Raw genomic sequence first — 57,671 nt, forward strand, 5'->3', positions numbered from 1 at the left:
GGTCAGGGTCATGGGGGTGGCCAGGCCGAGGCCGGGGTCGGTGCCGCGGAACCATTCGGCGCGGGTCAGGGTGGAGGTGTCGGTGGCGGTGCCGGTCAGGGTGATGGTGGTGGCGCCGAGGGTGGGGTTCGGGGTGGCGCTCAGGGCGGAGATCACGGGGCGGACCTTGTCCACGACCAGGGTCCCGGTGGCGTACGGTCCCCAGTTCCCGGCCGCATCCCGGCCGTGCACCGAGATCGTGTGCGACCCGTTCGCCAACGCCCCCACCGTCGCCAGCGGGATGTCCGCGTAGACGCCCTCGCTCGCGCTGGAGTACCCGCCGTCGGCGGCGTTCACGACGAAGCCCGTGCCGGTGGCGCCGACCGCGTCGACGAAGCCTTCCGCGCGGGCGACGGGTGTGTTGACCCCGCCCGAGGCCGGGTCGGTCACCGTGGTGGTCACGCGGACCGCGGCGATGCCCGAGTTGAAGGGCAGGGTGCCGTTGTTCGGCGTCACGGCGACGGTCACGGGCGACGTGGTGGTGGGTCCGGTCTTGTCCACCGTGAGGTTCGCGGTGGCGAGTTCGCCCCAGTTGCCGGCGGCGTCGCGGGCGTGGATCGACACCACGTGGCTGCCCTCGGCGAGGGCGTTGACGGTCGCCGCGGCGATCGTTCCGTCGATGCTGGACACGGACGACGCGGTGCCGACGGTCAGGGACGCGCCGGTGCCGTCGGCGCCGACGGCGCCGACGAAGAGCTCGGCAGCCGCGATGTCGCCCCCGCCGCTCGCGGTGTCGTCGGCCGTCGCGCTGACGGTGACGGCCGCGGTGCCGTTGGTCGCGTCGGGGGTCAGCGTCTGGGCGCTCGTGGTGGGTCCGGCGGAATCGCCGGCGCTGATCAGCACAGAGCTGAACGGACCCCAGTTCCCCAGGGCGTCCTGGCCGCGCGCGTACAGGACGTGCTGACCGACTATGGCGGGTGCCCCGGCGCTGACGACGTTCTCGGTCGCGGAGTCGAACGTGCCGTCGACCGGGCTCATCGCGGTGCCCGTGCCGCTCGCCACAGTGTCCACGTAGTACTCGGCCGCCTGGATGGCGGCTCCTCCCGTGCCGGCGTCGCTGATCGTCGCGGTGACGTCGGTGGCGCTCTGGAGGGCACTGGTCGCGGGACCGGCGTCGTCGCCGCCACCGGTGCCGGCGACGTCGAGGAGGGTGAGCATGCCGCCGATGCCGGCCGTGTTGCTGTTGTGCAGCAGCAGGTTGCCGTCGTGCACGACGAGCGTGCGGTCGGTGGTCGACGCGGCGGGCGTCACCAGGGCGTCTGCGGTCTGCCCGGGACCGAAGGTCTCCGCGACGTACTGCCGCGCCAGGTTCAGCGGGCTGCCGTCGAGCGCGACCACGTTCTGGTGGGCGCCGAGCACGGACATCGAGTGGTATTGGCTCCCGGCGTTGACGTAGCGCAGCAGGGTGGTACGGCCGACCGCCGTCGTGATCGGGGCGGTGTCCGGGTAGGCCTTGCCGTTGACCAGGAAGTAGCGGGGGTTGTACTTGCGCATGTCGAAGCTCGCGGGGCTGGGGGCGTTGTTCAGCGCGGGGTCGATCTCGCTGAGCACCAGCACGGCCTCGTCGTCGAACGCGGTCGACGCGGAGTCGTAGGCCCGGCCCGCGGTCGGGGGGCGCACGACGAGGGCGCCGTAGAGGCCCATGGCGACCTGGTGCTGGGCGTTGGCCAGGAGACCCGCCTCGTAGAGGTAGGTGCCGGGCCGGCTCGCGTTGAAGGAGTAGACGGAGGTGCCCGCGGGCGCCGCGCCGACGCGGTCGGGGACCATCGCCTGCCCCTGGACCAGGAGGGCGGTGGCTTCCGCGAGCTGGTTGTGCAGCGTGATCTGCACCGTGTCGCCCACGTTCACCACGAGCGTGGGTCCGCCGGGCGCCGTCGCGGCCGCGCCGGTCGTGTTGTAGCCCCACACCGTGACGACCTGGCCGCCCGCGGGCAGGGTCGTGCTCCCGGAGACCGCGTACAGGTCGATCGGGACGGCCGCGGCCGCGGCCGGACCGGCCACCGACACCAGGGCCAGCACGAGCGCCAGCGCACCGCCGGCTGCCACGGCGGAGGTGACCCTCCGAAGGCTCGTTGCGCCAATCATCGTTCTCCCCACCCCTTCGCTCATCCGCAGCTGTTGGGCGGCGGCGGGTTGATCCGCATGTAGGTGATGGGGCCGGTCATGGTGGCGCCCCACGAGGTGATCTGGAACAGGGCGTGGTTGTGGCTGATGATGTAGTACTCACCGCACTGGTTCAGGGTCGGCGTGCCCGGCGGCAGCGTCTGTGTGCTGCCCAGGTACGGGCTGCCGCTGTAGAACACCCCGATGACCTCGTTGGCCAGGCTCGGCACGGTGACCGGCACCGGGTTGCTCACCGGGTCGTAGCCCTCGGCGTCGTACCACTTGAACAGCACGTCCCAGGTCTGCCCGGGTCCCACGTTGATCGCGAACTTCTCGAACGACAGGTCCTGCCCGGCGGGCCCCTCGAGCGGGCGGCCGTCGCGGCCGATGACCAGGCCGTTGTTGCCGTGCGGATGGAACGGGAAGTCCTCGGTGCCGACGTTGAGGTAGCGCGCCAGGCCCGGGTACGGGTGCGTCGAGACGTCGTAGGGGTTCACGGACGCGAGCGATCCGTACGGCTGCGTCGGCAGCCACGAGGCGCCGTTGTCGGCGATGCTGTCGGGGAACCCGCGCCCGTTGATGAGCCAGTAGCGCGGGTGGTACGAGTTCATGTTGAACGTGGTCCCGGCCTCGACCGCGGCGTGCTGGTACGGGTCGATCTCCGAGAGCAGGACCATGAACTCCTCGGTCGGCGTGAACTGGCTGTCGGACCGGTCGTAGGCGAACCCGGCGCCGAGCGCTGGCCGCACGATCAGCGCGCCGAACAGCCCCATCCGCACCTGCTTCTCGGGGTTCGTGCCGGACTCGTACAGGTACGTGCCGGGCTTCGACGCGGTGAACGTATAGGACATCGTGCCGTCCACGGCCGCGGCCGTCGGAGCCAGCGAGGTCACCCGCCCGCCGCTCGTCACGGGCTCGGACGGAGCACCGTCGGCCCGCACGCCCTCCTGGCCCGGGAAGACGATCGAGGCCGCCTCGGGGAGCGTGTTGTGCAGGATCACGGTCACCTGGTCGCCCTCGTGCACGCAGAGCACGGGGCCTGGGTGCTGGAACGAGTCGAACCCGCTCGAGTATCCCCACATGAACGCGGTGTTGCCGTCCGGGAGGCTGATGTACCCGGTCCGCGTGGTGAGGTCGAAGATCGGGCTCCCGGGCACGGAGCCCGCGCCCGTGGTGCACACGATGCCGACTTTCGGCGGTGCGTCGGCGGTGGCCGGCGATGCGCCCACGAGCGCCGCCACCGTCGCCCACGCCAGCGCCAGCACGGCGACGATCGCGGGACCGCGCAGGGCGCGACGGGACGCCCTGCCCTGCAGGAGTGCGCGGTTGCTGGTCACGGGGCTCAGACTCCCCAGTCGTTCGGATAGGCCTGCGGGTTGACGCCGCTCGCATAGACGCGGACCTCGGTGGCCTGGCCGCCGAAGCCGCCCGGAGCGCGGTTGTCGGACCTGGCGTACGCGCGGTTGTAGAGCATGTACGTGTCGTAGGCTCCGGCCCCCTGCTTCGCGGGGGCGGTGAAGAGCACGTCGTAGCTCTCGCCGGGGCCGATGTTGAGCGTGTCGGTCTCGTAGGAGGTGTTCGTGCCGTCCCGTCCTCGCATCGGCGTGGCGTCGCGGCCGACCACCGTCATCCGCAGCCCCGAGAGGGTCATCGCCTGCTCGCGGAACCCCAGGTTGGAGAACCGGAGCGCCACACGCTCGCCCGCGTTGCAGTTCACCAGCGACGAGTGCGGCTGATACTGCAGCTGGGGGAAGCCCGCCGGGGCGATGAGATCGCCGTTCGCATCCCGCACGGGGTGGAACGGGTCGATCGACCCGTTCGGCGCGATCGTGTCGGGGTAGACCCGCCCGTTGAGCAGCGCGAAGTCGGCCCGGTAGTCGCTCCACTCGGGGAGCTGGATGTGCGCGTCGGCCCAGTGGGCCTCGGCCCAGACCTCCGACAGGAACATGGCGAACTCGCGGTCGAACCCGGTCGAGCCGTCGCCGTCGTTGTAGAGGTACTTGCCGCTCGGGTAGTACGACGTGTTGCCGTCCTGCAGCGGCCGGACGAAGACGAGCCCGGTCATGCCCATGTGCACGTGCTCCACGTCCTCGACGTGGCAGTGGTACATGTACGTGCCGGGGTCCCGGGGGCGGTACGCGTACGTGAACTCGCGCCCCATCGGCACCGAGACCGAGCCGGTGGGCTCGCCGTCGAAGAACGGGATGACGTTGCGGAACCCGTGCCAGTGCAGGGTGTGCGCGTCGAACAGGTCGGGCCGCTGGGCCAGACCCAGGTTGGTCAGCTGCACCAGGAAGTCGACGGGGTGGGCCGGGTCGTACTGCTTGGCCCAGAACAGCGGAGCGGAGTGCTGCGCCTTGTTCTTCTGGTTCGCCTTCTGGGTGGGCGTCAGGCCCGTGACGTTGCGGAACCCGAAGATGTAGGTGGTGAACGGCGACGGCGCGTAGACGTCGGGGTGGAACGGCGGGATGGCCGGCGTGGGCGGCAGGTAGATCCAGCCGTCCGTGCCGCCCAGGGCCAGGTCCGCGACGCCGCCGGCCGCGACCGCGGCCTCGGGCAGCAGCACCTTGCCGGTCCACGCGATGCCGCCGGCGACGGCCGCGACCCCGCCGGCGACCTGCAGGAACTGGCGTCGGCTCAAGCCTTCGCTCGCACTCATCCCGGTCTCTCCCCTCGGGTGGTGGCGGATCAGGTCAGGGGACATCGAAGGCGTCCAGGTCCTGGGTGTCGGCGGTCAGTCGCAGGACCGTGCCGTCGAAGTACGTCGACCACACACCGCCGTCGTCGCGGACCACGTCCTCGTCCTGGGCCGCGAGGGCGCCCGGCGCGGTCGTGTCGCTGCTGTAGGACAGGTACACGTGCGTCGGGTCGATCCAGACGAGCCCGTCGACGTTGGCCTGCGACCACCCGACGGCCGACGCGTCGACCATCCGCGTGTAGGAGCTGCCGCCGTTCCAGCGGTAGATGTCGGCGTCGTCGCCGGTCCCGCCCGCGCCCGGGGGCACGACCGTGTTGTCGGTGGAGAAGTACAGCCGGTTGTCGACGACGCTGATCGCGTCGAGGTCCGTGCTGCCCAGCCCGCTGGCGCTGCCGTCGTAGAACATCGACCACGTCCCGGTGTCGTAGTAGACGACGTCCTCGTCCTGGACGGCCAGGTCCGGTCCCGGCACCGGGATCGTGACGGAGCCGTTGAAGGACAGGTAGAAGTGCGTGTCGTCGATCCGGTCGAGGCCGTCGACGTTGGCCGCGGCGGGCAGCGGGTTGGTGATGGCCGAGACGTCGACCGCACGCGTGAACTCGGTCCCGGTCCAGCGGTAGACGTCGGCGTCGTCGGCGGTGCCGGCCAGGTCGGTCGGGTTGGTGCTCCCGAACGTCGAGAACGAGATCGGCGCAGGGGCGGGTCCGCCGCCGGCCTCGTCGGCGCCGCTGTCGAAGCCGCCGAGCGCCGGGCGCGTCTGCCCGTCGATGTCCAGCAGCGGCGCACCGAGCGTGGCGGCAGGCTGCTGGTACGACGGCACCGCCTTGCTGGCAGCCCCGAGGTTGCACGCCGGCGATCCCGGGCACGCGCTCAGGTGGTAGTTGCCGAGCAGGTTCGGCGGCGCCTCGAGGGTCACCAGGGTGGCGTCGACGAACGCGGGGTTCTGCCGCCACGTGGCGAAGGCGACCGACACGTCGTACGGCTGGACCACGCCCGGGTCGATGCCGACCAGGTTGGTCGGGCTCGTCGTGTACGGACGCGTGCCGGCGTTCTGCTGCAGCAGGGTGGTGGTCGGCGCCAGCTGGCCCGTGCCGTCGGCCACCCCGAGGTCCCAGTAGTCGGTGTCGGCGGGCCCGGCCAGGCCGATCCCGGTGACGGTGGTACCGGCCCGGGTGCCAGCCCGGTTGTCCGAGAAGATGTTGTTGAACAGCAGCGGGTTGCTGAACACCGGCGAGCCGGCGGGCAGGGTGACCTGGAGCTCGTCGCTGTTGGCGGACGTCGACAGACCCGCCGGCATCGGCTGACCGTCGGACGTCACGGCCGTGGCCGTCGTCAGGTTCTTCATGATCGTGTTGTTGTAGACCCGCACGTTCGGGGCGTCGTCGATGGCGATGCCGCCGCCCTCGTGGGTGGACACGTTGTTGACGATCAGGTTGTCGAAAACGTTCATCGGGTAGTTCCCGGCCATGAGGAACCGCACGCCGCCGCCGTCGTCGTTGGCCAGGTTGGCCTGGATCTGGTTGGCGTAGATGTCGACCGGGCCGGAGCCGGGGGAGAGCGCGCCGGGCGTCGTCGGCAGCTCGCCGGCGATCATGATCGCGCCGCCCTCGTCGTTCGAGTTGTTGAGGTAGATGCGGTTCTGGTGGATCTTCCCGTTCGGGCTCAGGCCGTAGACGCTCAGGCCGCCGCCGTACTCGAGCGAGAAGTTGCCGCAGATGTCGTTGCGCGTGACCTCGTAGCGGTCGGCGCCAGCGAAGATCCCGATGCCGCCCGCCAGGTTGGTGCCGGCGTTCGAGATGATCCGGTTGTTGGCGATCCGGACGTCCTCGTTGTGCTGGCTGGTGTCGGGCGCGGGCAGGTCCGGCGTGCCGAGGCGGATCGTGCCGTAGCCGCCGCCGTTGTTCTGCACGACGTTGTTGGTGATCTGCAGGTAGCGCGCGTAGGCGTTGGCCATGATCGCGCCGCCCTGCGTGACGATGCCCGGGGGCAGGCCCGTGGGTCCGCCGGTGAGGTCGTTGATGTTCCCGGGGAAGCCCTGCTGGTCGCCGCCGCGGATGTCGAAGCCGTCGATGGCGCCCTTGAAGCCCGCGGTGAACTGGCGCGCGACGCCTGTCGCCGTGGTGGCGTTCTGCGAGGCCAGCACGTAGATCGCCTCGCCGTCGTTGACGGCCTGGTTGCCGTCCCAGGTGAGCGCGCCGAGCCGCGTGTACCAGTCGGTGGCCAGCACGCTGTCGCCGCCGAAGGCGCTGCCGTCGATGATCGAGCCCGGGACGAAGGTACTGCCCTGGAAGCCGCCGGGGCCGACACCCTGGAGCTTGACCGGCGAGGCCATGATGACGTTCTCGTAGTAGGCGCCGCGCGGGTTGTTGCGCGGGTTGGCCAGGTCGGGCTGACCCGGGTACACGACCACGAGGTCGTTGCCGGGGCTCGCGTAGCCCGCGTCGATCGCCGCCTGCACCTTGGCGAACGGCTTGCCGGGCCCGACCTCGTAGACGTTGGGCAGGTACCCGCCGGGCAGGACGGACACGTTGCCGCCGGCGAAGTTGTCGAAGCGGACGTCGTTCGGAGCGTTGAAGCTGGCCGCCGCGGTGGCCGTGAAGCGGACCCCGAGGCGGCCGCCGCCGGTGACCAGAGCCGTCGGCCACGGGGTGGGCCCGGTGCTGACGTTGGCGGTGCCGACGAGGGTGCCGTTCTTGTAGACGTTCACGGTGCCGTCAGACAGCGCGCGGGCACCCAGCTGGTCGCCGGCCGCGAACGTGATGCCCGGCAGGGTCGCCCGGACCACCGGGTTCGCCGCCTGCGCCGCCGAGGCCGCCGTCGCGACGACGACAGTGCCGGTGGTCGCGTTGGCGGTGACCCCGATGTAGCTGGTGACCGCGCCACCGCCGGCCGTGCCGACCTTCAGCAGCACGCCGCCCTGGCGGTTGCCGCTGGGCACGAGGGTCTTGGTGAACGTGAGGCGCGCGTCCTGGTTCGGGCCGAACGCGGCGCCGGAGCTCCGGTAGATGTTGGCGCCGACGCCGCGGACCTGCGCCTGGTTGGCGTCGCTCGCGGGCGTGGTCGGCGTGATCCGGTACAGGCTCGTCGTCTGGCTGCCCGAGCCGCCCCAGGCGCTGCCGAGCGCCTGCGTGGTGCTGGCCGTGCTGCGGTTGAACGTGTCGAGCACGCTGCCGGCCGGGAAGGCTCCGTAGCTGCTGCGCAGCACGTGGAACGTCAGCCCGTTGACGGTGCTCTGCCCGTTGCCGGCCGTGACGGCCAGCTGGTGGGGTCCGGGCGGAGTGCTGGCGGGGACGGTGACCGCGATCTGCTGGGCGCCCCAGCTGCTGACGGGCAGGGCTGTGCCGTCGAGGGTGACCTTCCCGCTCCCCTGGGTGCCGCCGAACCCGGTCCCGGTGATGGTGATCCCACCGGTGTCGCGCACGTACGGCTGCGAGACCGCGAACAGCTGCGGCGTGGCGGTGTCGAGCGTGCACGCGACGGCCTGCGGCAGGCCCGTCGACGGGGACTCGATGGTGAGCCCCACCTGCGTCGGCGCGAGGTCGGTCGGGATGATCAGGCCGGGGAACGCCTCGAACTCGGTGGCGATCGTGCGGTACCGCGGGTTCCAGTTCGGGTTGAGGTGACCGGGCACGCCCGGGTCGTTGGCGACGAACCGGTACATGTTCGCGCACACGCCGGACGGCGTCGGGCAGCTGATGTGGTTGGTCGACGGCATGAGCACGTCGTAGACGCCGTTGAAGTCGGACTCGGTGGTGTAGACGAGCCGGTCGTTGAAGTCGTAGATGCCGACTGGCGCGAACGGGACGCCGGCCTTCTCGCCGAACATCGTCGAGCGCGCATCGTTGGAGAAGTTGATGTCGTCCACCACGAGCCCGCGCATCCGGGCCGGGATCGGGACGTCGGTGAAGACGTTGAACATCGGCACGATCGACTTGCCGTTGTTGACGCGCACCAGCTTGGTGTCGCAGCGCGGGCGCGGTGCGCCCTCGTACGGGGACCCTCCGATGTCGACGAAGGTCGCGTTGGTCACCGGCGTCGACGCCGGCACGGTCACGCCGACCGGGACGTCGTTGGTCACGCCGCCGTCACCGACCACCGGCCCGTAGCCGTCCGTCCCGTCGTCGGCGAGGTCGACGGTGTGCAGGGCGCCGGCGCAGGCCGGCGGGGGCACCTGCGGCACGATCTGGTCGCCGTTGCCGATGTTGATGTCCTCCTCGCCGGTCACCTTGTACATCGGGTTCCCGGACGCGTCGTCGGGCACGTCGATCCGGACCAGGTAGTCGCCGGCCCCGAGCGCCTCGAACGCGCCGCCGACACACTGCGGGTCAGCCGGGTCCGAGGCGTCGAGGGTGCCGCCCACGCACGCGTCGCCGAACCCGTAGTTGCCGTCGACGGAGGCGCCGAAGTTGGCGTCGGGCGTGCCCTGGTCGGTCGGGTACGGCCCGAACTGGATCTCCTGCATGAAGCTCGAGATGCACGGGCCGTCGGACTCCTGGTTCGGCGCCAGGACCTTCTCGTCCACGCCGTGGACCAACGGGTTGCCGTCGACGTCCCGGGCCGTGCACCCGGTGGGCCGGCTCCAGTGCTCGGTCACGTACGTGTTGAGCAGGGCGCCGGTGGCGTAGGAACCGTCGGTCGCGAGCTCGTACCGCTCGTCGGCGTCGCACGGCGCACTCGTCGTGCCGCAGGGCACGGGCGCGTAGAGCTCGACGGGGACGTCCGACACGCCCGGCTGCCAGTCCTCCGAGACGGCGTACTGGGGGTCGAGCTCGTTGCGGGTGGTGTCGTAGCTGACCGTGCCGACGATGCCGCCGTTGCGGGGGTCAGTGTGGTTGGCGCCAGTCGGGTCGTACGCGTGCACGCCCCAGTCCATGCGGCCCCCGAGGCCGATGATGTTGAGGACGCTGACGTCGACGCCCGCGCCCTTGACGGTGGTCGGGGTCGGCTGGTTGTCGGCCTGGTAGGTGACGCCGGTCGTGTAGAAGGAGTCGCTGTACGCCTCCATGACGGTCCACTCGCCGAGTGGGTAGGCGGCCTCGAAGAAGTAGTGGCCGGTCGCGTCGGTGGTCGCCGACGTCTGGCCGCGGTCCATCAGCGAGTTCTCCTCGCGGCGCAGCGTGAGAGTGAAGTTGGAGACACCCGGCTCGCCGGGGTCCTTCGCGCCGTTGCGGTTCGTGTCGTTGAACACGTAGCCGTCGTAGGTGGTCCACCAGCCGTTGAGCCCGAGCGTGCCCAGCTGCTCGGTCTGTCCGTTGCTGATAGTGACGTTCAGCATGTTGAGGTTGTAGTCCTGGGGCTCGTCCCACCAGCTGAGCATGTAGTTGCCGTCGGGCACGCCGGAGATGTCGAACTGGCCGTTCGCGTCGCCCTGGCCCACCCAGACGGCCTGGTCACCGTTCTGCAGGTCGGCCAGCGAGAGCCAGGGCCGCACGATCGGCTTGTCGGCCTTGGTGCCGGTGTTCCCGCCCCAGAAGTCGAACGACCCGCCCTTGGGCGGTGTGTAGGTCTTGATGCCGACGACGTTGCCGACGATGTGGCCCGAGGCCGACGGCGACAGCGGCTGCCCGTTGTGCGTCGGGGGCGCGAACCCGAACAGCGGCTGTGGGACCTGCTCGCCGCCCTGGACGAACTCGGTGTCGTACCCGGTCATGCCCTCCATCACCCAGGCGTCCCAGTCGTGGTTGCCCTCGAGCGTGGTGGTCTGGATCCAGGACTGGCCGTCCGGCGGGATGGCCGACAACGCGTACCGGTTGGTGCCCAGGTGGGGGATGGTCAGCAGCCCGTCGGCGTCGCTGACGCACTGGCCGCCCACGTGGTCGACCACCGGCAGCATGTCGGCGTCGAGGTCGGCGAGCGGGATCTGGTGGGTATCCGGGTCCTCGCCGACGTACGTCGTGCACAGGGGGTTGCCGTAGACGTCGGTGCTGACCTCGCCCAGGTAGTCGGTGATCTGTCCGACGAAGCCGGGCAGGCCCGCGTCGCCGGGGTCGAGGGTCCCGTTGGTCGGGGCGATGTCCGCGAACACCTGGCCCCGTAGGGTCGAGTCGGGCAGCGGGTTCGGCTGCACCTCGACCACGACCGGCGCGCTGGTGGCGAGCGGCATGGTCAGGTGGACGCCGTCGATCTTGTAGCCGTCCGCCAGCACGGACACGAGGTACCGACCGTCGGGGAGGGTGATCGAGGCGCCGCCGGTGACGTCGGCCTGGTCGCCCTGCGTGTAGATCGTGCTGGAGTGCGGGACCTCCTGGATCGACGGCCACGCGCAGCTCTGGGGGTACCCCGGATCAGTCGCGGCGCAGCCGGTGCCCGGGGCGGGGGAGCGCTGCGCGGTGGTGCCGGTGTTGTCGACGCTCACGAGGTACTGGAAGTCGGGCACCGCGGCGCCCTTGACCACGCCGGCACCCCCGAATGCACGGGGCTCCGTTCGGGCGCTGATCACCTGCAGCTTGAGCGCGTTCGTCGCCGCGTGCGCGGCGACACCGGGCAGCGCGACGAGCATCGCCACCGACAGCGCCAGCGCGGCCACGCCGGAGGCGCCCTTCCGCCACGCAGGGATCCTCGTCGCGACTGCCTTGTGTTCACGCATGCGCTGCACCCTCCCGGCGAGCCCGGACGCTGTGGGTCCCAAGGTCCGCCGCTCAGCGGGCGCACAGCCCGAACCTGGCGAAGCGGTCATCAGTTCGTCATCTACGCGTCATGAAGAGCCTGGTCAGCGCGGCGCCAGGGTGAATTCCGTCCGATTTGCGTGCATTCGACCCGTCGGGAGCAGCATGCTTCCAGGGGATCTCGTTGCAGGAAGCCGATGAACCGCCGCAGCGGCGCGGTGAGCGGTCGATGTCTGCGGGGCGGGTCGATGAGCACGGTCATGGTGGTCGACGACGAGGAACGCATACGGGCGCTCGTGGGCAGGTCGCTGACGGCGGCCGGGCACCGGGTGGTGACGGCCACCGACGGTCGGTCCGCGCTCGACCGGTTGGCATCGGGAGGCATCGACCTGGTCCTGCTCGACCTGCTGATGCCCCACGGTAACGGGCTGTCGGTGCTCTCCTCGCTGGGTCAGCGGCGAGACGAGACCCCGGTGATCGTGCTCTCGGCCGTCACCGACGTCGCCGCCCGGGTGCAGGCTCTGGAACGGGGCGCCGTCGACGTCGTCGCCAAGCCGTTCTCTCTCGTCGAGCTGCTCGCGCGGACCCGTCGCCACCTCGGCACCAAGCCGACCGCGCCCGCGCAGGTTCGGTATCTCAGCGCTGGCGGGATCCGGCTGGACCTCGACCGGCGGCGGGCGCACCTGCCCGACCGGGAGGTGTCGCTGACCGAGCGGGAGTTCGCCCTCTTGGCCCACCTGATGCGCCGCCGCGGCGAGGTCTGCCGCCGCGAGGAGCTGCTGCGGGCCGTCTGGGGGCTGGACTTCGATCCGGGCAGCAACGTCGTCGAGGTCTGCGTCCGCCGGCTGCGCAAGAAGCTCGAGCCGGACCCCGCGATCGAGACGGTGCGCCGTGTCGGATACTGCTTCGACGCCGACTGACACCGGTCCGGCCGACGAGCGGGTGCGCTGGGACCTGTACCTCGTCTGGCTGGCGTTCGCCGCGTTCTGTGCGGTCATGATGTGGGCGTGGCCCGGGAACGAGACCATCCCCTACCACCTCGCGTGGGCGGCATTCGCTCTGCTGTACGCGCTAGGTAACTGGCGGCTGCGTTGGGCGATCATCGGCATGATCTTCTGCGCGATCGCGACCGGCGCGCTGCTGCTCGCGAGCGCCGCCCGCGGGTACATCGAATGGTCTGAGGCCACCGAGATCCCCCTCATGACACTTCTGGTGGTCCTCGGCGTGTGGCACGTGCGGCGGCGCCAGGTAGCGCTGCGAACCGTCACGGCGATGGCGGAGCGAGAGCACGAGCAGGCGGTAGACCGGGAGCGGCTGACCCGACTGACCTCCCACGAGATGCGGACCCCACTGACCATCGCGCGCGGCTATGTCGAGCTGCTCCTCGGGCGCGTGGTCGACCCGGGACAGAGGCACGACCTCTTGGTGATCGACGACGAGCTGGACCGGCTCACGCGTGCGACCGAACGGCTCGTGCGGGCGATCCGTTTCCAGGGCGGGGCCGACCTCTCACGGGTCGACATCGACGCACTGCTGCGTGAGACCGCGGGTCGGTGGGCCCAGGTGGCCGATCGGCGCTGGGTCGTGGACGCCCGTGCCGGCGAGCTGGTCGGGTCGGCGGAACGTCTCCGGACGAGCCTCGACACACTTATCGAGAATGCCCTGCGCTACACGACCGACGGAGGCACGGTGCGGCTCGAGGGCTCGCGCGGGGCCCACTGGGTACAGATCGCGGTGGGCGACTCCGGGCCGGGGTTCAGCGCGGAGCAGCTGGCGGTGATCAACGACGGAGTCGACGAGCAGGCGCAGACCCCCCGCGACGAGCTCTCGCAGAGCGGGTTGGGGCTGGGGCTCGTCCGCGGGGTCGTCGCCGCCCTGCACGGGAGGCTCCGCGCCGACGTCTCTGCGGAGGGCGGGGCTCTCCTGGCGATGCAGTTCCCACTGCAATCGACGACGGTGGCGCCACCAGTCCGACCGGGCGAGCTATCGGTCCGGCGCGCCATGTCGGACTCCGTGTCGCCGGACGTCGCGGTGTGAGAGCGCGAGTCTGAAGCGGACATATCCGCCCGACCGGAACGCACGACTGTCTCGACGAGACCAGCAACCCTTCATGAGTCGGTGGGAGTGGTGACCGCGAGCAAGTCGGCTTTGCGGCGCACGGAGCATGTCGCTTCGCGGTAGCGCGGATGCATGATGTCGCGGGCGCTGCTGGCGCCATCCATCAGGTGGCGTGTCCGAATGCCAGAGTCCTCGAGACGGCCGGCGTGGGCAGACCGACGGCACAATCCCTCTCGGGTCGGGAAACGAACCTGCGATGTTGTCCGGTTGTGTCCCCACGAACGGGCCCCGTGTGCCACAGAGCCTGGACAGGGGCCGCGGCTCGACGACGAGTCGTCGGCGCAGACGTTCTACGGGAGCGCGCTTTCGCAGATCGGAGGGTGCCCGAGTGGGAATCGAACCCGCCGGACGGGCGAAGCGGACACGCGCGTCGTTCCCGCAGGCCGTGACCTGCGGTTCGGTCGGGGTTCGTCCGATGTCGTTGGTGTGGATCGGTCGGTGTTGCCCCCGCCCGGGGCGGCTCCTCGCGTCGGCTCACGCGGGGGAGTGGCGACCTCCCGGTTGTATCGAGTGTTCGACCTTCGGTTGGTTCCGAGGGTCGCCCCCGCGTTCTTAGGTGCTGCCATCGGGGGCGGTGTTGCGTTGGACGGCGATCTTGGCGAGCTGGGCCACCTGCTTCTCCGTGAATCGGAGTCGACAACGGCCGAGACGCAGGTGCTCGACACGACCACGGCGCACCTGCTCTCGTACCCACCACCCGGACGTACCGAGAAGTTCGGCAGCATCCTCCGGACACCTCCCGTGTCGCTCAGGATGTTCAGTCGGGTGCATCGCTCCTCCTCTGGCCGTCGGGGCAGAGGCGGGTGTGCACACTCCCGCGCACGACGAGGCGCAGCGAACGTCCTCAGCGGAGTTCGTGACAACGTTTGCGTGCGCACGGCACGGCACGGAAACGACCGTGTGGCGGGCTGACTTACTCGACTAGCGCGTGCCGACGCCGGTGGTCGAGGTCGTTGAGAGCCTGCCGAAGGTGGAGGTCGCCGGGTGTCGGCCCCAATGGAGCCGCAAGCTCGCCCGGGTGTCCCGTGAGGTAGTGGTCGTCGCTCCGGGATGTTCTGACGACGATCGGGTCGGCGTCCGACGAGGGATTGCAGGGCCAGGGCCAGCAGCAACGCGAGCGTGGTGCCGGCAACTCGTCGCGGGGCGAGGTCGGTGCAACGCGACCGGTCAGGGAGCCCGGACTGCGCGGTCGGGGTGGCCGACGTGGACGCGCGAGGATCCGCCGTCGCGCGGCTCGAGCTCGATGCCGGCGGACGCCAGCAGGACGCCCGCCGTCCCGCTGAGGATCAGCTCGCCGGGCGCCGCGCCGGTGCCGAGACGGACGGCGAGATCGACTCCGGCGTCCGAGACGGGGCCGTGGACCGGCACCTCGGCGATGGCCAGCCCGATCGCCGCGTCGGCGGCGGCGGACAGCGCCGTGAGGCCGGCGCGCACGGCCGTGGCGGGGCCGTCGAACAGGACAACGATGTCGCCGCGTCCTGTGTGCCGTCGGCGACCGCCCGCGGCGATCAGCTCGCGGGTCGCGGCCGAGGCCTCCCGGCCTGCGGCGAATGCGATGGCGGCCAGGGCCGTGTCGTAGGTCTGCCGGGGGACCGCTGAGACGAACGGCTCCGTGGCCGCCAGGATCTGGTCGGGGTTGCCGGACACGAAGTGGTCGGACCCGTCGAGCTCGAGCAGCGCGGCGTCCGCGATGTGCTCGGCCAGATAGTGCGCGTCCCGCAGGTCGAAGAGTGCGTCGCCGGTGCGGTGCAGCACGAGGGTGGGGACGCGGATGCTGCCCAGCAGGTCACGGACGTCGACCAGGGCGTTCATGTCCATCAGCGCGCGGATGGTGCCCGGGGTGGCCGCGGCGCGCATGCGCTGCGCCCACCACCGTTCCATCGCCTCGTCGCCGGAGGGGCAGCGCATGCGGAGGTCGGCCTCCCAGTCCCAGGTGCTGACCAGGAGGTCGGTGTACGCCTCGCGCTCCTGCACGGTCTGCGCCCAGGGGTAGTCCGGCGCCCAGGTCCGTCGGGCGTAGGTCCCGTAGAGCACGAGCGACTGGACGCGCTCGGGGTGGGTCGCGGCCATCATCATGGCCATCGGCCCACCCTCGGAGTACCCGACCAGCACCGCGCGCTCGGAGCCGACTGCGTCCATCACGGCCAGCACGTCGTGCATGCGGTGCTCCAGGTCGGGGACGCCCGAGGGTCGGTCCGACATGCCGGTGCCGCGCTTGTCGAACCGGATCAGGCGGCCCATCGCGCCGAGGCCGTCGAGGAACCGGGCGTGCCGCGGGTCGCCCCAGTCCAGCTCGAGGTGCGAGACGAAGCCGGAGATCAGGACGATGTCGAGGTCACCGCCGCCGGTGACCTGGTACGCGATGTGCAGCCCGTCGCTGGTGGTGTACCGGACCGGTGCCTCGTGACCCGCGCCGGGGTGTGCGAGGCGACGGGTGGGGGCCGCCGGAGGCGGCGTGCCGGGGGTCGGGGTGATCGCGTCCGTGACCTGGGCGACGAACCGGTAGCCGCGGCCGTGGGAGGTCCGCACGACCCTCTGCGACCGGCCGTCGTCGCCCAGCGCGCGCCGGATCTGCTTGATCCGGCTGGTCACGGCCGTCTCGCTGACGAAGCGACCGCCCCAGACCTGGTCCATCAGCTCTTCCTTCGGCACCACCCGGTCGCGGTGCCGCACGAGGTAGAGCAGGACGTCGTACGCCTGGGGCTCCAGGGCGATCGGCACGCCGTCCCGGCGCAGCTCGAAGAGGACCTCGTCGAGCTCGTAGCTCGCGTCCAGAACGAGAACCATGCGCCTCGCGCTCCTTGTCGGACGCCTCGGGGCCTACACGGCCGCGGCGGTGGGCAGCGGCTCATAGCAGTCGTACGAACTCTGCCGGAGCACCCTGCCGTCGCGGAAGTCGTAGAACGCGGCGACGTGGGAGACCAGCCGGCTCCCCTCGGGGAGGCCACCCACGGCGACGGCGAGCACCGCGGTCCACGTCAGCTGGACGGCGACCTGCTCGCCCTCCTCCACGACGCGGAGCACCTCGAACGTCTGGCTTCGGATCATGCCGGCGCCCAGCTCCGCCCCCGCCTGCATCTCGGCGAGCGAGCGCCGGTGGCCCGCGGGGCGCATCAGGCTCGGGAACTCGATCTGCTCGGCCTCCGGGTGGAAGAACGCGGCGAGCCGGTCACCAGTGGCACCTGCCGAGACGGCGGCGTAGAGGTCGAGGAGGAGATCGGTCTGCGCGCTCATGTCACACCCCGTCCTCGTCCGTGCTGCGGGTGAGCCGCAGGGCGAGGACGACCGGCAGACCGTAGGCGAGCACGATCAGCGCGCGCTGCACGAGCCCGCCCAGCTGGCCGAATGCGGCGGAGCCGAACCAGAGCATCAGCACCAGCGTGAGGAACGCGACCAGCCGGGTCGGTCGGGCCAGCGTGCGCCACCCGTCGCTGCGCCGCAGTGCGGCGGCGAACAGGAAGCCGGCGACCACCAGGAACGTGAACAGGACGAGCGCGCTGAGGTTGTGCAGGACGTGGGCCGAGGACACGTCGCCGGCCTCCTCGCGGGCGAGGCAGGCCTGCTGGAGCGTCGAGCACGACTGACGCGCGAAGCCGTCGAGCACGGTGAGGAGCCCGGCGGCGATGACCAGGGCGGCCGCCGTGCGACCGGCCTTCCCCTGCAGCGTCGACCAGAGCGCGGCGCCGGACGCGAGGGCGGTGGTCGCCAGCAGGAGGAAGCCGACGATCATCACGCCGGCCGCCCGGGACTCGACCGACGCCAGCGCACTGACGCCTTCACTGAGGTGGCTGTACCCGGGATCGAGGAACCCGGCGACGAGGAGCGCCGCGACGAAGCCGAGTCCTGCCGCGCGTGCGACGTGGGCCAGCTGACGGGGACGAGTGGACGTCGTCGCGTGCTCCCGGTGGGGGCTGGTGACGGAGGTGGTCATGTCGGTGCCTTTCGGGTGAGAGGAGCGGATATGCACAACCGTAGTTGCACAACCAAGGTTGTCAAGGGTTGGATGGAGTCATGGAACTCGAGGAGCTGGACCTTCCGACGCTGACCTCGCTGGCCGCGGGGGGTGTGGTGCGCGAGCTGCTGAGCCGGATCGAGTCGGCCGGCTTCCCGGGTGTCCGGGCGTCGCACGGGTACGTGATCCAGCTGCTCGTCGAGGGCGAGCCGACGATCTCGGAGCTGGCGGCGTCGCTCGGCATCACCCAGCAGGGGGCGTCCAAGCAGGTGCGCGAGCTGGAGCAGCTCGGCTACGTCGAGCGTCGGGCTGTCCCCGGTGACGCCCGGGCGCGTGGCGTGCGGCTGACCGGGCGCGGGCGGGGCGTCCTCGAGGCCGGCCGGTCGGCCCGGGCCGAGCTGGAGGAGGAGGTCGTCCTCCGTGCAGGTCGGGCCGAGACCGAGGCCGCCCGGAAGGTTCTCGCCACAATGCTCGAGGTCGTCGGGCTGGGCGAGGGGGCACGTGGTCGGCGGGTGCCGCTGCCCGTGGACGGTGCATGAGGTGGCTCAGGCGCTGGCCACGTCGATGCTGACCGGCACGCCGTGGGCCAGCACGTCGTAGACCGCGGAGCGTCGGGTCGCCTGCCGGACCAGTCGGACCAGCGTGTCCGCGTCCGCGGCGCCCTGGACGTGGAAGGTCACTCGGATCGCCTCGAAGCCGTTCCGGACGTGGTCGTCGAGGCCGAAGATGCCGAGCAGGTCGATGTCGCCCTCGACGCGGGCGCTGACCTCTCCCAGCTCGATGCCGCGCGCGGCCGCGATGTTGGCCAGACCGCTCGTCAGGCAGCTGCCCAGTGCCTGGAGCAGGTGCTCCGCGGGGGTCGGGCCGCGGTCCTCGCCCACCAGCACGGCGGGGTGGTCGGCGTCGACGGTGAAGTCCCGTTGGTGGGTGTGCTCGGTGCCGGCGCCGTGGAAGTCGCTCACGGTGGTCCGGTTGTGGGTGCCGTCGATCCACCGCGTGGTGGTGCGGAACTGGAAGCGGCCCAGCTCGGGCTGCGCCCGGACCGCGTCGAGTGTGGCGAACAGGGCGGCCGTGTCGACACCGTTGACGGTGGTGGTGAGGTTCGCGCTCGTCATCGTGGTTCTCCTTCGTGGGTGGTGGTCTCACGCCGAGCGGACGGCGTGCTGCCCGGCGGGCGCCGGGCGCGAGGCGAGGGTCTGGGCCTCGCGGTCGAGGGCCGCGCTGAGCTCGACCTGGAGCTCGATGAAGCGCGCGGGGTCGGGGAAGGTCGTGAGCTCCGCGGTGAGGCGGTACGTCTCGGCGAGGGATTCGTCACGTGAGGCCTGGAAGGTCGTCAGTGCCTCGCGTTCCTCGGGCGGGTACCGCAGCGCGTGGTCGAGCGCGTCCGCCAGGAGCTCGGCGTCGCGGAAGGCGTCGGTGATGCCGTGGCCCGTGATCGGGTCGCGGTGATATCCGGCGTCGCCGACCAGCGCCCATCCCGGCCCGAATGCGTCCCGCACGTAGCTCGGTGGCGCGACCAGCCCCCGCACGCCCTGGACGATCCGGCCGGCGCGCACGCCTGCCGCAAGGAACGGGGCAGCGTGGTCGAGCGCGTCCACGAACGCCGCGTCACGGCGGGCGCCGCCGCGCCGCACCGCGTCGAGGAGCGAGGTGGGCCGTGAGAGCCAGACGCAGGCCTGATCGTCGTGCGTGGGGAAGGCGCCCGCGAACGCGCCGGGGGAGACGTGGAACTCGAAGCCGCCCCAACGGGCTTGGTCGACGTAGGCGTAGAAGAGCGAGACGTCGGGGGAGAACCCGCGCTGCTCCGAGGCGCCGAGCCGGGCGGCCATGGTGGACCGCAGTCCGTCGGCGCCGACGACCTGATGGGCCAGGTGGGTCTGGCGCTGCCCGTCGCGGGTACGTGCGGTCACGCCGATGACGCGGCCCGTGTCGTCGCGGAGCACGTCGGTGACGGTCGTCGCGGTGCGTAGCGTGGCGCCGGCCCGCACGGCGGCGTCGGCCAGGATCGAGTCGAGGACGTACCGCCGGGGCGCGACCAGAAGATCGACGCCTGCACTGGCCTTGAGCCGGCGCGTCCGGCGCTCGCCGCCGACCGCAAAGGTGACCGTGCGGACAGCCGGCGCGCCCGACGCGAGCACCTCGTCCAGCAGCCCCCAGCGGGAAAGCTGCACGACGCCTCCGCGAGCGATGCCGTGGGTCGAGAGCGTGTCCGCGGGAAGGTCGGCGCGGTCGAGGACCAGCACGTCGTGCCCCTGTGCGGCGAGCAGCCGCGCGGTCGCGGCGCCGGCGCAGCGGGCGCCGACGACGATGACGTCGTGGTGGCTCACGGATCGGCTGGTCATGGTGCGGTGCTCCTGTCCCGGGGACGTCCGACGGGCGTTCCGTCGGCGCTCCGAACTCTGCGTGCACTGCTGACCTCACCCTTGGCGACACCGTGGAGACGTCGTGGAGACGGCCCGTCGCGCAACCGCCACGGGCTCTCCACGTCGTCGCCAAGGACCCCGATCGCCGCTCGACCACGGTGCTCGTATGACTACTCAGACCACTGCGGCACCGGCGGACTCGGAGTCCTCGGGCGGATCGCCGCACCCGCGTCGAGCCGCGCTCTGCGACGTTGCGCGCGTCTCTCCCGGCGTCATCCCGTTCGGCGTGATGCTCGGCGTCACCGTGGTGGCGGCCGGCACTGGAGCCCCCGCCGCCCTGCTCGGAGCCGTCCTGGTGTACGGCGGCAGCGCCCAGCTGACCACCCTCGCAGTGCTCCATGCGGGGAGCGGAGCGGCCGCCGCGGTTCTCTCCGGCGTGCTGGTGAACTCGCGTCTGCTGTTCTACGGTGCCGCGCTCGAGCCGCGGTTCCGCGACCAGCCGCTGTGGTTCAAGCTCCTCGCACCGCAGTTCCTGCTCGACCAGACCTACCTGTCCGCGGTCGAGCGGCCCGACCTTTTCGGCTCCGCCTTCCGCCGGTACTGGGGTTGGCTCGGCCTTGCACTCCTCGCTGTCTGGACCGCCAGCGTCGGTCTCGGTCTGGCCGTCGGGCCGCTGGTTCCACCGCTCCCGCACCTCGGGCTTGTCGCCATCGCGATGTTTCTGGCGATGCTGGTCCCGAGACTGATCACTCGCGAGGCGCTCGTCGCCGCCGGGGTATCCGTCGTCGGGGCGCTGCTCGCGTCCCGCGTGGTCCCGGAGCTGGGGATCGTGTGCGGCACGGCGATCGGGGTCGCAGCGGCCATCACGATGCGTCGGAGGTCGCGCTCATGACCACCGCCGTCCTCGCCATGGTCGGCCTCGCCGCGGCCTCGTGGGTCCTACGGATCCTGTTCGTCGCGCTCGTCCCGGCGCGCCAGCTGCCCGAGCGCGTGCAGGAGGCCCTCGGCTACCTCGCCCCGGCCGTCCTCGCGGCCCTCGTGGCAGTCGAGACGGCGTCGGCGATGTCCGGCGGCGACACCCTGGTCGCGCTGCTCCTCCTGCTCGTCGTGGTCATCATCGTGACCGTCGTCCGGCTCACCGGCAGCCTGCTGCTCGCCGTTGCGGTCGGCCTCGGCGCCGCGCTGCTTCTGGACCTCGTCCTCGGCTGAGTACGCGCTCGCGCGCGCGATCGCCACGCACAAGATGACCGGGAGGACCGGCGAGGTCACCTGGCTCTCGCAACAATCGCCTGAGTCAGCTGACGGGCGAGGGCCGCGTCCATGGAGCCAGGTGGGCGTGCAGTCAGCCATCCCGCTGTGGCACGTATGTGGCACGACGGAGGTAGCAACGCTCTGACCTGCAGAAGTATGGTGCCCCGAGTGGGATTCGAACCCACACTGGATCGGGTTTGAGCCGAACGCCTCTGCCGGTTGGGCTATCGGGGCCGTGCAGCAGGATAGCCGCGCCGCACGGGTCGGGACGCCGGACCGCTCACGTGGAGGGTCGTCGCGCCAGGCGGGGCGGGCTCCTCACGACCGCACGCCGTGCCGCGTGGGCTGCCTCACAGGCGCAATCGCTGCGAACCGACAGGTGACGCCCACTACTCTGGGCACGTGAGCACCGACGCGACCCCCGAACCCACCGAGGCGGCCCCTGACGCCCTCGACCTGAGCACCCCCGCTCCCGCGGGTGAGCCCACGGCGCCGGCCCCGGGTCGCCCTGCCCGCCGCGCGGTCGTCGCGGAGGACGAGGCGCTGATCCGCATGGACGTCGTCGAGACGCTGCGTGACGCGGGCTTCGACGTGGTCGGTGAGGCGGGCGACGGTGAGCAGGCGGTGCAGCTGGTCACCGAGCTCAAGCCGGACGTCGTCGTCATGGACGTGAAGATGCCCGTCCTCGACGGCATCTCGGCGGCGGAGCGCATCGGCAAGGCGCACCTCGCCCCCGTGGTCCTGCTGACGGCCTTCTCGCAGAAGGAGCTGGTGGAGCGGGCGCGCGACGCCGGCGCCATGGCGTACGTCATCAAGCCGTTCAGCCCGGCGGACCTGCTGCCCGCGGTGGAGATCGCGATCTCGCGGTACGCGCAGATCAGCGCCCTCGAGTCCGAGGTGGCCGACCTGGCGGAGCGGTTCGAGACCCGCAAGCGCGTGGACCGGGCGAAGGGCCTCCTCATGACGAAGATGGGTCTGACGGAGCCGGAGTCCTTCCGGTGGATCCAGAAGACCTCGATGGACCGGCGCCTCACCATGCGTGAGGTGGCCGACGCGGTCATCGAGCAGGTCGGTGGCGGTTCATCCTGACGAGTGAGTGACGAGGCCGGTCCGGGGAGCTCGGGCCGGCCTTCGTCATGTCCGGACGGGGCCAGATGCCGGTCACCCGTCCAGTTGGGCTTGTTACTGGTCGGTCACAACTTGGCAACAACCCTCGCTGAGACATGTCGATTCACATCGCGGACACAAACAATGAGTACCTTCGCGCCACACCTGCGAGATTCCCACCCGGATCTCGCGGATCGCAGTACTCACAGAGGGGTACCACGCATGATTCGTTCCACTCACGCAGTTCGGGCCGCGGCCCTGGCCGGTGCGGCAGCTCTGGTCCTTGCCGCCTGTGGCGGCTCCGGCGACAGCGGCGACGACGCGACGGACGGCGCCAGCGCGGCCGGCTCCGCCGACGCCCTGATCATCGGCACGCTCCTCCCGCAGACGGGGTCGCTGGCCTACCTCGGCCCGCCCGAGATCGCGGGCGTCGGACTCGCCGTCAAGGAGATCAACGAGGCCGGCGGCGTGCTGGGCAAGGACGTCGTCCAGGAGGACGCCGACTCGTCCGACGCCGACCACGCCGAGGTCGCCACCCAGTCGGTGACCGACCTCCTCTCGAAGAAGGTCCAGGTCATCATCGGCGCGGCCTCCTCGTCGGTCACGCTGAACGTGGTGGACGACATCACGGCAGCGAAGGTCGTCCAGATCTCGCCGGCCAACACCGCCACGAAGCTGTCCGGCTACTCGCCGTACTACTTCCGCACCGCCCCGCCGGACACGGTCCAGGGCGCGGCGCTCGGCAACCTGATCACGGGTGACGGCCACTCCAACGTCGGCATCCTCGTCTTCAACGACGACTACGGCACGTCGCTGCGCGACGTCGTCCAGGAGACCGTCGAGGGCGCGGGCGGCACCATCACGTACGGCCTGAAGGGCCAGGAGTTCGACCCGGCTGCGAGCAGCTTCGACTCCGACATCACGGCCCTGCTGGCCACCAACCCCGACTCCGTCGTGGTCCTGGCGTTCGAGCAGACGAAGCAGATCATCCCTGCGCTCGTCGGCGCCGGCGTGGACCCCTCGACCATCTACCTGGTCGACGGCAACACGGCCGACTACTCGGCTGACTTCCAGCCGGGCACGCTCGAGGGTGCCCAGGGCACCATCCCGGGCGCGTTCCCGAGCGACGAGTTCCAGGCCCGCCTGAAGACGGTCGACGCCAACCTGAAGGACTTCGCCTACGGCCCCGAGTCGTACGACGCCGCCATCCTCGCCGCGCTCGCCGCGACGAAGGGCAAGGGCACGGACGGCGAGACCATCCAGAAGAACCTGGCTGCGGTCTCGGGCGCCAACGGTGGCGAGGAGTGCTCCACGTACAAGGACTGCGTCGCCCTCCTCGACGACGGCAAGGACATCCAGTACAAGGGCCAGGCCGGCGTGGGTCCGTTCAACGCGGACAACGACCCGTCCAGCGCCTTCATCGGCGTCTACAAGTACGGGGCCGACAACAAGAACGTCTGGGTGAAGGCGGTCGAGGGCTCGGTCAAGTGACCTTGCGCTGACCGCGTCGTCAGACGCCGAACCACCACCGAGGGCCGGTGCGGAGCGATCCGCACCGGCCCTCGGTGCGTCTCAGGCCAGCTCGACGTCGACGACGAGGGCGCGGTGGTCGGACAGGCCGGTGTCCAGGGCCTGTGCGGGTCCGCACGGGCGCACGCCCCCCTTCGCCAGGATGTGATCGAGCTGGCGCAGCGGGTGGGCCACGGGGAAGGTGTGCGCCTTGGCGAGGGCCTGCATGCGCGTGGCGCGCGCAGGACGTGCCCCGCCGATGTTGAGGTCACCCATGATCACCAGCGGCCGGGGCAGCGCGGCCACGCGCCTGACCAGGGTCCGGAGCTGTCGCATGTTCCAGCCGGGGATGAAGGTCAGGTGGGTCGCCACCACCGTGAGGTCGCCCTCCGGCGTCTGCACGACGGCCGCGAGGGCCGCGCGTGGCTCGTCGCTGACCAGTGCGGGCCACCGGGCGCCGGGCCACAGCATCGGGGCGCGTCGTCGCAGCACCGGCAGGTTCAGCACGCGCCACTCGCGCACCGGGTACCGGCTCAGCAGGGCGATCCCGTAGGACGCGGTCTCCGGCTGGTTGTCGCCCGTCGCCGCGGTCCACAGCCCGGGTTCGCCGTGCAGCACGGCAGCGAACCGGTGCTCCGGGGCGGACATCGCCTCGGCGGCGAGGAGGGTGAGGTCGGCGCGGTGCGAGCGTGGCTGGTCCCGGTCCACCTCTTGCAGCGCGAGGACGTCGGCGTCGAGGTCACGGATCGCCGCGGAGAACCTGTCGAGGTCCACCTTGTCGTCCGTGATCGAGCGCGCGTGCAGGATGTTGAAGGTCGCCAGGCGCATCCCCACGATTGAACACGTCGACCTGCGCGCGCGCGCGTCGGCGTGTAGACAGTGGAGCCATGACGCAGCCGGGCGCCCTCGCCGAACCTCCAGACGACCGCACGGCACTGCAGGACGGTCTGCGGCTCACCGCGGTGGCCCTCATGGACGCGGAGATCCCGTTCGCGCTCGTCGGCGGCTACGCAGCGTGGGCGCGCGGCGCCCCCGAGCCCAGCCACGACGCCGACTTCGCGGTGACCGAGAATGACGTCGACCGGGCCAAGGACGCCATCGCCGCCGCGGGGCTGGACGTCCAGGCTCCGGCGGAGAACTGGCTGTTCAAGGCGTTCCACCACGGGCAGCTGGTCGACGTGCTGTTCCGGATGGTGGGGGAGCCGGTCACCGAGGAGCTCCTGGCGCGCAGCGACGTGCTCGAGGTCCTGGCCGTGCGGATGCCCGTGCTCGGCGCCACGGACGTCGTCTCGGCGAAGATCCGGGTGCTCGGCGAGCACGCCTGCGACTTCGGGCGCCTGCTGGCCATCGTGCGCGCCCTGCGCGAGCAGATCGACTGGGACCGGGTCCGGGCCGACGTCGGAGCACACCCCTACGGCCGCGCATTTCTCTTCCTGGCGGACGAGCTGGGCATCACCGACGTCCGCCCGACTCCCGGGACAGACGTCGAGCCCGGCCGCGCGGACGCGACCGGGCCCGACGAGTGAGGGATCAGGCCTCGGGCGCCGGAGGCGTCGTCGGCCGGGCGGCCGGAGGGGGAGTCGGCTTGTTGGCCGTCTCGACGTCCGTCGCCAGCGTTCCCAGGTACAGCTCGATCACCTTCGGGTCGTGCATGAGCTCGCGGCCCGGCCCCGAGTAGGCGTTCCGGCCCTGGTCCAGGACGTACGCGCGGTCGCAGATCTGCAGCGCGCGGCGGGCGTTCTGCTCGACGATGACGATCGAGACCCCGGCCTTGTTGATCTTGCGGGTCCGGATGAACGTCTCGTCCTGGCGCACGGGGGACAGGCCCGCGGAGGGCTCGTCCAGCAGCAGGACCGACGGGTCCATCATCAGCGCCCGGGCCATCGCGACCATCTGACGCTCGCCGCCGGACAGCGAGCCCGCCCGTTGCTTGCGGCGCTCCCCGAGCGTGGGGAAGAGGTCGACGATGAACGCGAAGCGCTCGTCGTACTTCTTCGGCGCCTGGAAGATCCCCATCTGCAGGTTCTCCTCGATGGACAGCGAGGGGAACACGTTGTTCGACTGCGGCACGAAGCCGACTCCGCGCTTCACCAGCGAGTCGGAGCGCAGGTGCGTGATGTCCTCGCCGTGCAGCGTGACGGCCCCCTGACGGACCGTGACCAGGCCGAACAGGGCCTTGAGCAGGGTCGACTTGCCGGCGCCGTTGGGGCCGATGATGCCGACGAGCTCGCCGGGGTGCACCACGAGGTTGCAGCCGTTGAGGATGTCCACGCCGGGGATGTAGCCGGCGTAGACGTCCCGCGCGTCGAGCAGGGGCTCGCCGGTGGGGGCGCCGCGGTGGACGGAGGCGGCGTCGCTGGTGTCGGTGGCCGTCGTGCTCATGAGGTCTCCTCCTGCTCGCCGCGCGCGATCGCCTCGGCGCGGACCTCGGCCTCGAGCTGCTCGGTGGTCTCGTCGTCGAGCAGGCTGTCGTCGCCCAGGTCGGTGTCGTGGTGCTTGCCGAGGTAGGCGTCGACGACGGCCTGGTCCTGCATGACGGTCTCGGGCGGCCCCTCGGCGACGATGCGCCCCTCGGCCATGACGATCACCCAGTCCGAGATGTGCCGGACCATGTGCATGTCGTGCTCCACGAACAGCACGGTGGTGCCCTCGTCGCGCAGCGACTCGACGTGACCCAGCAGCGACTGCGTGAGCGCGGGGTTCACGCCGGCCATCGGCTCGTCGAGCATCACCATGGTCGGCTTGCTCATGAGCGCCCGGGCCATCTCGAGCAGCTTGCGCTGGCCACCCGAGAGCGACCCGGCGAAGTCGTCGCGCTTGGTGTCCAGCTTGAACCGGGCCAGCAGCTCCTCGGCCTGGGCGGTGATCTCCTTCTCGCGCGCGCGCCACAGAGGCGGGAACAGGGCCGTGACCAGGTTCTCGCCGGGCTGCTCCGTGGCGCCGAGCCGCATGTTCTCGATGACGAGCATGCGGCTCAGGGCCTTGGTCAGCTGGAAGGTGCGCACCATGCCGGACCGGGCCACCCGGGCGGCCGAGACGCCGTGCAACGACTTCCCGTCGAACGACCAGGTGCCGGTGCTCGGCTTGTCGAAGCCGGTGAGCAGGTTGAACAGCGTGGTCTTGCCGGCACCGTTCGGGCCGATCAGGGCGGTGATGGCGCCGCGCTGGATCTCGATGTGGTCGACGTCGACCGCCGTCATGCCCCCGAAGTGCCGGGTGATGTGGTCGGCGACGACGATCGGGTCGGGCTTCTTGGCGCCGGGGACGCGCTCGACGTCCGCCAGGGTCGCCGCCACGGCTGCGCGGCGGCTCTCCCGGACGTCGGTCGTCGGAAGGTCAGCGGACATTGATCGCCAGCTCCTTCTTGTCGCCGAGGATGCCTTGTGGCCGGAAGATCACGAGCAGCATGAGCGTGACGCCGACGATGATCCAGCCGAACTGCTCGATCTGCTCGTTCCGCATGATCGTCTCGGGGACGCCGTCGCGCATGACCGTCTTGATCAGCATGAGGCCGGCCCAGAAGATGATCGAGCCCAGCACCGGACCGAACACGGTCGCGGCACCGCCGAGCAGCAGGATCGTCCAGATGAAGAACGTCATCGGGCGGCCCATGGAGTCGGGTTGGACGGCTCGTGGCAGCACGTAGATGATGCCCGCCACCGCGCCGATCACGCCGCCGAGGATGAGCGACTGCATCTTGTACGAGTAGACGTTCTTGCCCAGGGAGCGGACGGCGTCCTCGTCCTCGCGGATGCCCTTGAGCACGCGGCCCCACGGCGACTTGATGAGCAGGTAGACCAGGAGGCACGCGAGGCCGACGACGACCCACGCGACGATCCGGATCCACCAGCTGTTCGACGCGTTGGTGGCGTACGAGAACGGGCCCAGCGACCAGACGGTGTCCGGGAAGGGCGACGCGCCGGTGAACGTGTGCTTGTACTCGTTGCCGCGCAGGCCGGACGAGGCGCCGGTGATCTCCGTCAGGGCGGTCGACCGGCCGACGAGCCGGACGATCTCCGCGGCGGCGATCGTGACGATCGCGAGGTAGTCGCCGCGCAGCTTCAGCGTGGGGATGCCGAGGATGAGGGCGAAGACCGCGGCCGCGGCCATGGCGACCAGGACGGCCGCGTACAGGGGCCAGCCGGCGATGGTCGCGATGGCGAACCCGTAGGCGCCGAGCAGCATGAAGCCGGCCTGGCCCATGTTGAGCAGCCCGGTGAGGCCGAAGTGGATGTTGAGGCCGATGGCGCCGAGCGCGTAGGCGGCCGTCGTCGGCGCGAAGATCTCGCCGGCGACGTTGGTGAGGATGCGGGACCAGTCCATGTCTGCTCCTTAACCGATCCGCTCGGCGCGGCCCAGGAGACCCTGGGGGCGCAGCAGCAGCACGAGGATGAGGATGAGGAGCGCCCCGGCGTAACGCATGTCGCTGGGGAGCACGAGGTTGGAGAGCTCGACGACGAGCCCGATGACGATCGACCCGACGAGCGCGCCGAAGGGGGCGCCGAGGCCACCGAGCGTCACGGCGGAGAACATCAGCAGCAGCAGGGCGCCGCCCATGTTCCAGCTGGTCGCGTTGAGGTAGAGGCCCATGAGCACGCCACCGAGCGCCGCGAGCGCGCCGCCCAGGGTCCAGACGAGCCGGATGACCCGCTCGACCGTGATGCCCGACGCCGCCGCGAGGGCGGGGTTGTCGGAGACCGCCCGGGTCGCGCGCCCGATGCGGGTGGCGAGCAGGAAGTACGCGACCCCGCCGAGCACCGCCGAGGCGATGATGACGGACCAGATCGACGTCACCGAGATGCGCACCGTGCCGATGGTGACGATGTCCGGGTTCGCCGTGACGATGCGCAGCGCGCTCGCCCCGAAGAAGAACTGGTACGTGTACTGGAGCGCCATCGACAGACCGATCGTCACGATCATCTGCTGGGTGGTCCCGACGCGCCGGCGTCGCAGCGGGTGCCAGATGCCGGCGTCCTGGATCCAGCCGCTGAGCGCGCCCGCGATGACGGCGAGCACGCCGGAGACGACGAGCGGCAGCCCGAAGGTCTGCACGCCGATGTAGGCGAGGATCGCGCCGAGCGTGACCTGCTCGCCGTGCGCGAAGTTGCTCAGGCCGGTCGTGCCGTAGATCAGCGAGAGGCCGACCGACGCGAGCGCCAGCAGGATGCCGAAGACGAGGCCGCTGACGGTCTGCTGCGCGAGCCGCGACCAGCTGAAGCCGCCCTCGGAGGACGAGCCGGTGGGTGCGCCTGTCTCCCCGTCGGTCTCGCCCGCCGCCGCCGAGGCGGTGGGGCTGGGCCCGGCGTCGCCGCCGCCCCCGGCGGCCGGCTCCCCGAGGGGGAACAGGGCGCCGCTGGACGACCCGAGCGTGACCGTGACGGTGCGCGGGTTGCCCTCGGGGTTCCGCAGCGTCTCGCCCGCCGGCAGCGTGGTCGCGTCGAGCGTGACCGTGTAGTCGCCGGCCGCGGTCACGGGGGCGGTCCACTTGCCCTCGGCGTCCGTCGTGACGGTCAGGGTCGTGCCGCCTCCCTCGACCGTCAGCGCGACGCCGACCGCGGGTTGGCCCGCGGAGGTGCGGATGGTGCCGTTGATGCACCCTGTGGCCGCGTCGGCGACGCACGGTCCCGTGGCTGCGCGCGCCGGTGACGGCGCGATCAGGAGGACGAGCGAGGCGACGAGCAGCACGAGCAGGGCGCTCGCGCTTCGGCGCAGGGTGGGGGAACGGTCCAGGGTGGCGAGCTCTCGCACCTGGGACCTCCGTCCGTCTGTTCGGGTGTGGCACGTCGGGAGCCGCCGCGTCCTTGCGACGACCCGTCCGACGTCTGCCGGGTGGCAGGACGATAGGCAGGGATTGTGTCGTGTTCATTTCGTGAAGGCGAGACCTGGGACCCTTGCGCCGACCGCGTGTCGGAGTTTTTTGGTCATTCGTCCAGAAAAGGGCGCCCGTCCATCGGACGAGCGACGTGCCAGGACTAGCACCCGCGCCCAGGCTGGTCCATGATCGAGGGCGGCGCCATCGCGGGCAGAGGTGACGCCACCTCGACCGGATCCCCCTCGTCCCGTCCGGAGGTACCGCTGCCGTGCGTCTCGGTGTGCAAGTCCGCGAAGCCCTGCCGGGCGACCTGGAGAGCCTGGTCGCGCTCTGCCTGACCGCGCGCCGTGAGGCGACGGTCGGCTCGCAGATCTGCACGGACGACGCCGACCGGCTCCGAGACCAGCTCGGGGCTCTCCTCGCCGTACCGGGCGGTCGCGTCCTCATCGGGCTCCTCGACGACGAGCCGGCGGGGCTGCTGCTCGCCCGTGTGGTCGGACCGGGCCCGTTCACCGACGTCGTGAGCCTCGACATCGAGGCCGTGTACGTGCTGCCCGCCGCGCGCCGTCGCGGCCTCGGGCACGCGCTCCTGGTCGGCGCCGCGGCCGTCGCGGACGACGCCGAGGCCACGGAGCTCTACTCGTCGCCGCTGCCGGGCGCCCGCGGCATGCAGCGCTTCCTCGCGCGGCTGGGCTTCGCGCCGGCCGCGTCGCACCGCGTGGTGACCACGTCCGCCCTGCAACGCCGGCTCGCGCACGAGCACGGGGCCGGCGGCTCCGTGCGGCGCTCGGCCCCGCGGGGGCTCGAGGACCTCATCGCCCGGCGCCGGCAGGTGCGGCAGGCGCGCCAGCAGACCGACGAGCCCGCACCCGTGGGCCGGGCGTCGGGCGCCGATCAGGGTCGCGCGTCGATCAGCATGCAGGTGAGCCGCGCGGTGCAGACCGGCCGGCCGTCCTCGTCCTCGACGACCACCTGGTAGCTCGCCAGGGTCCTGCCCAGGTGCAGCGCCGTGGCCGTGCCGGTGACGACGCCCGACCGCGCGGAGCGGTGGTGGGTGGCGTTCAGCTCGATCCCGACGGCGGCCCGGCCCTCGCCCGCGTGCGCCATCGCCGCGATGGAGCCCAGGGTCTCGGCCAGCACGGCGGACGCCCCGCCGTGCAGCAGGCCGTACGGCTGGGTGTTCCCGGCGACGGGCATGGTGCCGACGGTGCGCCCGGCCGAGGCCTCGGTCACCACGATGCCCATGCGCTCGATGAGGGTGCCCGCGTAGGCCTGGTCGGTGATCGTCGTGTCGGACATGGCAGATAGGTTGGCACCCGTGAGCGACGCACTGCCAGCGGTCCCGCCGGCCACTTCCGGAACCCCCGCCCGACTTCTCCTGATCGACGGTCACTCGATGGCCTACCGGGCGTTCTTCGCGCTCCCGGTGGACAAGTTCGCGACGTCGACGGGCGAGCCCACCAACGCGGTGTTCGGGTTCTTCTCCATGATCGCGAACCTGCTCCGGGACGAGGCACCGACACACGTCGCCGTCGCGTTCGACGCGGGCAGGACGACGTTCCGGACCGAGGTGTACGAGTCCTACAAGGGGAACCGCGACGCCACGCCTGCGCCGTTCAAGGGTCAGGTGGCGGTGATCCAGCGGGTGCTGGAGACCATGCACATCCCGTACCTGTCCAAGCCGCAGTTCGAGGCGGACGACATCCTGGCGACGCTGTCGGTGCAGGCGCGGGCGCAGGGCATGGAGGTGCTCATCTGCACCGGCGACCGTGACGCGCTGCAGCTGGTGAACGACGACGTGACCGTGCTCTACCCGGTCAAGGGCGTCTCGGAGCTGGCGCGCATGACGCCGGCGGCGGTGGAGACGAAGTACGGCGTGCCGCCCGCCCGCTACCCGGACCTCGCGGCGCTGGTCGGCGAGTCCAGCGACAACCTCCCGGGCATCCCGGGCGTCGGCCCGAAGACGGCGGCCAAGTGGATCGGGCAGTACGACGGGCTCGAGGGCGTGCTGGCCTCGGCCGACCAGGTGCCCGGCAAGGCGGGGGAGTCGCTGCGCGACAACCTCGACCAGGTGCGGCTGAACCGCCAGCTCAACGCGCTCCTGACCGACCTCGAGCTGCCCCTCGGTCCCGAGGACCTGGCGGCCCGGCCGTGGGACCGACCCGCGCTGCACGCCATCCTCGAGGAGCTCGAGTTCCGGGCGATCCGCGACCGGCTCTTCGCCATGCTGCCCGACGAGCGCGGCGAGGGCCCCGGCTCGGTCGCGGCCGCGCAGCTCGACCTGACGGTGCTCGGCTCCGGCGAGCTGGGGGCCTGGCTCGCCGAGCGGGCCGGACGTCCCCTCGGGGTCGACGTGCGCGGCTCCGGCTCTCCCGCGGGCGGTGACGCGTGGGGCATCGCGCTGGCGGACCCGGACGGGCAGGCCGCGGCGTTCGACCTCGCCGAGATCCAGCCGCCGGACGAGACCGCGCTGGCGGCCTGGCTCGCCGACCCGAGCGCGCCGAAGATCGTGCACGCGTCGAAGGAGGCCTGGCACGCGCTCACGGGCCGTGGTCTGCCGATCGCGGGCGTGGTGCTCGACACCGAGCTCGCGGCGTACCTCTGCCAGCCCGACCGCCGCGCGTACGACCTGACCGACCTCGCGATCGGCTACCTGCACCGCGAGCTGGGTGCCGACGAGGCCGCCGACGGCGGCCAGGGGTCCCTCGACCTCGAGCTCGACGGCACGGACGAGGGGCGGCGGGCCGCCGTTCGCGCGGCGGCCGTCCGGGACCTCGCCGACGTGCTCGGGGGCGAGCTCGCCGACCGTGGCGCCACGGGCCTGCTCGAGAACCTCGAGCTCCCGCTGGTCGACGTGCTGGCCCGCATGGAGCGCACCGGCATCGCGATCGACCAGGCCTACCTCTCGGGCCTCGAGAAGTCGTTCGACAGCCAGGTGCAGAACGCCGCCGCCGAGGCCTACGCGGTCATCGGGCGCGAGGTGAACCTCGGGTCGCCCAAGCAGCTGCAGGAGGTCCTCTTCGACCAGCTGGGCATGCCGAAGACCAAGAAGATCAAGACCGGCTACACCACCGACGCCGCCGCCCTGACCGACCTGTTCGCGCGCACCCAGCACCCGTTCCTCGAGCACCTCCTGGCCCACCGCGACGCCATCCGGCTCCGGCAGACCGTGGAGGGCCTGCTGCGCTCGATCGCCGCCGACGGCCGGATCCACACCACGTTCCAGCAGACGATCGCGGCGACCGGCCGGTTGTCGTCGGCCGACCCGAACCTGCAGAACATCCCCATCCGCACGGAGGCGGGCCGGCAGATCCGGCGCGCCTTCGTGGTGGGCGACGGGTACGAGACGCTGCTGACGGCCGACTACTCCCAGATCGAGATGCGGATCATGGCGCACCTCTCGGGGGACGAGGGGCTGATCGAGGCGTTCCGCTCGGGCGAGGACCTGCACAGCTACGTGGGCTCGCGCGTGTTCGGCGTGCCCACCGACGAGGTCACGCCCGCCATGCGCTCGAAGATCAAGGCGATGAGCTACGGGCTCGCGTACGGGTTGTCGTCGTACGGGCTGTCCCAGCAGCTCTCCATCGAGGTGTCCGAGGCCGCCGCGCTCATGCAGGACTACTTCTCGCGGTTCGGCGGGGTGCGCGACTACCTCACCGGCGTCGTCGACATCGCGCGGAGCACCGGCTACACGGCGACCATCCTGGGCCGGCGGCGCTACCTCCCGGACCTCACCAGCGACAACCGCCAGCGTCGCGAGGCGGCCGAGCGGATGGCGCTCAACGCCCCGATCCAGGGCAGCGCCGCTGACCTGATCAAGGTCGCCATGCTCAGGGTCGACCGCGAGCTCGCGCGCCGCGGCCTGGGTTCGCGCATGCTGCTCCAGGTGCACGACGAGCTCGTGCTCGAGGTGGCAGCGGGGGAGCGGGACGAGGTCGAGGCCCTGGTGCGCGAGCAGATGGGCGCCGCGGGCGACGCGGCGACCGACGGCCCGCTCGACGTGGCGCTCGACGTCACTGTCGGCGTGGGGGGCTCCTGGCACGACGCGGGGCACTGAGGCGCCTCGAAAGGGTGGGTATCGACCGATCCGTCGTAAGTATCGGGTGCGCCACGGGGTGATCTGCGCCACAGTATGGCGCACACGAGCGGCAACGGAGCCGCTGACATCCCTCCCGGGAGGCGCTGGTGACCGACACCTTCGGAGATCGCGAGACCGACTACCAACGGGTACAGAACAGCGACGAGTTCCAGGCGCTGCGGCGCCGCTTCCGTCGCTTCGTCTTCCCGATGACCGCCCTCTTCCTCGCCTGGTACTTCCTGTACGTGCTGCTCGCTGACTACGCGCACGACTTCATGGCGACCAAGCTCTGGGGCAACATCACCGTCGGGCTGCTCCTCGGGCTGGGGCAGTTCGTCTCGACGTTCATCATCACGATGGTCTACGCGCGCTGGGCCAACAACAAGCAGGACCCCGTGGCCGAGCGCCTCCGCAAGCACATCGAGGACGGCGACAGCCTGGACGGTGTCGCATGAGCGCGTCGCTGACCACGCTGCTGCGCGCGGCCGAGACCGAGGACATCGGCAACCCGGCCGTCAACATCGCCATCTTCGGCGGCTTCGTCCTGATCACGCTGATCATCGTGTTCCGGGCCTCCCGCAACAACAAGACCGCGGCCGACTACTACGCGGCGGGGCGCTCGTTCACCGGGCCGCAGAACGGCACCGCGATCGCGGGCGACTACCTGTCGGCCGCGTCGTTCCTCGGCATCTGCGGCGCGATCGCGATCAACGGCTACGACGGCTTCCTCTACTCGATCGGCTTCCTGGTCGCGTGGCTGGTCGCCCTGCTGCTCGTCGCGGAGCTGCTCCGCAACACGGGCCGGTTCACCATGGCCGACGTCCTGTCGTTCCGGCTCAAGCAGCGCCCCGTCCGCATGGCGGCGGCGCTGGCCACGCTCACCGTCGTCTTCTTCTACCTGCTGGCGCAGATGGCGGGCGCCGGCGGCCTGGTGGCCCTGCTGCTCGGTGTCGAGGGCACCGTCGGCCAGGGCGTCGTCATCGCCGTCGTCGGCGCGCTGATGATCCTCTACGTCCTGGTGGGCGGGATGAAGGGCACCACGTGGGTGCAGATCATCAAGGCCGTCCTGCTCATCGTGGGCGCGGCGGTCATGACGGTCTGGGTGCTGGCGCAGTTCGGGTTCAACTTCTCGGACCTGCTCCAGGGCGCGATCGACACGGCGGGCGAGGGTGGCGAGTCGCTGATCGCACCCGGCAAGCAGTACGGCGTGAGCGCCATGAGCCAGCTGAACTTCCTCTCGCTGGCCCTCGCGCTCGTGCTGGGCACCGCCGGTCTGCCGCACGTGCTCATGCGCTTCTACACGGTCCCGTCGGCCAAGGAGGCGCGCCGGTCCGTCGTCTGGGCGATCTGGCTCATCGGCATCTTCTACCTGTTCACGCTCGTGCTCGGGTACGGAGCCGCGGCCCTCGTCGGGCCCGAAGCCATCAAGGCGGCACCGGGCGGCGTGAACTCGGCGGCCCCGCTGCTGGCGTACGAGCTGGGCGGCACCGTGCTGCTCGGCCTCATCTCGGCGGTCGCGTTCGCGACGATCCTCGCGGTGGTCGCGGGCCTGACCATCACGGCCGCGGCGTCGTTCGCGCACGACATCTACGCCTCGGTCATCAAGCGGGGCGAGGTCAAGCCCGACGGCGAGGTCCGGGTCGCCCGGATCACCGTGGTGGTCATCGGGATCCTCGCGATCATCGGCGGCATCTTCGCCAACGGCCAGAACGTCGCGTTCCTGGTGGCCCTGGCCTTCGCCGTCGCGGCGAGCGCCAACCTGCCGACGATCCTCTACTCGCTGTTCTGGAAGAGGTTCAACACCTCGGGTGCGCTGTGGAGCATCTACGGCGGGCTCATCTCCTGCCTGGTGCTCATCGCGTTCTCGCCCGTGGTGTCCGGCAAGGTCGACCCGGTGACGGGCCTGAGCCTGTCGATGATCAAGGACACCTCGGTCGACTTCCACCTGATCCCGCTGGAGAACCCGGGGCTCATCTCGATCCCGCTGGGCTTCCTCCTCGGGATCCTGGGCACCTACCTGAGCAAGGACAAGTCCAGCCCGGAGAAGTTCGCGGAGATGGAGGTCCGGTCGCTGACCGGCGCCGGCTCCGAGAAGGCGGTCGTGCACTGACGCTCGACCTCGGGCGGTCGACCTCTCAGGCCGGCCGCCCGAGGTGCGTCACGAAGATCGCGGTGCCGGGGATCCGCGCCCCGCGCACCGGCCCCCAGCCGCCCCAGGTGCGGTCGTGCCCCGCAGGCCACTCCGGCTCCACCAGGCGGTCGAGCACGAAGCCGGCCGCCACCAGCTCGGCGACGTGGTCGCCGAGGGTCCGGTGGTACTCGGCGTACAGCACGCCGCCCGACTCGCCCAGCTCGGCGTACGGCGTCCGGTCGAAGTACGACCGGGTGGCGGTCAGACCGGCCTCGCCGGGGTCGTCGGGGAACGCCCAGCGCAGCGGGTGCGTCACCGCGAACACCCACCGGCCGCCCGGGCGCAGCACGCGAGCGACCTCCGCGTGCACCCGGTCGGCGTCGGGCACGAACGGCAGCGCGCCGAACGCCGTGAACGCGACGTCGAAGGACCCGTCGGCGAACGGCAGCACCCGGGCGTCGGCCTGGACCAGGGGAGTCGTGCGGCCGACCTCGGCGTCGTACCGCGCTCCCGCGGCGAGCATCCCGGCCGAGACGTCGGTCGCGACGACGTCGACGCCCTGGCCCACCAGCCAGCGCGCGCACTGCGCGGCCCCGGCGCCGACCTCGAGCACCCGCGCACCGGTGAGATCCCCGAGCAGGCGTGCGTCGTTCTCGCGGACGCCCTCGGGGCACCAGCAGAAGTCGGCGGGGCCCAGGAAGGACCCGTGCTCGTCCAGGTACTCGTCGGCGTTCGCGTCCCACCAGCCGCGGCTCGCGGCGCCGCCCTCCGCGGCCGGGACGTCGAGGTAGCCGGCCTCGGCCAACGGGTCGTCATCCATAGGACCAGTGTCACCTCTGGGGCCTGGTGGACCTGGATACGCTGTCGGCACGGCAGCCCGACGATGCGCTCCGACAAGGCTCATGCGAGCCCCGCGACCATCAAGGGAGTGCCACGTGCGAGTCGGTCTGCTCACGGGCGGCGGCGACGTCCCCGGCCTCAACGCGGCGATCCGCGCAGTGGTCAAGCGTGGCGAGGGCGAGTACGGCCACACCATCATCGGGTTCCGGAACGGCTGGCGCGGGGTGGTCGACGGGTTCAGCCTGCCGCTGACCCGGCAGCACATCCGCAACCAGCTGGCGGTCGGCGGCACCCTGCTCGGCACCGCCCGGTACCACCCGCACGCGTCCGACGGCGGCCTCGACGCGGTGCTGTCCACGCTCGAGTCCGAGCGCATCGAGGCGCTCATCTGCATCGGCGGCGACGGCACGCTCCATGCCGCGAGCAAGGTGGCCGAGGCCGGCGTCCGCATCGTCGCGATCCCCAAGACCATCGACAACGACGTCTGGGGCACCGACCAGTCCATCGGCTTCGACACCGCGGTCTCCATCGCCACCGAGGCGATCGACCGCATCCACACCACCGCGGAGAGCCACAACCGCGTGATGATCGTCGAGGTCATGGGTCGGCACGCGGGGTGGATCGCGGCCACCTCGGGCATCGCCGGGGGAGCCGAGATCGTGCTGGCCCCCGAGGCGCCGTTCGACATCGACAAGATCGAGCGGTTCCTCAAGCACCGGCACCGCGCGCACGCCAGCTTCTCGATCATCGTCGTCGCCGAGGGCGCGGTGCCCGCACCGGGGACCTCCATGGACTACGAGACGCCGATGGGGAAGTTCGGTGACATCGTGGCGGGCGCCATCGGCGAGCGGCTCAAGGTGGAGATCGAGAAGCGGACGGGCTTCGACACCAGGGTCGTGGTGCTGGGCCACGTGCAGCGCGGTGGGATCCCGACGCACGTCGACCGGATCCTGGGTTCGCGGTTCGGCGTCGCGGCCATCGACGCCGCCAGCGCGGGCCAGTCGGACGTCATGACGGCGCTGCGCGGCGAGAGGGTCGAGATGGTGCCGCTCAGCGAGGTGGCGGGGAAGGTCAAGTACGTCCCCGACGAGCTGCTGGCGGTGGCCCGGGCGCTCGCCTGATCTGCTTTGACCTGCCCATCGTCACCCAGATAGGGTGGACGGCGGTGCCGCGCGCCTTGTTGCGTCGGCGTGTCCTCACTCGTACTGCTCGTGCGGGGGCTCTCTCCGGGGAGTCGAGGGCGTCCCATCAGATCGCGATCACCACACGCTCGTCCTACGCAGTTCACCCGTGCCGCCGGCACAACGCACAGCCCGAACAACATCCCTGTCCGCATCGGAGCCCATCCCTACATGAGCATCACCACCCCCGCGAAGCCCGCCACCCCGCAGGTCGCGATCAACGACATCGGCTCGGCCGAGGACTTCCTCGCCGCGATCGACGCCACCATCAAGTACTTCAACGATGGCGACATCGTCGAGGGCACCATCGTCAAGGTCGACCGCGACGAGGTCCTGCTCGACATCGGTTACAAGACCGAGGGCGTCATCCCCTCCCGTGAGCTGTCCATCAAGCACGACGTGGACCCCGGTGAGGTTGTCAAGGTCGGCGACGCAGTCGAGGCCCTCGTCCTCCAGAAGGAGGACAAGGAAGGCCGGCTGATCCTGTCCAAGAAGCGCGCACAGTACGAGCGCGCCTGGGGCACGATCGAGAAGATCAAGGAGGAGGACGGCGTCGTCACCGGCACCGTCATCGAGGTCGTCAAGGGCGGCCTCATCCTCGACATCGGTCTGCGCGGCTTCCTGCCCGCGTCGCTGGTGGAGATGCGTCGCGTCCGCGACCTCCAGCCGTACGTCGGCAAGGAGATCGAGGCCAAGATCATCGAGCTCGACAAGAACCGCAACAACGTGGTCCTGTCGCGCCGTGCCTGGCTCGAGCAGACGCAGTCCGAGGTGCGCTCCACCTTCCTGCAGACGCTGCAGAAGGGCCAGGTCCGGCCCGGTGTCGTGTCCTCGATCGTCAACTTCGGTGCGTTCGTGGACCTGGGTGGCGTGGACGGGCTCGTGCACGTCTCCGAGCTGTCCTGGAAGCACATCGACCACCCGTCCGAGGTCGTCGAGGTCGGCCAGGAGGTCACCGTCGAGGTTCTCGACGTCGACTTCGACCGCGAGCGTGTCTCCCTGTCGCTGAAGGCGACGCAGGAGGACCCGTGGCAGGCCTTCGCCCGCACGCACGCCATCGGCCAGGTCGTCCCGGGCAAGGTCACCAAGCTCGTCCCGTTCGGTGCGTTCGTGCGCGTCGAGGACGGCATCGAGGGCCTGGTGCACATCTCGGAGCTGGCCGTGCGCCACGTCGAGATCCCGGAGCAGGTCGTCCAGGTCGGCGACGACGTCTTCGTCAAGGTCATCGACATCGACCTGGAGCGTCGCCGCATCTCGCTGTCGCTCAAGCAGGCGAACGAGGGCTTCGACCCGGCCAGCGAGGACTTCGACCCCGCGCTGTACGGCATGGCGGCCGAGTACGACGACGCCGGCAACTACAAGTACCCCGAGGGCTTCGACCCGGCCACGAACGAGTGGCTCGAGGGCTTCGAGGCTCAGCGCGAGGTGTGGGAGGCGCAGTACGCGCAGGCCCACGAGCGCTGGGAGGCGCACCGCAAGCAGGTCGCCGACGCCGCGAAGGCCGACGCGGAGGCCGCCAGCGGCGCCGCCGAGGGTGCGACGTCGTCCTCCAGCTCGTCGAGCTCGTCCGCCGGCCCGGTGCCGTCGACGTACTCGTCGTCCACCGAGGAGGCCGCGGGCACGCTCGCGTCCGACGAGGCGCTCGCCGCTCTGCGCGAGAAGCTCACGGGTAACTGAACCCACCCGCTCGATGGCCGGTCACCTTCCGAGGTGGCCGGCCATCGGCGCACCTGCCCTCGGCAGGGCAGGATGGACAGATGCAACGCATCGGTCTGACAGGCGGGATCGCGGCCGGCAAGTCCGTCGCGGCACGGCGGCTGGGCGAGCTCGGAGCGGTGGTGATCGACTCCGACGTCCTGGCGCGCGAGGCGGTGGCCCCGGGATCGGCCGGGCTCGACGCGGTCGTCGAGGAGTTCGGGGACGGGGTCCTCGCCGCTGACGGTTCCCTGGACCGGGCGGCGCTCGCCTCGATCGTGTTCACCGATCGATCGGCCCGGGCGCGGCTCGACGCGATCGTGCACCCGATCGTCCGCCGGCTCTCGGCCGAGCGTGAGGCGGCGTCCGCGGTCACCGACCACGGGGCCGTCGTCGTGCACGACATCCCGCTGCTGGTCGAGACCGGGCAGGCCGACGCGTTCCACGTGCTCGTCGTCGTGCACGCCCCGGCGGTGCTCCGCGTGGAGCGGCTCGTGCGCCTGCGGGGCATGGAGCGCGCCGAGGCCGAGGCGCGGGTGTCCGCGCAGGCGAGCGACGACGAGCGCCTGGCCGTCGCCGACGTGGTCCTGGACGGCACCGGCAGCGACGACGACCTGCGCGCGCAGGTGGACGCCCTGTGGGACCGGCTCGCGGTCGAGCGCGCCGACGAGCTCTCCGCCGAGACCCCGTGACCCGGGTCCTGGTCACCGGTTTCGGGCCGTTCGACGGGCAGAGCACGAACGCGTCCTGGCTGGCCGTCACCGCGGTGGCCGCGCGCTGGACCGGTCCCGAGGAGCTCGCGGTGCGCGAGCTGCCGGTCTCGTTCCGCGGGGCGCGCCAGCACCTGCGCACCGCGATCGCCGAGGTCGAGCCGGACCTCGTCGTGTGCGTCGGGGAGGCCGGGGGGACGTCCGCCGTCCGGGTCGAGCGCGTGGCGGTCAACGTCATCGACGCGCGCATCCCCGACGTCGACGGCTCGGCGCCGATCGACGTCCCCGTGATCGCGGGCGCGCCGGCGGCGTTCTTCTCCACGCTCCCCGTCAAGGCGTGCGCGGCCGCGGTCCGCGACGCGGGCGTGCCCGTGGAGGTGTCGAACACCGCCGGCCTGTACGTCTGCAACGCGACGTTCTACGCGCTGCAGCACCTCCTCACGCCGCGGGCCGAGGTCAGGAGCGGGTTCGTCCACGTGCCCCGCAGCCCGGCCCAGGTGGCCGAGGGCGAGCCCGCCCTCGAGGTCGAGGACGCCGCCACGGCGGTCCTGGCGGTGGTCCGGGCGGCCCTGGAGACCACCGCCGACCTGCGCGTGTCCGCGGGCACCCTGGCGTAGCCCGCACGTGTCGGTGGTGGCACGTACGGTTGTGGCATGCGTCCAGTCACCGACCTCCAGCGGACCGTCGCGCCGTTCGAGGTGATCTCCGAGTACACGCCGTCGGGCGACCAGCCCAAGGCGATCAGGGAGCTGTCGGCCCGCATCAACGCCGGCGAGAAGGACGTGGTGCTGCTGGGCGCCACGGGCACCGGCAAGTCCGCGACCACCGCCTGGCTCATCGAGCAGGTGCAGCGTCCCACGCTGGTCATGGCGCCGAACAAGACGCTCGCCGCGCAGCTGGCCACCGAGTTCCGGGAGCTGCTGCCCAACAACGCCGTCGAGTACTTCGTCTCGTACTACGACTACTACCAGCCCGAGGCGTACATCGCGCAGACGGACACCTACATCGAGAAGGACTCGTCGATCAACGACGAGGTCGAGCGGCTGCGGCACTCCGCCACCAGCTCGCTGCTGACCCGCCGTGACGTCATCGTCGTCGCGTCGGTGAGCTGCATCTACGGCCTGGGCACGCCGCAGGAGTACGTCGACCGGATGGTCACGCTGTCGGTGGGCGACCGGGTCGACCGCGACCAGCTGCTGCGCAAGTTCGTCACCATGCAGTACACGCGCAACGACATGGCGTTCACCCGCGGGACGTTCCGGGTGCGCGGCGACACGGTCGAGATCATCCCGGTGTACGAGGAGCTCGCCATCCGGATCGAGTTCTTCGGCGACGAGATCGAGGCGATCGCGACCCTGCACCCGCTGACCGGCGACGTCGTGCGGTCGGAGAAGCAGATGCACATCTTCCCGGCCACCCACTACGTGGCCGGTCCGGAGCGCATGGAGCGCGCGATCAACGGCATCGAGCTGGAGCTGGAGGAGCGGTTGGCGGAGCTGGAGCGGCAGAACAAGCTGCTCGAGGCCCAGCGGCTCCGCATGCGCACCACGTACGACATCGAGATGATGCGGCAGATCGGTTCCTGCTCCGGCATCGAGAACTACTCGCGGCACATCGACGGGCGCAGCGCCGGCACGGCGCCGAACACGTTGATCGACTACTTCCCCGAGGACTTCCTGCTGGTCATCGACGAGTCGCACGTGACCGTGCCGCAGATCGGCGCGATGTTCGAGGGCGACATGTCCCGCAAGCGGGCGTTGGTGGACCACGGCTTCCGGCTGCCCAGCGCGACCGACAACCGCCCCCTGCGGTGGGAGGAGTTCGTCGAGCGGATCGGCCAGACGGTCTACCTCTCGGCCACGCCGGGCAACTACGAGCTGTCGATCTCCGACGGGGTCGTCGAGCAGATCATCCGGCCCACCGGTCTCGTCGACCCGCAGGTGGTGGTGAAGCCGACGACGGGGCAGATCGACGACCTGCTGGGGGAGATCCACGACCGCGTCGAGAAGGACGAGCGCGTCCTGGTCACCACGCTGACCAAGAAGATGGCCGAGGACCTGACCGACTACTTCCTCGAGAAGGGCGTCCGCGTCCGCTACCTGCACTCCGAGGTGGACACCTTGCGCCGCGTGGAGCTGCTGCGCGAGCTGCGGATGGGCGAGTACGACGTGCTGGTCGGCATCAACCTGCTGCGCGAGGGGCTCGACCTGCCCGAGGTGTCCCTGGTGGCCATCCTCGACGCCGACAAGGAGGGCTTCCTGCGGTCGGGGCGGTCGCTCATCCAGACCATCGGCCGTGCCGCTCGCAACGTCTCCGGCGAGGTGCACATGTACGCGGACCGGATCACGGACGGGATGGCGCAGGCCATCGAGGAGACGAGCCGGCGCCGCGAGCGGCAGGTCGCCTACAACCTCGAGAACGGCATCGACCCGACCCCGCTGCGCAAGAAGATCGGCGACATCACCGACCTCCTGGCCCGCGAGGACGCGGACACCGCGGAGCTGCTCGGGGGCGGCGGTCGGCAGACCAGCCGCGGCAAGGCACCCGTCCCGGGCTTCGGCTCGAAGAAGGGCGCGCCGCGCGACGAGCGGACGCGGCTCACGGGCGCGGCCGCCGGCGAGCTGGCGGACCTCATCCAGCAGCTGTCGGACCAGATGCACGCGGCGGCCGGAGAGCTGCAGTTCGAGCTCGCCGCACGGCTGCGTGACGAGATCTCCGGCATGAAGAAGGAGCTCCGGCAGATGCAGGCCGCGACGGCCTGAGGGCGACTGAGGAGGAACACCGATGGCGGTCCCGGTCCAGGTGACGTTCGACGCGGCGGACCCGGCGGCGCTCGGGCGGTTCTGGGGTGAGGTGCTCGGCTACGTCGAGCAGCCCCCGCCGGACGGGCACACCAGCTGGGACGCGTTCCTCGACACCCTCGGGGTGCCGCCCGAGGAACGGAACTCGGCGTACGCGGTGGTCGATCCCGACGGCGCGGGACCGCGGCTGCTGTTCCAGAGGGTGCCCGAGGGCAAGACCGCCAAGAACCGGGTGCACCTCGACGTGAACGTCGGCGCCGGCCTGGAGCGCGCCGACCGGCCGGCCCGCTGCCGCCAGAGGGCCGCCGAGCTCGCGGCGCTCGGCGCGACGCAGCTGCGCGAGTTCGAGGGCGAGGAAGGTCCGGGCTCGTTCTGGATCGTCATGACGGACCCCGAGGGCAACGAGTTCTGCCTGCAGTGAGCTCCTCCCGGTGGACGGTTCACAGCGCCGACACCTGCGTGCCCTATGCTTGCCGACGTTGAAGGGGAGTACCCCACACACGATCCCGTCGTCATCACGGACCCGCTCGCGCGGGGCCCGGCTGGATCGGTCCGCGACACTCCGGTGCGGGCGGGGGAGACCTTCGGTACCGAAGCAACTCTCGTACCGGAGGAATCTGCATGGACGTGGCCGGATGGGTCTGGGCAGCAACGGCGGTCTTCGTCGTCGGCCTGATCGTCTTCGACTTCTACGCGCACGTGCGCACCCCGCACGCCCCGAGCTTCTCGGAGTCGGCGCGCTGGTCGATCTTCTACATCGCCCTCGCCCTGGTCTTCGGGGTGGTCGTCGGCATGGCCTGGGGCTGGGGCCCCGGCACCGAGTACTTCGCCGGGTACATCACCGAGAAGAGCCTCTCGGTGGACAACCTCTTCGTCTTCCTCATCATCATGACGAAGTTCGCGGTGCCCCGGGAGTACCAGCAGAAGGTGCTCCTGGTCGGCGTCGTCATCGCGCTGATCCTGCGGACCGTGTTCATCCTGGCCGGCGCCGCCGCCATCGAGCAGTTCTCGTGGGTGTTCTACATCTTCGGCGCGTTCCTCGTGTACACGGCGGTCAAGCTGGCCCGCGAGCACCACGACGCCGAGCACCCGGACCCGCGGGAGGAGCGTGACGGCATCGCCGTGCGCCTGTTCAAGCGGTTCGTCCCGACGGTCGAGGAGTACCACGGGGACCGGCTGACGGTGCGGCTCGACGGCAAGCGGTTCTTCACGCCGATGCTCGTCGTCATGGTCGCGATCGGGTCCACCGACGTGCTGTTCGCGCTCGACTCGATCCCGGCGATCTACGGGCTGACCGAGGAGCCGTACATCGTCTTCACGGCGAACGCGTTCGCGCTGCTGGGCCTGCGCCAGCTGTACTTCCTCATCGGCGGCCTGCTCGAGCGACTCATCTACCTGTCGCAGGGGCTCGCGATCATCCTCGGGTTCATCGGCGTGAAGCTGGTGCTGCACGCCCTTCACGTCAACGAGCTGCCGTTCATCAACAACGGCGAGCCGGTGGCCTGGGCGCCCGAGATCCCCATCTGGCTGTCGCTCACGGTCATCCTCGGCACGCTCGTCGTGGCGACCGTCCTGAGCCTCCTGAAGACCCGCAGTGACGCGAGCATCGCGTCGAAGACCGAGAACTGAGGACCATCTCTTGCACGTCGACTCCCTCGTCTGGATCGTCTCGCTCGGCCTGGCCGGCGCGCTGCTCGTGGTCGACGTCGCCGTCGTCGGCCGCCGGCCGCACGTGCCGACGACCGCCGAGTGCCTGCGCTACCTGGCGATGTACATCGGCCTCGCCCTGCTCTTCGGTGGCTGGGTCTGGCTGCAGTGGGGCGGGGAGTATGCCGGCCAGTTCTACGCGGGCTGGCTGACCGAGTACTCGCTGTCGGTGGACAACCTGTTCGTGTTCCTGCTGATCATGGGCAAGTTCGCGGTGCCGCGGGCGTACCAGCAGACGGCGCTGCTCATCGGGATCATCCTCGCGCTGGTGTTCCGGGGGATCTTCATCTGGGCGGGCGCCGCGGTCATCGACGCGTTCAGCTGGGTGTTCTACCTGTTCGGCGCTTTCCTCGTCTGGACCGCCTGGAAGGTCGGGCGGGAGGGCGCGGCGGGCGACGACGACGAGTTCCACCCGCCGCTCCTGCTCCGGATCGTGCAGCGGATCTTCCCGGCGACGCCCGAGTACCACGGCGTGAAGCTCACCGTCGTCGAGCACGGCCGCCGGCTGATGACTCCGATGTTCGTGGTGCTGGTCGCGCTGGGTGCCACGGACCTGCTGTTCGCGTTCGACTCGATCCCGGCGATCTTCGGCCTGACCAGCGAGCCGTACCTGGTGCTCATGGCGAACCTGTTCGCCCTGATGGGCCTGCGCCAGCTGTACTTCCTGCTGGGCGACCTGCTCAAGCGCCTCGTCTACCTGAACATCGGGCTGGCGGTCCTGCTGGGGTTCATCGGCGTGAAGCTCGTGGCGCACGCGCTGCACGAGAACGAGGTCCCGTTCATCAACGGCGGCGAGCCCGTCCAGTGGGCGCCGGAGATCCCGATCTGGCTGTCCCTCTGCACGATCGTCGCGATCCTCACCGTGACCGCGCTCGCCAGCATCCTCAAGGTCCGCCTCGACGAGCGCTCCGCCGCGGCGGGGACGAAGCCGCCCGCGGACGTCACCGACTGACCGGTCAGGCGCTCCAGGGCCCGAGCACCGGCTCCCACGCACGCACCTCCGCGTCGGTCACCAGACCCTCGCGGGCGAAGGGGTCGGCCGCGAGGATCGCGTCGACGGCCGCCTCGTCGCCGGCCCGGAACACCAGCAGCGCACCCGGGGCGCCGTCGGCGAACGGTCCGGAGACGAGGAGCGCGCCCTGCTCGGCCAGGCCGGACAGGTAGGCGCGGTGCTCGGCGCGGAACACGTCGCGCACGTCGTCGCGCTCGTCGTAGGTGTAGCGGACGGCATAGGTGGGCATGGCGTCATCCTGCCCGAGCCGGTGGCAGAGTTGCTGACATGGCCCGCACGTTGCGCACGCTGCTCACCGACGACCTGCTCGAACGGATCCACGAGCGAGCACCGGGGCACGACCGCGAGAACACGTTCCCGCACGACGACCTCGCCGACCTCGTCGCTGCCGGGTACCTCACGGCCTTCGTGCCGGTCGAGCTCGGTGGCGCCGGCCTCACGCTCGAGGAGGTGGCGCGCGAGCAGGTCCGGCTCGCCGCCGCCGCACCCGCCACGGCGCTGGCCGTGAACATGCACCTCGTCGTCACCGGGTTGGCGGCGCTGCTGGTCGGGCGCGGGGACGCGTCGGTCGAGTTCGTCCTGCGCGACGCCGCGGCGGGGGAGATCTTCGCGTTCGGCAACTCCGAGGCCGGCAACGACCTGGTGATGTTCGGGTCGCGGACCCGCGCCGAGCGGCAGCCCGACGGCGCCTACCGGTACACGGGCACGAAGATCTTCACGTCGCTGTCCCCGGTGTGGACGCGGCTGGCCACCTTCGGGCTCGACGACTCGGACCCGGACGACCCGCGCCTGGTGCACGGGGTGGTGTCGCGTGCCGACGGCGGCGTGCAGACCCGTGACGACTGGGACACGCTCGGCATGCGCGCGACGCAGTCGGCCACGACCGTGCTCGACGGCGCCCTGGCCCGCGCCAACCGCGTCTACCGCTCCCTGCCGCCGGGTCCGAGCGCCGACCCGTTCGTGTTCGCGCTCTTCGCGGTGTTCGAGATCCTGCTCGGCGCGGTCTACACCGGGATCGGGCGGCGGGCGATCGAGCTCGGCGTCGCGGCGGCACGGCGCCGGACGTCGATGAAGTACGACGGCCGCGCCTACGCCCAGGACCCGGACATCCGCTGGCGGATCGCCGACGCCGTGCTGGCGCAGGACGGCGCGGAGCTGCAGGTCTTCGCGCTCGCGCGGGACGTCGACGAGCAGGTCGACCACGGGAGCCGCTGGTTCGCGCAGCTGGTCGGGCTCAAGGTCCGGGCCACCGAGTCCGCGCGCGTCGTCGTCGACAACGCGATCCGCGTCTCCGGCGGAGGCTCCTACTTCAGCGGCAGCGAGCTCGGCCGGCTGTACCGCGACGTCCTCGCCGGCATGTTCCACCCGTCCGACGACGAGTCCGCGCACGCCACGGTCGCGACGTCCGTCCTGGGACCGCCGGAGGCGTGACGTGGAGCTGCCGGACTCGCTGGACCTCGACGTCGACAGCGCCTCCGCGCGCCTGCGCGCGGTACGGGCCGAGGACTGGCCGCTCGACCACGCCCTGTCCCGGGTGCCCGACGTCCCGCAGTGGACGTACTACCCCGCCGATGTCGGCGTCGACGAGGCGCGGCAGCGCGTGGCTCGCAACCTGGCGAACCGTGCGGACGGGCGCGGAGGACGCTTCGTCGTCGAGCGCGACGGCACCGCGGTGGGCACCGCCGGCATCGTGCTGCGGGTCGACGGCCCGTACCTCTACTACGCGTTCCTGCCGGAAGGACGTGGCCTCGGCCTCGCGACGGCGTCGGTCCGGGCGCTCTCGGCGTGGGCCCTGACGCATGGAGCGGACCGCGTCTACGCCCTGACGATGCTCGAGAACACGGCGAGCGAGCGCGTGCTGGAGCGGGCGCGGTTCGTGCGCGGCGAGATCGAGGTGGAGGCCGACGGCCTCACGGTGACGCGCTGGTCACGCGTCGACGACGCATAACCTACTCACAAGTAACTTACGCAACCGTAGGTTACGATCGGGAGATGACCACCGTGGGATCAGGCCGACCGTCCGGAACCTCCACCGGCGCCCCGCGAGAGGTGGCGATCCCCGACGAGCCGCTGACGGCGGCCCTCGATCGCGCGGCCGAGCGATGGCCGGACCGGACGGCCGTGGACTTCCTCGGCGCCGCGACCACGTACCGCGAGCTGGCCGACGCCGTCGCCCGCGGCGCGCAGGTGCTGCTCGACCTCGGCGTGCGTCCCGGCGACCGCGTCGCCCTGGTCATGCCGAACTGCACCGGGCACGTCGTCGCGTTCTACGCCGCGCTGCGGATCGGCGCCGTCGTGGTCGAGCACAACCCCACGTACTCGAGCGGCGAGCTGGCCCACCAGCTGGCCGACTCCGGGGCGGTCGTCGCGCTGGTGTGGGAGAAGGCCGTGCCGCGCGTGCTCGAGTCGCTGCCGAGGACCGCGCTGAAGGCCGTCGTGGCGGTGGACCTGTCGGCCGACCTGTCCCGCGGCAAGCGCCTGGCGCTGCGCCTTCCGCTCCCGAGTGCGCGCAGGGCCCGCGCCGCGATGTGCGGGAAGGTGCCGCCCGCGTTCCCGATGTGGCACCGGCTGGTCGCCCGTGCGACCCCGCTCGACCCCGCGCACGCCGCGCCGGACGCGTCCGAGGTCGCGCTCCTGCAGTACACGGGCGGCACCACCGGGACGCCGAAGGGCGCCATGCTCACGCACCGGAACCTCGTCGCGAACACCGTCCAGGGCCAGGCGTGGACGGGCGCGACCCCGGGCACGGAGGTCGTCTACGGGGTCCTCCCGTTCTTCCACGCCTTCGGACTGATGCTCTGCCTGAGCTACGCGGTGCGGCTGGGCGCGACCCTCGTCGCGTTCCCGTCGTTCGACCCTGCCCGCGTGCTCGCCACCCAGAAGCGCGTGCCCGGCACGTTCCTGCCCGCCGTCCCGCCGATGCTTGACCGCCTGGCGGCCGCCGCGCGTGCGACCGGCGCGAACCTCACGTCCTTCCGCTACGCGATCTCCGGGGCGATGGCCCTGCCTGCCGCGACCGCGCAGGCGTGGGAGGCGGTGACCGGGGGACTAGTCATCGAGGGCTACGGCATGACGGAGACGTCGCCGGTCGCGCTGGGCAACCCGCTGACCGACGCCCGCCGCCCCGGCACGCTCGGCCTGCCGTTCCCGAGCACGAGCATCCGCGTGGTCGACCCGACGGACGTCACGCGCGAGGTCGACCCGGGCGAGCGCGGGGAGCTGCTGATCCGCGGCCCCCAGGTGTTCGCCGGCTATTGGCGGCGGCCCGACGAGACGGCGGAGCAGCTGCTCGACGACGGCTGGCTGCGCACGGGCGACATCGTGACGGTCGACGAGACCGGCTGGGTCGTGCTCGTCGACCGCATCAAGGAGGTCATCGTCAGCGGTGGCTTCAAGGTGTACCCGTCGCAGGTCGAGGACTGGCTGCGGACGATGCCGGGTGTCTCCGACGTCGCCGTCGTCGGCGTGCCCGGCGGGGACCTCGGCGAGACCGTGGTCGCCGCCGTGGTGCTGGAGCCGGGCGCGCGGGGCGTCGACCTCGAGGCCGTGCGCGCGTGGGGGGAGCAGCACCTCGCCCGGTACGCGCTGCCGCGCCGGCTCGTCGTGGTGGACGAGCTGCCCCGGTCGCAGGTGGGCAAGGTGCTGCGCCGCGTCGTGCGCGAGTCGATCCTCGAGGGCTGACCGGATCAGGTCGGAGTGGGGCCGCAGGTCATCCCGGCCGGCGGCGCGACGTAGGTGTACCGGGCGTTCAGGGTCGACGTCCCGGCGGCCGTCGTCACGGCGACCTGGACGGTGCTGGCGCCGTGCGGCGGGACCCGGACGGACAGGCGTGTGTCGGAGGTGACGCTGACCACGGTGGAGACCGCGCTGCCGAACGTGACCCTGGTCGCGCCGGTGAACGCGAAGCCGGTCAGCGTGACGTACCCGCGACCCGCCGTGCAGCCCGTCGCGGGGCTCACGCCTGTGACCCGCGGGAGCACCGTGGGCGGCGGGTTCGGGCAGGTGTGGCCCGCCGCGGGGGCGACGTACGTGTACCGGACGACGTCCGTCGTCGTGCCGCCGGGGGTGGTCACGGCGACCCGGACGATGCTCGCACCGTGCGGGGGTACCCGGACCAGGAGCGAGCTGGCGGAGACCTGGCGGATGTCCGCGCTCGGTGCCGAACCGAAGGTGACGGCGGTCGCGCCGGTGAGGCGCGCGCCGGTGAGCGTGACGTAGTTGCGGCCCGCCGTGCAGCCCGATGCGGGGGAGACCTTGGTGAGGGACGGCCGGGTGGCTCCGGTCGCGAGCGCGCGGGAGCCCGTCGAGCCCACGAACGTGTTGTTGCCGGCGTAGGTAGTGCTGAGCGTGTGCGAGCCCGCGGGCAGCGAGGTGGTGAACGTCGCGACGCCGCCGACCAGCGGGGCGTCGCCGACGCCGGTGCCGTCGACGAGGAGCGTGAGCAGGCCGCCGGTCGCCACCCCGTGCGTGGCGCCGACCGTCGCGGTGACGGTGAACGACGCCCCGGGCGCGGGGGCGGGCACCGAGGGCGTGAGGGTCACGGTCGTGGGGATGCGCTGGGACGTCACGACCACGTCGCCCGTGCTCTCGCCGGCGTAGTTGTGCGCGACGACGCGGCCCGCGCCGGTCGTGTTGTTGGCCGGCATCGTCACGTGCATCACCGTCGGGGAGTCGACCACGGCGTTCCCGCCGACGTTCCCGCCGATGGTGATCGTGGTCAGGTTGGTGAAGCCGGTGCCCGTGACCGTGAGGACCTCCCCGCCGAGCGGGGTGACGACGGCCGGAGAGACCGAGGTGACGGTCGGCGCGGCGATCGTGCCCTGCTGCATCGACACGGCGGACGACAGGTAGGTCGCGTCGCCGCTGTACGACGCCGTGAGGCGGTGCACGCCCGCGCCGAGGCCCGTCGTGTACGTGGCGACGCCGCCGACGACCGGGACGGTGTGCCGGGCCCCGCCGTCGATGCGGAACGTCACGGAGCCGGTCGGCGTCGGACCCACGGGCGGGGTCAGCGACACCGTGTACGTGAGGATGCCGCCCGCGTTGCTGCTGGGGTCGGCGGCCGTGATCGTCGGGTGGGCGTCGGACCGGGCGTAGTACGCCGCCTCGGCGCTCGACGAGCCCGCCGCGTTGGTCGCGACGAGCCAGGCGGTCCCGCCCACGTGCGGCGGCAGCGAGAACGTTGCGCTCGTCCCCGTTCCGTCGACGCTCCCCGAGATCGGGACGCCGTCGAGGGTGAAGGTCGTGCCAGCACCGAGCCCGCTGCCCTGGACGAAGAAGCTGCCGCCCGTCGTCGTCGACGCGTCGTCGTTCCCCGGGTTGAAGAGCGTCGGTGCGCCGGGCACGGCGGTCGGGGTCGTGAGCGCGGTCGTCGCGGCGCCGTAGGTGTCGTCGCCGGAGTAGACGACCGTCGGCGGCGACCAGGTGGAGTCCGGCGCGTACGTCAGGGTCGCGTGACCCGCACCGTCGAGCGCTACGGGCCCACCCGTCCCTGCGGTGTCCCGGACCGCGACCGTCCCCGTCGGCACGCCCAACCCGCCGGCGACGGTCACGTCAACGGTCGTCGGGATGCCGATCTGCGTGGTGGCGCTCCCCGTCGCCGTCACCGTGGCGGGAGCGGTGCCGGTCGGTCCGGCGAGCGTGATGCTCCCCAGGGACGTGTCGTTCCCCGGCTCGACGAGGTAGCCCGCTGCGGCGACTGCGGGGTCGGCGATCGCGATGCCGCGGAACGTGTACGCCGCCAGTGCGGGCAGGTGCCAGAAGCGGAAGCTCCCGTCGGCGGCCGTCGTGGCGGAGTAGCTGTAGTCCCACTGCCAGTTCTCGATCAGCAGGTTCCGCAGGGTGACCTCGACCCCCGCCGCCGGCGTCCCGTCCGGGTTGAGCAGGAGTCCCGAGATCGAGCCCCCGAGCTGGAGCGCGTAGCTCCCGATGCTCGTCGTGTTGCCCGGGTACGTCGTCAAGGACATGGGGGCGGTGTCGGGCGCCGACAGCCACGTCTCGGACACGAGGAAAGAGTCCGTCACCCCGGTGAACTGCAGGTAGTACTCGCCCGGCGGCACGGTCACGTCGAACGCACCGTCGGCCGCGGTGTCTTCGCAGACCTCCAGAGGCCCGTTGTACTCGAACGCGCACACGTGGAAGCCGGTCGCCGGTGTTCCGTCCGGGGCAACCAGCCGCCCTGCGATCACGGAGTCGTTCGGATCGGCCTGGGCCGACGTGGCGAGGGCGAGCGGCGCCCCCGCGACGAGAAGGGCGGCGACGACGAGGCGCGCGATCCTCCGGCGCACGGACGAGTGGTTGCCGCGCATGACTGCCCCCTGGTGCGTCGACGCCGGGCGGCCTGGCGAGCACCGCCGAGAGAGACGCTAGTGATGCGCGTGTCCGAGATGTCCGTTTCGGACAGAACTTCACCCGGTCGGGTGGTCGGCCGGTCACCAGCCGCGGGCGCGCCACTCCGCCAGGTGAGGCCGTTCGGCGCCGAGGGTCGTGCCGCGGCCGTGGCCCGGGTGCACGACGGTGTCGTCGGCGAAGCGGTCGAACAGCCGGGTGACGACGTCGTCGTAGAGCTGGTCGAACGCCGCCGCGTCCGTGGTGGCACCGACGCCGCCGGGGAAGAGCGAGTCGCCGGTGAACAGGTGCACGGGCCCGCCCGGCTCCTCGTAGGCCAGCGCCACCGACCCCGGGGTGTGACCACGCAGCGCGATGACCTGGAGCCTCGCCCGGCCGAGCCTGAGGACGTCGCCGTCATGGAGCCGCCGGGCGATCCGGATGTCGGTCGCCTCCGTGATCGCGTCGGCGTCGTCGGCACCCGCTGCCGCGTCCGCCCCGGTGACGGCGAGGAGCGAGGCGAGCGCGCGGTGGTGGTCGGGATGCCGGTGGGTGGTGACGACCAGCTCGAGGCTGCCGGAGCCCTCGTTGACGAGGGCGAGCAGACGGTCGGGGTCGTCCGCGGCGTCGACGAGCAGCTGGGCGCCGTCGCGCCGGCTCGTCAGCAGGTAGGCGTTGTTGTCCATCGGCCCGACGGACACTGTGCGGATCTCGAGCTGCTCGAGCGCGCTCGACGCCTGCGGGTCGCCGGTCATCGTCGCGCCCTCTCCATCGCGAGGTCGTGGCTGTGCACCGCGCGGACCAGCGCCAGGTGCGACAGGGCCTGCGGGACGTTCCCCGCCATCCGGCGGCCCACCGGGTCGTACTGCTCGGCCAGCAGCCCGACGTCGTTGGCCAGGGCCACGAGGCGGTCGAGCACCTCGGTCGAGCCGTCGACGTCGTCGGCGCGGGCGAGGGCGTCGGCCAGCCAGAACGAGCAGGCGAGGAACGCGTGCTCGTCGCCCGCGACGCCGTCGTCGGTGTGCTCCGTGCGGTAGCGGCGCAGCAGGCCGGGCGCGATCTCGAGCTCGGACCGGATCATGGCGAGCGTCGACACCATCCGCGGGTCGTCCGCCGGGAGGAAGCCGACCTGCACCAGCTGCAGGAGCGCCGCATCCGTGTGCTCGGCGCCGTACGCCTGCACGAACGTCCCCCGGTCGGCGTCCCACGCGTGGGCCAGGACGTCCGCGTGGATGGCGTCCCGCTCCGAGCGCCACCGGTCGACGGGGCCGTCGAGGCCGTGCCTCTCGGTGGCGCGGACGGCGCGGTCGACCGCCGCCCAGGCCATGACCTTGGAGTGCGTGAAGTGCTGCGGGTCGCCGCGGACCTCCCAGATGCCGCGGTCCGGCTCGCGCCAGCGCGTGAGCAGGTGGTCGACGAGGTGCCGCTGCAGCGACCAGGAGTCGTCGGTCTCGTCGAGGCCCGCCTCGCGCGCCATCTCCAGGGCGCACATCACCTCGCCGAGCACGTCGTTCTGCACCTGGCCCACGGCGGCGTTGCCGATGCGGACCGGCCGCGAGCCCGCGTACCCCGCGAGGTGGCCCAGCTCGCGCTCGGGCAGGTCCCGCCCGCCGTCGACGCGGTACATGATCTGCAGGTCGGCGGGGTTGCCTGCGACGGCCCGCAGCAGCCAGTCGCGCCACTCGGTGGCCTCGTCGCGGTAGCCGTGCTCGAGCAGCGCCTCGAGCGTCATCGCGGCGTCGCGGAGCCAGCAGTAGCGGTAGTCCCAGTTGCGCTCGCCCCCGAAGTCCTCGGGCAGCGACGTCGTCGCCGCCGCGACGATCCCGCCGGTCTCCGAGTCCGTCAGCGCGCGCAGCACGAGAAGCGACCGGACGACCGCCTCCCGGTAGGAGCCCGTGTACCCGCAGCTGCGGGCCCACAGGCCCCAGCCGATGCGGGTGCTGTCGATCCGGTCCTCGATGGTCAGCCGGGGAGGCACCGGGTCCCACGACCGCGTCCAGGTCAGCGCGAGCTCGACGGACTCGCCCTGCCGCAGCGTGAACCGGTCGGCGTGCCGGTGGTCGTCGGGAGTGGGTAGCCGGTCCCCACGCAGCAGCAGCGAGTCCGGCCCGGCGATGGCCCGGATCGCGTCGTCACCTGCGTCGTCGGTGATGCGTCGCACCCACGGCTCGACCGCGCCGTACCCGAACCGCACGATCCACTCGTGCTCGACGTCGACGCTGCCGCGGGTGCACACGAGCCGCCGCACGAGGTCGGACCGGCCGTCGTTGAGCGGCATCGTCTCCTGCACCACCGCGGTGCCGGCGGCCGTCTCGTACGTCGTCTCCAGGACGAAGGAGTCGTCCAGGTAGCGCCGGGTCACCGAGGTCGCGTCCCGCACGGACAGCAGCCAGCGGCCGTTGTCCGGCGAGCCGAGCAGGCGCGCGAAGCAGGCGTCGGAGTCGAAGGTGGGCAGGCACATCCAGTCGATCGAGCCGCGGCGGGAGACCAGCGCTGCGGTCTTCCCGTCCCCGAGCACCGCGTAGTCCTCGATCGGCACCAGCGGGGGGTCGACGACGGCGTCGGGTCTGTCCACGTGCCGAGCATGGACCGGGTCCGGGGGAGCGGCACGTCGGCCGGGTGTGCGTTCGCTCACGTCGAACAGATGTGCGATTGTCAGTGTCGGCACGTAGACTCCCCGCCGTGAACGAACGACTGGTGGTGCAGGGCGCCCGCGAGCACAACCTTCGGAACGTCGACCTCGATCTCCCGCGCGACAAGCTCATCGTGTTCACCGGTCTGTCCGGGTCGGGGAAGTCGTCGCTGGCGTTCGACACGATCTTCGCCGAGGGGCAGCGGCGGTACGTCGAGTCCCTCTCGGCGTACGCCCGGCAGTTCCTCGGGCAGATGGACAAGCCCGACGTCGACTTCATCGAGGGGCTCTCGCCCGCGGTGTCGATCGACCAGAAGTCGACCAACCGCAACCCGCGCTCGACGGTCGGCACCATCACCGAGGTCTACGACTACCTCCGCCTGCTGTACGCGCGCGCCGGCACCCAGTACTGCCCGATCTGCGGCGAGCGCGTCACGGCGCAGACGCCGCAGCAGATCGTCGACCGGCTGCTCGAGCTGCCCGAGGGCACGCGCTACCAGGTGCTGGCCCCCGTGGTCCGCGGTCGCAAGGGCGAGTACGCGGACCTGTTCAAGGAGCTGCAGAGCAAGGGCTTCGCCCGCGCGCGCGTGGACGGCGAGGTCGTGCAGCTCACGGACCCGCCCACGCTCGAGAAGAAGCTCAAGCACGACATCGAGGTGGTCATCGACCGCCTCGTCTCGCGCGAGGGCGTGCAGCGCCGGCTCACCGACTCCGTGGAGACCGCCCTCGGCCTGGCCGGCGGGCTCCTGGTCGTCGAGCTGGTGGACGCGGACATCGACGACCTGAACCGGGAGCGTCGCTTCTCGGAGCACCGCGCGTGCCCGAACGACCACGTGCTGGCCCTCGACGAGATCGAGCCGCGGACGTTCTCGTTCAACGCGCCCTACGGCGCCTGCCCGGAGTGCACGGGCATCGGCTCGCGTCTCGAGGTCGACCCGGACCTCGTGGTCCCCGACGAGGACCTCTCGCTCGACGAGGGCGCGGTCGCGCCGTGGTCGCAGATCTCGAGCGAGTACTTCGGCCGCGTGCTGAGCGCGCTGGCCTCGGACATGGGCTTCTCCACCTCGGTGCCGTGGCGCGCCCTGCCGCAGCGCGCGAAGGACGCGGTGCTGCACGGCCAGAACCACGAGGTCAAGGTCCGCTACAAGAACCGCTGGGGCCGCGAGCGCCAGTACTCGACCGGTTTCGAGGGCGTCATCACGTTCCTCGAGCGCCGGCACACGGAGACGGACTCGGACTGGAGCAAGGAGAAGTACGAGGCCTTCATGCGCGAGGTGCCGTGCCCGGTGTGCGAGGGCGCGCGGCTCAAGCCCGAGGTGCTCGCGGTCCGCGTGGGCGGCAAGTCGATCGCCGAGGTCTGCGCGCTGCCCATCCGGGAGGCGCGGGGCTTCCTCGACTCTCTCGAGCTGGGCGAGCGCGAGCGGGCGATCGCCATGCAGGTGCTCAAGGAGATCCAGGCGCGGCTCGGCTTCCTGCTCGACGTCGGCCTCGACTACCTGTCGCTGACGCGCCCGGCCGCGACGCTGTCCGGCGGCGAGGCGCAGCGCATCCGCCTGGCGACGCAGATCGGCTCCGGGCTGGTCGGCGTGCTGTACGTGCTGGACGAGCCGAGCATCGGGCTGCACCAGCGCGACAACCGGCGACTCATCGACACGCTCACGCGCCTGCGGGACCTCGGCAACACGCTGATCGTCGTCGAGCACGACGAGGACACCATCCGCACCGCCGACTGGATCGTCGACATCGGCCCCGGCGCCGGCGAGCACGGCGGTCGGGTCGTCCACTCGGGCGACCTCGCCGGACTGCTCTCGTCCGCCGAGTCGGTGACGGGCGCCTACCTGTCCGGCCGCCGGACCATCCCGATGCCGAGCGTGCGCCGGCCCACGGACAAGAAGCGCCAGCTCACGGTCGTCGGCGCGCGCGAGCACAACCTGCAGGGGATCGACGTGTCGTTCCCCCTCGGCGTGCTCACCGCGGTCACGGGCGTCTCGGGCTCGGGCAAGTCGACGCTCGTCAACGCGATCCTCTACACCGTGCTCGCCAACGAGCTCAACGGGGCCCGGCAGGTGGCCGGCCGGCACAAGCGCGTCACCGGTCTGGAGCACCTGGACAAGGTCGTGCACGTGGACCAGGGACCGATCGGGCGCACTCCGCGGTCCAACCCGGCCACGTACACGGGCGTCTGGGACCACGTCCGCCGCCTGTTCGCCGAGACCACCGAGGCGAAGGTCCGCGGCTACACGCCCGGCCGGTTCTCGTTCAACGTCAAGGGCGGTCGCTGCGAGGCGTGCTCCGGCGACGGCACCCTGAAGATCGAGATGAACTTCCTGCCGGACGTGTACGTCCCGTGCGAGGTCTGCCACGGCGCGCGCTACAACCGCGAGACGCTCGAGGTGCACTTCAAGGGCAAGACGGTCGCCGACGTGCTCAACATGCCGATCGAGGAGGCCGCGGAGTTCTTCGCCGCGGTGCCCGCGATCTCCCGGCACCTGCGCACCCTGGTCGACGTCGGGCTCGGGTACGTGCGGCTCGGCCAGCCCGCCCCGACCCTGTCGGGCGGCGAGGCGCAGCGTGTCAAGCTCGCGGCCGAGCTGCAGCGGCGGTCGACCGGGCGCACGATCTACGTGCTCGACGAGCCGACCACGGGTCTGCACTTCGAGGACATCCGCAAGCTGCTCGGGGTGCTGCAGTCGCTCGTCGACAAGGGCAACTCCGTCATCGTGATCGAGCACAACCTCGACGTCATCAAGAACGCCGACTGGGTGATCGACATGGGTCCCGAGGGCGGCAGCGGCGGCGGCCTGGTCATCGCCGAGGGCACGCCCGAGCACATCGCCTCGGTCGACGAGAGCCACACCGGCCGGTTCCTCGCCGAGGTGCTCGAGCCCGTCGCGCAGCCCGTCAAGCGTCGGGCGGTCAAGCAGCGCGTCCCGGCGTGACCGGTCGGGCCGCGCGAGGGCGAGCCGTCGCGGCTCAGCCGGCGACGGCCATCCGGACCGG

At 71.4% G+C, this 57,671-nt stretch carries 45 protein-coding genes and 1 tRNA gene (1 of these 46 running past the window's edge); 24 read left to right on the forward strand and 22 right to left on the reverse strand.

All coding sequences use genetic code 11. The features are described from left to right. The 4 genes from AC1DT4_RS13445 to AC1DT4_RS13460 form a co-directional block, all read right to left on the reverse strand. A partial coding sequence (locus AC1DT4_RS13445; RefSeq protein WP_477090300.1) for a multicopper oxidase domain-containing protein occupies positions 1-2,085 on the reverse strand: 2,085 nt, incomplete at its 3' end. A 59-nt stretch (positions 2,086-2,144) separates the two neighbouring features. Further along, the gene (locus AC1DT4_RS13450) at positions 2,145-3,479 is read right to left on the reverse strand and encodes a multicopper oxidase domain-containing protein (RefSeq protein ID WP_477090301.1); all 1,335 of its coding nucleotides are present in this window, start codon (positions 3,477-3,479) and stop codon (positions 2,145-2,147) included. 5 nt (positions 3,480-3,484) lie between these two features. After that, on the reverse strand, positions 3,485-4,801 hold the full coding sequence (locus tag AC1DT4_RS13455; protein ID WP_477090302.1) for a multicopper oxidase domain-containing protein: 1,317 nt from the start codon (positions 4,799-4,801) through the stop codon (positions 3,485-3,487). A gap of 34 nt (positions 4,802-4,835) precedes the next feature. Further along, positions 4,836-11,426 (reverse strand): SdrD B-like domain-containing protein, encoded by a 6,591-nt coding sequence (locus AC1DT4_RS13460; RefSeq protein ID WP_477090303.1) that lies wholly within the window; start codon positions 11,424-11,426, stop codon positions 4,836-4,838. A gap of 267 nt (positions 11,427-11,693) precedes the next feature. Here AC1DT4_RS13460 and AC1DT4_RS13465 point away from each other — a divergent pair, with 267 nt between their 5' ends. Both AC1DT4_RS13465 and AC1DT4_RS13470 read left to right on the forward strand, forming a co-directional pair. Beyond that, positions 11,694-12,365 carry a response regulator transcription factor gene (locus tag AC1DT4_RS13465; protein WP_477090304.1) on the forward strand — a complete coding sequence of 224 codons (672 nt, stop codon included), beginning with the start codon at positions 11,694-11,696 and terminating at the stop codon, positions 12,363-12,365. After that, the gene (locus tag AC1DT4_RS13470) at positions 12,337-13,482 is read left to right on the forward strand and encodes a sensor histidine kinase (RefSeq protein ID WP_477090305.1); all 1,146 of its coding nucleotides are present in this window, start codon (positions 12,337-12,339) and stop codon (positions 13,480-13,482) included. The genes AC1DT4_RS13465 and AC1DT4_RS13470 overlap by 29 nt, the downstream gene beginning before the upstream one ends. Before the next feature lie 1,248 nt (positions 13,483-14,730). Here the strand turns inward: AC1DT4_RS13470 and AC1DT4_RS13475 are convergent. From AC1DT4_RS13475 to AC1DT4_RS13485, 3 genes are read right to left on the reverse strand one after another with little or no spacing between them, the layout of a single operon-like run. Next, on the reverse strand, positions 14,731-16,350 hold the full coding sequence (locus tag AC1DT4_RS13475; RefSeq protein WP_477090306.1) for an alpha/beta hydrolase: 1,620 nt from the start codon (positions 16,348-16,350) through the stop codon (positions 14,731-14,733). 33 nt (positions 16,351-16,383) lie between these two features. Next, entirely contained in the window at positions 16,384-16,797 is a 414-nt protein-coding gene (locus tag AC1DT4_RS13480) for a nuclear transport factor 2 family protein (protein WP_477090307.1), read from the reverse strand. 1 nt (position 16,798) lies between these two features. Further along, positions 16,799-17,494: a DUF998 domain-containing protein gene (locus tag AC1DT4_RS13485; protein WP_477090308.1), complete on the reverse strand. Its 696-nt coding sequence runs from the start codon at positions 17,492-17,494 to the stop codon at positions 16,799-16,801. A gap of 80 nt (positions 17,495-17,574) precedes the next feature. Between AC1DT4_RS13485 and AC1DT4_RS13490 the strand changes: the two genes are divergently transcribed. Then, positions 17,575-18,054, forward strand: a complete 480-nt coding sequence (locus AC1DT4_RS13490; protein ID WP_477090309.1) for a MarR family winged helix-turn-helix transcriptional regulator — start codon at positions 17,575-17,577, stop codon at positions 18,052-18,054. Positions 18,055-18,060: 6 nt separating this feature from the next. Here AC1DT4_RS13490 and AC1DT4_RS13495 read toward each other — a convergent pair whose 3' ends face one another. Next, a complete protein-coding gene (locus AC1DT4_RS13495) occupies positions 18,061-18,630 on the reverse strand; it encodes an OsmC family protein (RefSeq protein ID WP_477090310.1) in 570 nt (189 codons plus the stop codon). A gap of 27 nt (positions 18,631-18,657) precedes the next feature. Next, positions 18,658-19,857: an NAD(P)/FAD-dependent oxidoreductase gene (locus tag AC1DT4_RS13500; RefSeq protein WP_477090311.1), complete on the reverse strand. Its 1,200-nt coding sequence runs from the start codon at positions 19,855-19,857 to the stop codon at positions 18,658-18,660. A gap of 187 nt (positions 19,858-20,044) precedes the next feature. On the opposite strand from AC1DT4_RS13500, the gene AC1DT4_RS13505 reads away from it, so the two are divergent. Together AC1DT4_RS13505 and AC1DT4_RS13510 are read left to right on the forward strand one after the other, a co-directional pair. Next, positions 20,045-20,770 (forward strand): AzlC family ABC transporter permease, encoded by a 726-nt coding sequence (locus AC1DT4_RS13505; protein WP_477090312.1) that lies wholly within the window; start codon positions 20,045-20,047, stop codon positions 20,768-20,770. Further along, entirely contained in the window at positions 20,767-21,087 is a 321-nt protein-coding gene (locus tag AC1DT4_RS13510) for an AzlD domain-containing protein (protein ID WP_477090313.1), read from the forward strand. Before AC1DT4_RS13505 ends, AC1DT4_RS13510 begins: the two co-directional genes overlap by 4 nt. Before the next feature lie 199 nt (positions 21,088-21,286). Here AC1DT4_RS13510 and AC1DT4_RS13515 read toward each other — a convergent pair. Then, a tRNA-Leu gene (locus tag AC1DT4_RS13515) sits at positions 21,287-21,363 on the reverse strand. Between the two features lie 168 nt (positions 21,364-21,531). On the opposite strand from AC1DT4_RS13515, the gene AC1DT4_RS13520 reads away from it, so the two are divergent. Next, positions 21,532-22,218 carry an ANTAR domain-containing response regulator gene (locus AC1DT4_RS13520; RefSeq protein ID WP_477090314.1) on the forward strand — a complete coding sequence of 229 codons (687 nt, stop codon included), beginning with the start codon at positions 21,532-21,534 and terminating at the stop codon, positions 22,216-22,218. Between the two features lie 240 nt (positions 22,219-22,458). Next, a complete protein-coding gene (locus AC1DT4_RS13525; RefSeq protein ID WP_477090315.1) occupies positions 22,459-23,727 on the forward strand; it encodes an ABC transporter substrate-binding protein in 1,269 nt (422 codons plus the stop codon). An 81-nt stretch (positions 23,728-23,808) separates the two neighbouring features. On the opposite strand, the gene AC1DT4_RS13530 is transcribed toward AC1DT4_RS13525, so the two are convergent. Then, positions 23,809-24,573, reverse strand: a complete 765-nt coding sequence (locus AC1DT4_RS13530; RefSeq protein WP_477090316.1) for an endonuclease/exonuclease/phosphatase family protein — start codon at positions 24,571-24,573, stop codon at positions 23,809-23,811. A gap of 59 nt (positions 24,574-24,632) precedes the next feature. Here AC1DT4_RS13530 and AC1DT4_RS13535 point away from each other — a divergent pair, with 59 nt between their 5' ends. Further along, on the forward strand, positions 24,633-25,271 hold the full coding sequence (locus AC1DT4_RS13535) for a nucleotidyltransferase family protein (RefSeq protein WP_477090317.1): 639 nt from the start codon (positions 24,633-24,635) through the stop codon (positions 25,269-25,271). 4 nt (positions 25,272-25,275) lie between these two features. Here the strand turns inward: AC1DT4_RS13535 and AC1DT4_RS13540 are convergent, their stop codons facing one another. From AC1DT4_RS13540 to AC1DT4_RS13555, 4 genes are read right to left on the reverse strand one after another with little or no spacing between them, the layout of a single operon-like run. Continuing rightward, entirely contained in the window at positions 25,276-26,127 is an 852-nt protein-coding gene (locus AC1DT4_RS13540; RefSeq protein ID WP_477090318.1) for an ABC transporter ATP-binding protein, read from the reverse strand. After that, on the reverse strand, positions 26,124-27,092 hold the full coding sequence (locus AC1DT4_RS13545; protein WP_477090319.1) for an ABC transporter ATP-binding protein: 969 nt from the start codon (positions 27,090-27,092) through the stop codon (positions 26,124-26,126). The genes AC1DT4_RS13540 and AC1DT4_RS13545 overlap by 4 nt, the downstream gene beginning before the upstream one ends. Then, positions 27,082-28,068 carry a branched-chain amino acid ABC transporter permease gene (locus AC1DT4_RS13550; RefSeq protein WP_477090320.1) on the reverse strand — a complete coding sequence of 329 codons (987 nt, stop codon included), beginning with the start codon at positions 28,066-28,068 and terminating at the stop codon, positions 27,082-27,084. Before AC1DT4_RS13550 ends, AC1DT4_RS13545 begins: the two co-directional genes overlap by 11 nt. Positions 28,069-28,077: 9 nt before the next feature. Continuing rightward, positions 28,078-29,493: a branched-chain amino acid ABC transporter permease gene (locus AC1DT4_RS13555; RefSeq protein WP_477090321.1), complete on the reverse strand. Its 1,416-nt coding sequence runs from the start codon at positions 29,491-29,493 to the stop codon at positions 28,078-28,080. Between the two features lie 344 nt (positions 29,494-29,837). Between AC1DT4_RS13555 and AC1DT4_RS13560 the strand changes: the two genes are divergently transcribed. Further along, positions 29,838-30,536, forward strand: a complete 699-nt coding sequence (locus AC1DT4_RS13560; RefSeq protein ID WP_477090322.1) for an N-acetyltransferase family protein — start codon at positions 29,838-29,840, stop codon at positions 30,534-30,536. Here the strand turns inward: AC1DT4_RS13560 and AC1DT4_RS13565 are convergent. Further along, a complete protein-coding gene (locus tag AC1DT4_RS13565) occupies positions 30,452-30,856 on the reverse strand; it encodes a PaaI family thioesterase (protein WP_477090323.1) in 405 nt (134 codons plus the stop codon). The genes AC1DT4_RS13560 and AC1DT4_RS13565 overlap by 85 nt on opposite strands. On the opposite strand from AC1DT4_RS13565, the gene polA reads away from it, so the two are divergent. The 3 genes from polA (at position 30,855) to AC1DT4_RS13580 (ending at position 35,745) form a co-directional block, all read left to right on the forward strand. Further along, positions 30,855-33,614 carry a DNA polymerase I gene (polA, locus tag AC1DT4_RS13570; RefSeq protein WP_477090324.1) on the forward strand — a complete coding sequence of 920 codons (2,760 nt, stop codon included), beginning with the start codon at positions 30,855-30,857 and terminating at the stop codon, positions 33,612-33,614. The genes AC1DT4_RS13565 and polA overlap by 2 nt on opposite strands. A gap of 128 nt (positions 33,615-33,742) precedes the next feature. Beyond that, entirely contained in the window at positions 33,743-34,090 is a 348-nt protein-coding gene (locus AC1DT4_RS13575; protein ID WP_477090325.1) for a DUF485 domain-containing protein, read from the forward strand. Next, positions 34,087-35,745 (forward strand): solute symporter family protein, encoded by a 1,659-nt coding sequence (locus tag AC1DT4_RS13580; RefSeq protein WP_477090326.1) that lies wholly within the window; start codon positions 34,087-34,089, stop codon positions 35,743-35,745. The genes AC1DT4_RS13575 and AC1DT4_RS13580 overlap by 4 nt, the downstream gene beginning before the upstream one ends. A gap of 25 nt (positions 35,746-35,770) precedes the next feature. Here AC1DT4_RS13580 and AC1DT4_RS13585 read toward each other — a convergent pair whose 3' ends face one another. Then, a complete protein-coding gene (locus AC1DT4_RS13585; RefSeq protein ID WP_477090327.1) occupies positions 35,771-36,586 on the reverse strand; it encodes a class I SAM-dependent methyltransferase in 816 nt (271 codons plus the stop codon). A 115-nt stretch (positions 36,587-36,701) separates the two neighbouring features. On the opposite strand from AC1DT4_RS13585, the gene AC1DT4_RS13590 reads away from it, so the two are divergent. The 8 genes from AC1DT4_RS13590 to AC1DT4_RS13625 all read left to right on the forward strand — a co-directional run bounded on the left by AC1DT4_RS13590 (position 36,702) and on the right by AC1DT4_RS13625 (position 45,652). Continuing rightward, complete coding sequence (locus AC1DT4_RS13590) at positions 36,702-37,727, forward strand: 6-phosphofructokinase (RefSeq protein WP_477090328.1); 1,026 nt, start codon at positions 36,702-36,704, stop codon at positions 37,725-37,727. A gap of 231 nt (positions 37,728-37,958) precedes the next feature. Then, positions 37,959-39,464 carry a 30S ribosomal protein S1 gene (gene rpsA, locus AC1DT4_RS13595; RefSeq protein WP_477090329.1) on the forward strand — a complete coding sequence of 502 codons (1,506 nt, stop codon included), beginning with the start codon at positions 37,959-37,961 and terminating at the stop codon, positions 39,462-39,464. Between the two features lie 80 nt (positions 39,465-39,544). Further along, positions 39,545-40,174, forward strand: a complete 630-nt coding sequence (gene coaE, locus AC1DT4_RS13600; RefSeq protein ID WP_477090330.1) for a dephospho-CoA kinase — start codon at positions 39,545-39,547, stop codon at positions 40,172-40,174. Then, the gene (pcp, locus tag AC1DT4_RS13605; RefSeq protein ID WP_477090331.1) at positions 40,171-40,809 is read left to right on the forward strand and encodes a pyroglutamyl-peptidase I; all 639 of its coding nucleotides are present in this window, start codon (positions 40,171-40,173) and stop codon (positions 40,807-40,809) included. The genes coaE and pcp overlap by 4 nt, the downstream gene beginning before the upstream one ends. A gap of 36 nt (positions 40,810-40,845) precedes the next feature. Continuing rightward, positions 40,846-42,954, forward strand: coding sequence for an excinuclease ABC subunit UvrB (gene uvrB / locus AC1DT4_RS13610; protein ID WP_477090332.1), 2,109 nt, complete (start codon positions 40,846-40,848; stop codon positions 42,952-42,954). A gap of 22 nt (positions 42,955-42,976) precedes the next feature. Beyond that, entirely contained in the window at positions 42,977-43,414 is a 438-nt protein-coding gene (locus tag AC1DT4_RS13615) for a VOC family protein (protein ID WP_477090333.1), read from the forward strand. Between the two features lie 200 nt (positions 43,415-43,614). Next, the gene (locus AC1DT4_RS13620; RefSeq protein ID WP_477090334.1) at positions 43,615-44,622 is read left to right on the forward strand and encodes a TerC family protein; all 1,008 of its coding nucleotides are present in this window, start codon (positions 43,615-43,617) and stop codon (positions 44,620-44,622) included. Positions 44,623-44,632: 10 nt separating this feature from the next. Continuing rightward, positions 44,633-45,652, forward strand: coding sequence for a TerC family protein (locus tag AC1DT4_RS13625; protein WP_477090335.1), 1,020 nt, complete (start codon positions 44,633-44,635; stop codon positions 45,650-45,652). Between the two features lie 4 nt (positions 45,653-45,656). Here AC1DT4_RS13625 and AC1DT4_RS13630 read toward each other — a convergent pair whose 3' ends face one another. Continuing rightward, a complete protein-coding gene (locus AC1DT4_RS13630; RefSeq protein WP_477090336.1) occupies positions 45,657-45,941 on the reverse strand; it encodes a YciI family protein in 285 nt (94 codons plus the stop codon). Between the two features lie 38 nt (positions 45,942-45,979). Here AC1DT4_RS13630 and AC1DT4_RS13635 point away from each other — a divergent pair, with 38 nt between their 5' ends. Genes AC1DT4_RS13635 through AC1DT4_RS13645 form a run of 3 tightly spaced genes read left to right on the forward strand, consistent with a single transcriptional unit; the run spans position 45,980 to position 49,393 of the window. Further along, positions 45,980-47,143 (forward strand): acyl-CoA dehydrogenase family protein, encoded by a 1,164-nt coding sequence (locus tag AC1DT4_RS13635; RefSeq protein WP_477090337.1) that lies wholly within the window; start codon positions 45,980-45,982, stop codon positions 47,141-47,143. 1 nt (position 47,144) lies between these two features. Continuing rightward, positions 47,145-47,660: a GNAT family N-acetyltransferase gene (locus AC1DT4_RS13640; protein WP_477090338.1), complete on the forward strand. Its 516-nt coding sequence runs from the start codon at positions 47,145-47,147 to the stop codon at positions 47,658-47,660. A 44-nt stretch (positions 47,661-47,704) separates the two neighbouring features. Beyond that, positions 47,705-49,393, forward strand: a complete 1,689-nt coding sequence (locus tag AC1DT4_RS13645; RefSeq protein WP_477090339.1) for an AMP-binding protein — start codon at positions 47,705-47,707, stop codon at positions 49,391-49,393. Between the two features lie 5 nt (positions 49,394-49,398). Here the strand turns inward: AC1DT4_RS13645 and AC1DT4_RS13650 are convergent, their stop codons facing one another. From AC1DT4_RS13650 to AC1DT4_RS13660, 3 genes are all read right to left on the reverse strand, one after another. Next, complete coding sequence (locus tag AC1DT4_RS13650; protein WP_477090340.1) at positions 49,399-52,020, reverse strand: Ig-like domain repeat protein; 2,622 nt, start codon at positions 52,018-52,020, stop codon at positions 49,399-49,401. 123 nt (positions 52,021-52,143) lie between these two features. Further along, a complete protein-coding gene (locus AC1DT4_RS13655) occupies positions 52,144-52,794 on the reverse strand; it encodes an MBL fold metallo-hydrolase (protein WP_477090341.1) in 651 nt (216 codons plus the stop codon). After that, the gene (locus AC1DT4_RS13660; RefSeq protein WP_477090342.1) at positions 52,791-54,614 is read right to left on the reverse strand and encodes a glycoside hydrolase family 15 protein; all 1,824 of its coding nucleotides are present in this window, start codon (positions 54,612-54,614) and stop codon (positions 52,791-52,793) included. Before AC1DT4_RS13660 ends, AC1DT4_RS13655 begins: the two co-directional genes overlap by 4 nt. A 107-nt stretch (positions 54,615-54,721) precedes the next feature. On the opposite strand from AC1DT4_RS13660, the gene uvrA reads away from it, so the two are divergent. After that, positions 54,722-57,610: an excinuclease ABC subunit UvrA gene (gene uvrA / locus AC1DT4_RS13665; RefSeq protein ID WP_477090343.1), complete on the forward strand. Its 2,889-nt coding sequence runs from the start codon at positions 54,722-54,724 to the stop codon at positions 57,608-57,610. 34 nt (positions 57,611-57,644) lie between these two features. Here the strand turns inward: uvrA and AC1DT4_RS13670 are convergent, their stop codons facing one another. Continuing rightward, positions 57,645-57,671, reverse strand: the 3' portion of a protein-coding gene (locus tag AC1DT4_RS13670) for an OsmC family protein (protein ID WP_477090344.1). It continues 480 nt past the right edge of the window; the window shows 27 of its 507 coding nt (coding positions 481-507); its start codon lies off the right edge, out of view; its stop codon occupies positions 57,645-57,647.

The sequence above is a fragment of the Cellulomonas sp. P4_D11 genome (genome assembly GCF_056401915.1).

Coding starts and splice junctions, on each gene's coding strand:
- AC1DT4_RS13455 (WP_477090302.1), bottom strand. CDS start 4,801: ATGAGTGCGAGCGAAGGCTTGAGCCGACGCCAGTTCCTGCAGGTCGCC.
- AC1DT4_RS13460 (WP_477090303.1), bottom strand. CDS start 11,426: ATGCGTGAACACAAGGCAGTCGCGACGAGGATCCCTGCGTGGCGGAAG.
- AC1DT4_RS13465 (WP_477090304.1), top strand. CDS start 11,694: ATGAGCACGGTCATGGTGGTCGACGACGAGGAACGCATACGGGCGCTC.
- AC1DT4_RS13475 (WP_477090306.1), bottom strand. CDS start 16,350: ATGGTTCTCGTTCTGGACGCGAGCTACGAGCTCGACGAGGTCCTCTTC.
- AC1DT4_RS13480 (WP_477090307.1), bottom strand. CDS start 16,797: ATGAGCGCGCAGACCGATCTCCTCCTCGACCTCTACGCCGCCGTCTCG.
- AC1DT4_RS13485 (WP_477090308.1), bottom strand. CDS start 17,494: ATGACCACCTCCGTCACCAGCCCCCACCGGGAGCACGCGACGACGTCC.
- AC1DT4_RS13490 (WP_477090309.1), top strand. CDS start 17,575: ATGGAACTCGAGGAGCTGGACCTTCCGACGCTGACCTCGCTGGCCGCG.
- AC1DT4_RS13495 (WP_477090310.1), bottom strand. CDS start 18,630: ATGACGAGCGCGAACCTCACCACCACCGTCAACGGTGTCGACACGGCC.
- AC1DT4_RS13500 (WP_477090311.1), bottom strand. CDS start 19,857: ATGACCAGCCGATCCGTGAGCCACCACGACGTCATCGTCGTCGGCGCC.
- AC1DT4_RS13505 (WP_477090312.1), top strand. CDS start 20,045: ATGACTACTCAGACCACTGCGGCACCGGCGGACTCGGAGTCCTCGGGC.
- AC1DT4_RS13510 (WP_477090313.1), top strand. CDS start 20,767: ATGACCACCGCCGTCCTCGCCATGGTCGGCCTCGCCGCGGCCTCGTGG.
- AC1DT4_RS13525 (WP_477090315.1), top strand. CDS start 22,459: ATGATTCGTTCCACTCACGCAGTTCGGGCCGCGGCCCTGGCCGGTGCG.
- AC1DT4_RS13530 (WP_477090316.1), bottom strand. CDS start 24,573: ATGCGCCTGGCGACCTTCAACATCCTGCACGCGCGCTCGATCACGGAC.
- AC1DT4_RS13535 (WP_477090317.1), top strand. CDS start 24,633: ATGACGCAGCCGGGCGCCCTCGCCGAACCTCCAGACGACCGCACGGCA.
- AC1DT4_RS13540 (WP_477090318.1), bottom strand. CDS start 26,127: ATGAGCACGACGGCCACCGACACCAGCGACGCCGCCTCCGTCCACCGC.
- AC1DT4_RS13545 (WP_477090319.1), bottom strand. CDS start 27,092: ATGTCCGCTGACCTTCCGACGACCGACGTCCGGGAGAGCCGCCGCGCA.
- AC1DT4_RS13550 (WP_477090320.1), bottom strand. CDS start 28,068: ATGGACTGGTCCCGCATCCTCACCAACGTCGCCGGCGAGATCTTCGCG.
- polA (WP_477090324.1), top strand. CDS start 30,855: ATGGCAGATAGGTTGGCACCCGTGAGCGACGCACTGCCAGCGGTCCCG.
- AC1DT4_RS13565 (WP_477090323.1), bottom strand. CDS start 30,856: ATGTCCGACACGACGATCACCGACCAGGCCTACGCGGGCACCCTCATC.
- AC1DT4_RS13580 (WP_477090326.1), top strand. CDS start 34,087: ATGAGCGCGTCGCTGACCACGCTGCTGCGCGCGGCCGAGACCGAGGAC.
- AC1DT4_RS13585 (WP_477090327.1), bottom strand. CDS start 36,586: ATGGATGACGACCCGTTGGCCGAGGCCGGCTACCTCGACGTCCCGGCC.
- rpsA (WP_477090329.1), top strand. CDS start 37,959: ATGAGCATCACCACCCCCGCGAAGCCCGCCACCCCGCAGGTCGCGATC.
- coaE (WP_477090330.1), top strand. CDS start 39,545: ATGCAACGCATCGGTCTGACAGGCGGGATCGCGGCCGGCAAGTCCGTC.
- uvrB (WP_477090332.1), top strand. CDS start 40,846: ATGCGTCCAGTCACCGACCTCCAGCGGACCGTCGCGCCGTTCGAGGTG.
- AC1DT4_RS13615 (WP_477090333.1), top strand. CDS start 42,977: ATGGCGGTCCCGGTCCAGGTGACGTTCGACGCGGCGGACCCGGCGGCG.
- AC1DT4_RS13620 (WP_477090334.1), top strand. CDS start 43,615: ATGGACGTGGCCGGATGGGTCTGGGCAGCAACGGCGGTCTTCGTCGTC.
- AC1DT4_RS13630 (WP_477090336.1), bottom strand. CDS start 45,941: ATGCCCACCTATGCCGTCCGCTACACCTACGACGAGCGCGACGACGTG.
- AC1DT4_RS13635 (WP_477090337.1), top strand. CDS start 45,980: ATGGCCCGCACGTTGCGCACGCTGCTCACCGACGACCTGCTCGAACGG.
- AC1DT4_RS13645 (WP_477090339.1), top strand. CDS start 47,705: ATGACCACCGTGGGATCAGGCCGACCGTCCGGAACCTCCACCGGCGCC.
- AC1DT4_RS13650 (WP_477090340.1), bottom strand. CDS start 52,020: ATGCGCGGCAACCACTCGTCCGTGCGCCGGAGGATCGCGCGCCTCGTC.
- AC1DT4_RS13655 (WP_477090341.1), bottom strand. CDS start 52,794: ATGACCGGCGACCCGCAGGCGTCGAGCGCGCTCGAGCAGCTCGAGATC.